This is a genomic window from Pseudomonas taiwanensis (genome assembly GCF_013393345.1).
Classification (GTDB): Bacteria; Pseudomonadota; Gammaproteobacteria; order Pseudomonadales; family Pseudomonadaceae; genus Metapseudomonas; species Metapseudomonas resinovorans_C.
Genome location: NZ_QJRF01000049.1, coordinates 56,588 through 114,258, shown reverse-complemented (window position 1 = coordinate 114,258; position 57,671 = coordinate 56,588). Strand labels below are relative to the sequence as shown.

Genomic DNA, 57,671 nt, shown 5'->3' with positions numbered 1-57,671 from the left:
GCGTCGAGACCCATGGCTTCGAGGGTGGCGGCAATCCCCTGGCTGATTTCGTGGCCATGGGCGCAATAGAGCACCACGGGCCTGTCCCGTGGCACCGAATCCTTCCAGGTAAGTACCGACTCCGGATTGAGCCAGCGCGCATCAGGAATAGCCGCCGCGTCAGCTGCACGCGCAGCTTCGCGGCGCACATCCAGCAGCGTGAAGGTGCGTCCTGCCGCTTGCCACTCCATCAATTCACAACTCGTGATTCGGCTCATCGCACACCTCTCAGGTACGCAGCAAATGCACCGCCAGCCCGACCAGGGCGCAGGCCAGCAGCACCTGGATAACGCCCCGCTTGTAGCGGAACAGGGCAATCGCCGCTGCCACGGCGATCAGCGCCGAGGGCCATTCGAAATGGCCGTCGAAGCCCTGCGGCCAGAGCACGTGGTAGCCGAAGAACAGCGCCAGGTTGAGGATCACCCCCACCACCGCAGCGGTGATGCCGGTAAGCGGGGCGGTGAACTTCAGCTCGCCATGGGTGGATTCCACCAGGGGGCCGCCAGCAAGAATGAACAGGAACGACGGCAGGAAGGTGAACCAGGTGACCAGGGTGGCGGCCACGGCTCCGGCGAGGAAAGCCTGCTCGGCGCCGAACATCGGATGCACATAGCCGCCGACGAAACCCACGAAGGCGACGACCATGATCAGCGGCCCCGGCGTGGTTTCCCCCAGGGCCAGGCCGTCGATCATCTGCGTCGGGGTCAACCAGCCGTAGTGGCCCACCGCGCCTTGATACACGTAGGGCAACACCGCATAGGCACCGCCGAAGGTCAGCAGCGCCGCCTTGGTGAAGAACCAACCCATCTGGGTGAGTGTGCCGTGCCAACCGAAGGTGGCTGTCAGCAACCCCATGGGCAGCAGCCACAGCAGGGCGCCAACGGCTATCAAGAGCAACAGGCGTGACCAGCGAAAGCGTGCATGTTCGGGTGTCGGCGTGTCGTCATCGATCAGCGCCGGGCCGTAGGTGGTCTTCGCCGCGCCATGGCCTCCACCGAGAGCGAACTTGTCCGGGACGAGACGACCACCGATGTAACCGATCAGGGCAGCCCCCAGCACGATCAGGGGGAACGGGACATTCAGCGCGAAGATGGCGATGAACGAGGCGGCGGCGATACCCCACAACCAATTGTTCTTCAGGGCGCGCGAGCCGATGCGGTGGGCGGCTTGGACCACGATGGCAGTGACTGCCGGTTTGATGCCGTAAAACAGTCCGGCAACCACCGGCACTTCACCAAAAGCGATGTAAACCCAGGACAGCGCGATCAGGATGAACAGCGACGGCAGGACGAACAGTGCGCCGGCAATGACACCTCCCCAGGTCCGGTGCATCAGCCAGCCGATGTAGGTCGCGAGCTGCTGGGCTTCGGGGCCGGGCAGCAACATGCAGTAGTTCAGGGCGTGGAGGAAGCGCCGCTCGCTGATCCAGCGCCGACGCTCCACCAGTTCCTGATGCATGATCGAAATCTGCCCGGCAGGCCCGCCGAAGCTGATGAAGCCAAGTTTCAGCCAGAACAGGAAGGCCTCGAACAGGCCCACGGGGCGGGTGCCGGGTTGCGATTGGTCGGTGGAACGCAGGGTGGTCTCACTCATTGTCTTTTCCTTCGTTCGCAAAAGCCGTCAGCAGGCCATCGAAGACGGCGCTGGCGGCCGCCAGGAGCTGATCATCATCGGCAATGCTTTCCCTCAGGCCCGCCAGAAGCCGCTCGATGCCCGCCGCCTCAGCTGGCTGAACACCGCCCACATCCAGGTAGTGCACCAGCGCGGCGACTTTTGCCAGGGACGGTGCGTTCAGCTCGAAGCTGGCTTGCAAGGTCTCGAAGGTGACGCGGTTGCCCACGTGGCTGAAGGTGGCACCGTCGAAATCGAAACCGAGCGCATCCGCTGGGCAATCATGGGGCGAGTCGAGCCAGAGGATGCGCGCGTCGGGATCGATGAAGCGGCGAATCAACCAGGCACTGGCCAGGCGGTCGACCCATGGGCGCTTGCGGGTTGCCCAGCTACGGCCCTGGTAGTCCCGAAGGCTACGCAGGGGGATCGGCTGGTCGTGGCTGGAGGGTTCGTCTTCTGACAGGGCGCGACTGACGGCGATTTCCAGGTCTTGCAGAGCTGCGTCCGCATGTTGTCGGGCCGGACCCGGGAAGAAATCGATGTTTTCAAGCTGGACGAAGGCCTTGCGCAGCTTGCGGATTTGCCTGGTGACGCTCAGGGCGTTCTCGGACGCCAATTGGTTGCGGCAGGCATCGATCTCGGCGCGCAGGCTCGCGTAGTCCTCGCTGCGATCGAATAGCGGAATGAAACGTTCGCCCTGCATGTCCTGGATGGGGAGCAGATAAGCGCTGCCATTCATGGAAAGGATGTCTCGCTCGATGGCGGCGAGCGTTGTGCGGCAGTTGTCGCTGTCAGGAAGCAGGTACACCCCGTCCCGCAGCACGGCTGCTCCAGAGCCCTTCAGCGCGCGCCAGGCACGCATGCGCGCAGTGGCATTGGCAGTGGGGAGGGTAAGCACAAGACAAAGCCAATTGTTCATGTAGCGTATCTAACATCGTGTGTAATAGGCGCTACATTACTCCTGGTTGGGGTGGAGTGAAAGCTGGGCAATCGCGCGCCAGAATGCACGCCCATTTCGCCGCCGGATGAAGTGGCCGGCACGGTGAACGATGCTCTCGCCCCGTTGCAGGTTGAGCACGCCGTTCACCCGTACCGCTGATTCCGGTGGATGGCAGCGTCGGGGGTTCGAAGGTGGCGCAGCACGCGGGGGAAGGTTCCCCACAGCCGCCGGTGCGGACGCGGATCGTTGGGTGGGCCGTTGGAGCCGACAATGCTTTTCGGATGGGCGAGCTCGCGGCGCACGTCGACCTCATCCATTTCGTGGTAGATGGCGCCTCCCGGTTCCAGACGGCGGGCGGCTTCCACCTGGAGTAGGTTCCAGATACGGGCGATCCCCACCAGAGAGGCGAGGTCGAGCAGGGCGTAGATGCTGCGTGGGGCAGGGCGGTTGATGCCCGACCCTGGCGTCGGATCGGGCAACGCGCAGTTGAGCGTCCAGATGAGGGTCGAGCGGATAAGCAATCCGCATTCAGTGGCGTGTAGCTTGACCCTTGCGCTGCTGTTTCACCCTGTACATCTCGCGGTCGGCCAGCTTGATGGCCTCGTCCGCAGTCATGCTGTCCGGCAGCACCGCCACGACACCCACGCTCGCGCCGGCATAGTGGATATCGCCAAGGCCCTCGCCCAGGTCGTATCGCCCAATCGTCCCTGTGGCCAGACGATCCTGCAGCAGCTCGGCGCCATGTTGCATGTCCTGCGCCAGGTCCGCGTGTTCCGACGGCGTGCCCAAGGCGATCACGATGAACTCATCACCACCCGCGCGCCCGATGATGTCGCTTGCCCTGAGGACTTGCTGCAGCTGGGCTGCTACGCCGCGCAGGAACTGGTCGCCTGCCAGGTGGCCGTAGGTGTCGTTGATGAGCTTGAACCCATCCAGATCGATCACACCCACCAGCAAATACTTGTTCTCCCGCTGGGCCAGGGCGAACAGGCGCGCGACATCGCTGAGGATCGCACGCCGGTTGGAAAGGCCTGTCAGCGGGTCCGTCAGGGCCAGCTTGGCCAGCTCGGCATTGGCGGTCTGGAGCCGCTCGACCAGCAGCTCACGCTCAAGGGAGTAGCTCAGCAACCCCGAGAGCAGCATCAGCAACGGTTCCACTTCTGGAGAACGGGCCACCTGATCCGAACTGGCGGCACAGACCGTGCCCAGCACCCGCCCATCCTGGGACCTGATCGGTGCGCTCACGTAAGTCCTGATGCCGAGGGCCGCGGCGGCCTCAGAGTCACCCCAGCATTCGGCGACGTTGTCCGAGTACAGCCGGTTCTCGTCCAGCGCCCGCTTGCACAGGGTGTCTGCCCAGGGCACCACCAGCCCTTCAGGAATCACCATGTCACCTACGTTGCGTGCGAACTCGACACGCTGGACCCCCTCGTCGGTATCGATGGTCGTCAGGTAGGTCGACTCCATACCGGTTACCTGGCTGAGCAGGGTCAGCAGGGGCCGTGTGAGTTCTTCCAGAGTCCGGGCTTTGGGAACGGTTTCGGAGAGAAGGGAAAGTATCTGGTCCATGTGCGCGGTTCGGTAGCGAAGGGGCGTTCCGATTGTCAGCCAATCGGAGGCTTATTGAACAGGTACGGCCTTCACATACTGAATGCGACTGGCGACAGGGTGGTAATCCTGGGAGAACACCAAACCATCTCGTAACCGGCGTTAGGGGCGGGGCGTAATTGCCTTTAAATGGAGTGACAAAGAGGCATTCTCATTGCTCCAAGTTGCCGACTCTTGCGCTAATCAGAGCAAACTTCTGAATAGCATTAATGGCAACTGTGTAATAGCAATCTAATATCGCGATCGTGGCAAATGTAACTAAACTTTGCCCCACAACAAAAAGGGATGAAGTCCTGTTGTTGTGGGTTCGAAGGCAGGCGAGCAAAGCGTTTCAGGGGGCTCTTCAATCGGGAGTCTTATCGTGGACAACGCATCGCCCCGCCGTGCGGAACTCGCATCCCCCTCGCATGTGCATGTCTCGCCGCTCCTGCATGGCCCACCACTTGTTTGACCAGCAGGGCCACCCTCCCTGACGCGGTCATCGCTGCCGTAACTGACCATCCTTGCCACTGAAAAGGCGACGGCCATTCAGATGCGCTCAGGCGGTGGCACTCACCTGGTTCGCGTTCATACAAGCTCCTGCGAGGAACTTGTAATTGCCACGCAACAAGAAGAGCAGCCGCCATGCTTAGATGGAAGAACAAACTGCCCGCGGCTCGCGGGGAAAAACTCATTCCAGCGAGTGGCTGGAAACCCAGGCCCCCTCACAGTTCCCTCGAGGACGGAGCACGCCGCACCTTCCTTAAATGGTCCACCCGTGCAATGGTCGCGCCGCTGTTGCTGAGTGGCCGTGACAGCCCAGCCGCGCAAGGTTCTGGCAGCGGCTCGCAATCGTCGTCCTCAGGCCCAGGCAGTCAAGGCAGTGCCAGCAGCCCACCTACCAGGCCGTGGCTGAGTGTCCTGCCGAGGAAGATTGTCCCGCTGAACAAGGTGGACGCGCTGTTCCCACTCTCGGAACTGGAGCCCAAGAGCGAAAACGCAGATCCGCAGCAACGAGAAGCCGGGCGCCCTGCCCACCAGCATTTCGAGGTCCTGGAGCGACTGGATGGAACGGACCTCTATGAAATAAGCGCTCAGGCGATTCCCTGGCAATTTCATCCCGACTATCCCCCGTCCAAGCAGATCATCTGGACGTACCAGAGCACCGCTCAATCAGCCGGGCCGACGCCGACGTTTCCCCTCACGATTCTCGCGCGCTACGGTCGGCCGATCATTTGCCGCTTCCACAGCCGGCTGGCGGCTTCGACGGACCGACTGGTCGCCCAGGGCTTCGTCCGTCCGAGGGTTGGCAGCCCGGAGATATCCACCCATCTGCACAATCTGCACGCGTCTTCCGGGTGTGACGGCTTCCCGTCCGATTTCTATAGCGCCGCAGACCTGCGCGATGCTTCTCAGATCACGCCTGGGGAATTCAAGGATCACCTCTATCACAACGTCTATGCCGGCTACTTGGAAAACCTGGAAAATCCCGGCCCATTCACCGGTTACGCCGCCAATGGCCAGGTGATCGGTGACTATCGTGAGGGCCTGGGTACGCTGTGGTTTCACGACCACACCAAGGATTTCACCGCGCCGAACACCTACCTCGGACTGGCGGGCTTTTACCTGATATTCGATGAGTTCGACTCGGGAGACGAACTCGATCCAAACCCGCGAGCCCTGCGTCTACCCAGTGGCGCCTACGACTATCCACTGGCCTTTGGCGACAAACGCTTCGACGCAAACGGCCTGCTGTTCTGGAATGAGCTCGGTCCGGAAGGCGTGCTGGGCGACAAGGTCACGGTCAACGGCAAGATCGAGCCCGTGTTGCCGGTGGACGCCCGCAAGTACCGTCTGCGCCTGCTCAATACGGGGCCCAGCCGCTTCTATGAGTTCTATCTGGTCGATGCCTCTGGCAAGGATCAGCGCTTCGACTACCTGGCCAGCGACGGCAACTTGCTGCCGCAGCCGTTGCGTGGCCAGACCAAGGTGCGCCTCGCGGTGGCCGAGCGCGCCGACATAGTGGTGGATTTTTCCAAGTACCCGATCGGCACCGAGCTCTATCTGGTGAATCGCTTGCAGCAGGACAGCACGCGCCAGCCCAACGGCGTGCAAGGTCCGGGCACGCGGGTGCTGAAGATCGTTGTCGATCGTAATCCGGATAAGCAGGACCTCAGCCAGGTACCCAACCTACTGCGCCCATTGCGAGAGCTGCCGACGGCGGCGGAACTCAACCGGCTACCCAAACGGCGCTGGGAGTTCGATCGTCAGAACGGCATGTGGACGATCAACAACAAACTGTTCGATGCAGAGGACGAGACCAGCAACATCATTCCGCTGGGTGCCACTGAAGTCTGGGAACTGTCGGGCAAGGGAGGCTGGGACCATCCCGTCCACATCCATCTGGAGGAGGGGCGAATCCTCAGCAAGAGCTCGGGAGCCGTGCCGCCCCACGAGCGAGGTCGCAAGGACGTTTTCGTGCTCGAGGGGAGCATGACCATCCGGTTGCTGGTGCGTTTTCGCGATTTCACCGGCAAGTACGTGATGCACTGTCACAACGTGATTCACGAGGACCACGAGATGATGGTGCGTTTGAATGTCGTGGATACATCCACTTGATCGGCAAGGGTGGAGATCAGATGAACACACGAAGAGATTTGATGCTCGGTATGGGGACAGCCGCACTGGGGCTATATGCCTTGCACAGTATCCTGAGCCTGCCGCGACCGACGGACGCCGGCACGACCAGCGAGCAACGCATACCCAATACGCCGCTGTACACGCACGAGGGCAAAGCGGTCAGGTTTTACGACGACCTGGTGCGCGGCAAGGTCGTCGCCATCAACATGATGTATGCCAGTTGTACCGGGATTTGCCCGACCGCCACGGCGAATCTCAGGCAGGTACAGCAGCTTTTGGGCGACCGTGTGGGACGCGACGTCTTTATGTACTCGATCAGCCTGCAACCCTTGCTGGATAGCCCGCAGGTCCTCAAGGCCTATGTCGAACAGCACCACATCGGACCTGGCTGGCAGTTCCTGACAGGTCGGCCTGAAGATGTCGAGCAATTGCGCTACGCCCTCGGCTTCTACGACCCCGATCCACTGGTCGACGCGGACAAAGCCAATCACACAGGTTTGCTGCGCATCGGAAGCGACCCGGATCAGCGCTGGACCACGGCGGCCGCCCTGGCGACGCCCAAACAGATCTGGCGCACGATCAATCATGTGGATCGAACGAGGTTGCGCGCGGCATAGAGCGATGGCGTATCAGCGGGCGGGGCATCAGAAAAAGCCGGCCTTATGGCCGGCTTTTGCAGGGTGCCGCTATCAAGCCAGCGATTCACCGGAGGTCGCGGCGACACGTCTGCTCACCGAACGTTGCAGCAGGCTGGAGACCATGAAGCCGATTACAGCTAGCACGCTCATCAGCGTGAACACGTAGGTGTAGCCCTGTTCGCCCGGATAGTGGTCGAGCAGCGCGCCGTAGATGATGTAGGCGAACATGCCCGGCGCGTAGCCGATCAGGCAGCCGATGCCGAAAGCCGAACCGCTGATCCGCGAGGGAATGCCCACTTCGCTCATTGGCGCCCAGAACACACCGCGCATGGTGAAAACCACCAGGGCGAAGGAGAGTGTGGCGGCCATGCCGGCATAGATGTAGCTCTCGCCATGGGGGATGCTGAAAATCACGGCCATCAGCGGCAGCAGCGCGAGGAAAGCCCACTTCAGGTAGCGGCTGGGACTCTTCAGCCCCTTGTCGGCAATGAAGCCACCAGCCGGACCACCCAGCACCTTGAGGAAGTACTGGTTGATGATGCCGTAGGCGCCGACCAGGGCCACTGGCAGCTCGTACATGTCCTTCAGGTAAGGGATGAAGTAGGTCAGGCCGCAGTAGACGATGTAGACCATGAACACGTTCAGGCTCACCAGCCAGATGCCTGGCATGCGCACCGCTTCCATCAGGCCGGCGAAGCCGATGGGCTCACGATTGCCGTTCGCCTGGCGTGCATCCCTGAGCAGGAACAGCGTAAGCAGGCCGACGCCGATATCGATGCCCGAATAGAACAGGATGGCGGCCTTCAACCCGGCGGCGCCGGAGCCTAGGGCGACGAAAACCCCCAGGGCGGAGAAGGCCACGAGTGTGTCCACCACGCCACGGCCGCCTTCGAGGAAGCCGAACATGCGTCCCTGCTCACCGTCGTCGCCGAGGTTGCGGATCGCCTTGAGCAGGGATGGCCAGAAGATGCAGTCGGCGCACACGGCGAGCAGGGCGAAGACGATCAGCAGCTGGCTGTAGCCGGGGAAGCTGGCCAGGTACAGGCCCAGGGCACCGGTACCGATCAGGCCGAGGGGGATCAGCTTGCGCGTCTCGAAACGGTCAGCGAGGAAGCCGCCGACCACGAACAGCGCGGTGGCAATGATGGCGTTTGCACTGAGCAGGGTGCCGATTTCGGTATGGGTCAGCCCCATGTGCTCCTGCATAGGGATGTAGAAGGCGTCCTTGAGGTTGGCCAGTTTGTAGATGGTTCCGCCGCCGAGGACGAGGACCAGGAAACGGAGCCATTTGGCTTTGTTCTGTGCTGTCATTGTTGTTCTCCACAGCTTCCAGAGTTGTCGAAGGGCCGATTGAACGGCCGGTCAGATGCGTTCTGCGTCGTCCAGCGTCAGTTCGGCCAGCAGGCGCAGTTCCGCCAGCAGGCCGCGCATGTAGCGCACCTGGTTGTTGGCCCAGCGGTGTTCGTCGGCGAGCATGCGTTCGAGGCTGTAGCCCGGGGGCAGCAGCGTCTCGCTCATTTCGCGGTAGGGGATGAAGGGGTCGGCGTCTTCGCCGGTCTGCCGGAAGGCGGGGGCGATGTAGTGGTTCTCCTGCTCGAGGATGAACGCCACCACCTGCGGAGCGGTTTCGCCCAACAGCAGCAATTCCAGCAGCATGCGCGCGCCAGGCAACTGGTCATCGGCGCTGCCCTGGAGCACACCGTAATGGCCGAAACCGTTCTGCTCGGGCACCACGCGCACGCCCTTGAGGTGCACCTGACGAATATAGGGCGAGAGATGGGCCAGTGCCGGTAGCGGTTGCTCGCAGGCATTGATCATGTTGCCGAAGTCGAACAGGGCATTCAGGCGTGGATGACCGACACGGCGAAGCAGGCTGGCGATCTCGTCGCTCTTGAGTTCCTCGTGCTGCTCGAAATCGAAGTTGAGGTCGTGCTCGTCGGCCAGCCGCGCCAGGCGCTGCAGGTCGTCTTCGATCAGGTCCATCACGCGAGAGAGGTGGCCCTCGTAGCGGGAGTAGACGCGGATGTTGCGGCTGCCGATTGCACGGGCCACCGCCACTGCCTGATCGACGTCCTCGGGCAGGGTGCTGCTGATCTCCACATGCACGTCCAGTTCCAGCGCACGGGCTTTGTCGGCGAAGGCGGCAAGTTGCTCGGCGGTCATGCGCGAAAGACTGTTGTGCTCGCCGTCCAGCAGATGCAGCGAGAGGCCGTCGAGCTCATGCCGGTAGGCGAAATCGAGCATGTCTTCGGGCGTGACACGCCCCTGGGTGAGGTTGGTCAGCAGCGGATAGCCGTGGGCGAACAGGCGCATGCTGTCCAGGCGTTCCAGCAGGCGGCGGGCAAGGTCGGGAGTCAGAGGCGGGGGCGCACTGTCCGCCCCTGCGTTATGGCTTAGCAGGGCGGCGAATCGGGCTTGTATAGCATTCATTATTGTCATTCCTGATAGCGACGCCGGGGTGGCCGGCAGTGCTTTTATCGCTCCGGAATGGCGCTATACCTATAGCCACTATTGTTTGGTTTAAATAGCCATTTTGAGCGCGGGCCCGCGCTCAAATTCGTACGCCAAGGGTACTCAGAGCCCGAGCGAACTCCTGCACACGCTGCTCGGCCTGCGTTTCCGGCATGGCGGCGAAACCCAGCAGTAGCCCAGGCGGCATCTGGTGGCGGATGCAGTAGTCACGCAGGGCGTAGGTGTAGACGTGATGGTCGGCGAGCGAGCGGGCGAGGGCGGCGTCGTCCGTCGTCTCGGGCAGCCAGCCGATGAGGTGCAGTCCTGCTTCCACGGCATTCACTGTCAGGAAACCGCCCAGGTGGCGCTGCAACGCCTCTACCAGGCACGCCTGGCGCGCCTGGTAGAGATTGCGCATGCGACGTATGTGGCCCAGGAAGTGACCGTCCAGCATGAAGTCGGCGGTGGTGGCCTGGTGCAGCGTGGAGGGGCTGCGGTCCATGACGGCCCGAATGGCACAGAAGGGTTCCACCAGGTCCTCCGGAAGGATCACGTACCCCAGGCGCAGGGACGGGTACAGCACCTTGCTGAAGGTGCCCACGTGGATGACCTTGTCCCACTGGTCCATGGCGTATAGCGCTGGCTGCGGGCGACCGACATAGCGGAACTCACTATCGCAGTCGTCCTCGATGATCCATCCCTGAAAGCGCCCGGCCCAGTCGATCAGTTCCTGGCGCCGCGCGTAGCTCATGGTGGTGCCCAACGGGTGCTGGCGCGAGGGGGTGGTAAAGGCCAATCGCGCTTCCGGGCATTCGCGCAATCCCTGCTGCACGTCCAGGCCCTGGTCGTCGATGGCCACGGGCACCAGATGACAGCCTTGCGCCTGGAAGGCGATGCGCGCGGCGATGTGGCCGGGGTCTTCCATCCACACACTGTCACCCGGATTGAGCAGAAGCATGCCGAGAAGGTTGAAGGCTTGCTGGGCACCGGACGTGATGACCACCTGATCGGCGCTGCACTCGATGCCGCGTGCATCTGCAACGTATTCGACGATGGCCTCACGCAGTCGCAGCAAGCCCTTCAGTTCGCCATACCCCAGTTCAGCTTTGCCCGGTTTGCGCAGCTGGCGGTTTATCAGGCGCTTCCACGCCGGCATCGGGAAGGCATCGTAGGCCGGGTGGCTGGGCAGGAAGGAGGTCGGGCAATCCGGCGCCCAGGCGCTGTAGGACATGCCGCTGAAATGGTCGCTGCGCAGGGAATGCACGGCCTGGCTCATGCTCGACAGGCGGGGTGGCTTGCGCGGTTTGTCGGCCGCGGCCTTGCGCCCCTCCCACTCGTCGCCGACATAGGAGCCCGCGCCCGTACGCGACGCCAGGAAGCCCTCGGAGGTCAATTGGTCAAAGGCGTTGAGCAAGGTGATGCGCGACAGGCCCAGCTCCTTGCACAGGGTTCGCGTCGAGGGCAGGCGCGTGCCGCCGGGCAGGCGTCCGGAGAGGATTTGCTTGCGTACCTGCAGATAGAGCTGACGGTAGAGGGGAACAGGGCTGGAGCGGTCCAGTTCGATGCCAGTCAGCAACATACCGCCGGGGGTCTTCATCGAGGGCCGCCTTGTGTCGGGAGGTGCGTTGGAAACAAGCATATTGTCATTGTTGGGTGGCGAGTCGGTAGGGCGATGGCCTGGCGCTGGGAATGGTGATGGGTTTCGATGCGCTCTACGCCATCCTACGGATGCATGGGAGGGATCGGACACCTCAGCTTGAGCGCGACGGGAATGCCCGTTTGTAGGATGGGTAGAGCCTGCGAAACCCATCAGCTACGGGCAAGGAAGCCTCGCCATGACCCACTACCGTCGCGACCACACCCCGGGCGCCACTTGGTTCTTCACCCTCAACTTGGCTGACCGTAACAGCCATTTACTCACCGAACATATCGACCTGCTCCGTTTCAGTTTCCGTGATTGCATGAAGCGCCATCCCTGGCGCATCGACGCTATCGTGATCCTTCCAGATCATCTCCATGCACTCTGCAGCCTTCCATCAGGAGATTCGAACTACGCGCTACGTTGGCGCCAGATCAAGAGCAGCTTTTCCCGCGCGGTACCGGCGAGCGAATCACTTTCGGCTAGCCGACGAAACAAAGGCGAACGCGGCATCTGGCAACGGCGCTTCTGGGAACACCGCATTCGCGATGATGACGACTTCGCCCGGCATTTGGATTACATCCACCACAACCCGCGCAAGCATGGGCATGTGGCGCGAGTGGCTGATTGGCCGTGGTCGTCGTTTCACCGGTATGTGAAGGCGGGAATCTTGCCTGCGGATTGGGCGGGAGATGGAGGAGATATAGAACAGGGTGCAGGGGAACGGTGATGGGTTTCGCAAGCTCTACCCATCCTACGAGTCATTGCTCCCGCATGCGCTCCCCGACTCGTCCTGAACTGCCTGGCTGCGTAGGATGGCGTAGAGCGAAGCGAAACCCATCAACGAAAAGCCCCGGCAATCGCCGGGGCTTTTCTGTTTCAACTCACTCAGGCCGCAGGCGGCTTATCCCTTGAAGCCTTTGCCCACCAGGTACACCTCCCGCGACCGCGGCCGCGACGCCTCTGGCTTGCGTATCACCACCTTCTCGAACGAGGTGCGGACGTCCTTCAGGAACTCGTCGGAGCCTTCGCCCTGGAAGACTTTGACGACGTAGTTCCCATTGGGCTTGAGCACCTGCCGGACCATGTCGAGCGTGAGTTCGACCAGGTACATCGAGGAGGCCTGGTCGGCGGCAGCGACGCCGCTGATATTGGGGGCAATGTCGGAGACGATGAGGTCGGGCTTCCGGCCGTCCAGCTTGTCGAGAATCTGCTGGAACACGGCATCGTCGGTGAAGTCGCCCTGAATGAAGTCGACGTTATCCAGACCGTCCATCGGCAGGATGTCGGTGGCCAGAACCCGTCCCTTTTCGCCCACAAGACCTGCGGCGACCTGCGACCAGCCGCCGGGGGCGGAACCGAGGTCCATGACCAGCATGCCGGGGCGAATCAGCTTGTCCTTCTCGTTCAGCTCAACCAGCTTGTAGCTGGAACGGGAGCGCAGGCCATCCTTCTGGGCCTGTTTGACGTAAGGATCGTTGACGTGTTCATCCAGCCAGCGACGGCTGCTTTTGGAGCGTTTCATGATAGAGCGAGCCACGGAAAATCGATGTGAGGAGCGGACCCATGGAGGGGGCAGGGGGACGCTGTCGGATGCAAAAAGGCGGCGATTATAAGCCGATAACACTGAACAGGATAAATTCGCCAGGCCTGACAGGGGCGGGTGGTGGCGAGTACAATTCGCGCCTTACTCCCCCCTCTGTTGCTTCCTTTGCCGGAGTCACCGGCCAGGATTACCGCCATGATTCGCATCAACGAACTGTCTCTGCCCCTCGATCACTCCGCCGATGAACTGCGCACGGCCATCGTCAAACGCCTGAATATTAGCGACGCCGATCTGCTGAATTTCACCGTGTTCAAGCGCAGCTACGATGCCCGCAAGAAAAACAGCGTCATTCTGTTCATCTACATCATCGACCTGGAAGCTCGCGACGAGGCGGCGATCCTGGCGCGCTTCGCCGATGACCAGAACGTACGGCCGGCCCCGGACACCCACTATTACCCAGTCGGACAGGCGCCGGCCGATTTGAGCGAGCGGCCGCTGGTCGTGGGCTTTGGTCCCTGCGGATTGTTCGCAGCGTTGTTGCTCGCGCAGATGGGGTTCAAACCCATCGTGCTGGAGCGCGGCAAGGATGTGCGCAGCCGTACCAAGGACACCTGGGCCCTATGGCGCAAGAAGGTCCTGACGCCGGAATCCAACGTGCAGTTCGGCGAGGGCGGTGCGGGTCTGTTCTCGGACGGCAAGCTCTACAGCCAGATCAAGGACCCCAAGTTCTACGCCCGCAAGGTGATGCATGAGTTCGTCCGCGCCGGTGCGCCGGACGAGATCATGTACGTCAGCAAACCGCACATCGGCACTTTCCGTCTCACCGGCGTGGTTTCGGCCATGCGCGAGGAGATCATTGCCCTCGGTGGCGAGGTGCGCTTTGAAAGCAAGGCCACCGATCTGCTGATCGACGATGGCCAGCTCGAAGGCGTGGTGCTGGCGAACGGCGAAACCCTCCGCAGTCGCCATGTGGTGCTGGCGCTGGGGCACAGTTCCCGCGATACCTTCCGCATGCTGCAACGGCAGGGCGTGTTCATCGAGGCCAAGCCCTTCGCCGTCGGTTTCCGCATCGAACATCCGCAAGGCATGATCGACCAGGCCCGCCTGGGCAAATACGCCGGCCATCCCGAGCTTGGCGCTGCCGACTACAAACTGGTGCATCACGCCAAGAACGGCCGCGCCGTCTACAGCTTCTGCATGTGCCCCGGCGGCACTGTGGTGGCGGCCACTTCAGAGCCGGGTCGCGTCGTCACCAACGGCATGAGCCAGTACTCCCGAAACGAACGCAACGCGAATGCCGGCATCGTCGTCGGCATCAACCCGGAGCAGGATTTCCCGGGCGACGCGCTGGCCGGCGTGGAATTGCAGGAACGCCTGGAATCCCGCGCCTACGAACTGGGCGGCAACGACTATTGTGCGCCCGCGCAGCTGGTTGGCGACTTCATTCGCGGCGTGCCGTCGACCGAGTTCGGCGAGGTGGAACCCTCCTACAAACCCGGTGTGCGACTGGGCGATCTCGCGCCTTCGCTGCCCGATTACGTGATTGAGGCCATCCGCGAGGCGCTGCCGGCGTTTGGCAAGCAGATTCGCGGTTTCGATCGTGATGACGCGGTGCTCACCGGTATCGAAACCCGCACGTCCTCGCCGGTGCGCATCACCCGCGACAACGAGACATTGCAGAGCCTCAACCTGCGCGGCCTGTATCCGGCCGGTGAGGGCGCCGGTTATGCCGGTGGCATCCTGTCTGCCGGTGTGGATGGCATCAAAGTCGCCGAAGCGGTGGCCAAGTCGCTGCTGTCTGAACTGAACAAGACCGACGTGCAGACTCACTGAGCGCCGCATTGATGAAACTCGACGACATCAAGAAGCTTCACCAGAAAAAGTACCGGGCCGAGTTCGGGCATTTTCTGGTGGAGGGTGAGCACCTGCTGCTGGAACTGCAAAAAGCGGCCTTGCACAATCCGCTGCTCCAGCGCAGCCAGTTGTACGTAACCGGCGCCTACGAGCACTGGCAAAGTCCGTTTGAAACCCATGTGATCAACGACCGCCAGATGGCGCATATCGCCGACACCAAGACACCGCAGGGCATCATTGCAGTGGTGCCCATGCCGGCCGCTGTCCAGTCGGCTTCGGCCCTCGCCAAGAACGAGCGCGCCATCTACCTGCATGAAATTCAGGACCCGGGCAATCTCGGCACCATCCTGCGGACCTTGGCGTGGTTCGGTAATTTTCGCTGCCTGCTCAGTCCCGGCAGCGTTGATCCGTACAACCCCAAAGTCGTGCGCTCCAGCATGGGCGCCATCTTCCATGCGCCCATGGAACTGGATGTGGAGTTGGATTCCCTGGGCGCGCGCTTCGAGCGCATCGCCTGTCTGGATATGACGGGCGACCGCGTGCAATCCGCTGGCTTCAAGAGCTTCGATTGTTATCTGTTCGGCAATGAAGCCCGTGGCGTGCCCCGCGAGCAACTGCTCGCACTCAACGCCCAGCCGTTCACGATTTCCGGTTGCGGCGCCATCGAATCGCTGAACCTGGCTACAACGGTCAATATGTGCGCTTACGAGTTGAACAGATAGCGGACCAGGGCGCCGTGCCCGTCGAACCCTCCCTCGAACCTTCTGGCTGCTTATGTCCTTCAACGCGCTGTACACCGATCTGTCCTCCTACTACGACCTGATGTGCGCCGACATCGACTACCGCGCACAGAGCCACAGCGTGCGCCGGCTGCACCAACTGTTCGGTAATCAGGGGAACAGGCACCTGGACCTCGCCTGTGGCACCGGGCCGCACGTGCGCCATTTCCTCGACTTCGGCTACCGCAGCGCCGGCCTGGACATCAACCAACCCATGCTGGATCTCGCCCAGCTGCGCTGCCCCGAAGCGCAGTTCAGTCGGCAGGACATGGCGGACTTCCGGGTGGACGAGCCGCTGGACCTGATCACCTGCTTCCTCTACTCGATCCACTACAACGCCGGGCTGGAGCAACTGCGGGCGTGCCTGGCCAGCGTGCACGGCGCGCTCGCGGACAACGGCGTGTTCTGCTTCAACACGGTGGACAAGCGACAGATCGACAACCGCTCATTCGTGCGCCATTCCGCGGAGCACGAGGGCAGCCACTTCACCTTCGGCTCCGGCTGGTACTACAGCGGCGAGGGCGAACGGCAGGCGCTGCGCCTCAGCATCGAGAAGACCTCGGCAGGGGTGACCCAGGTCTGGGAGGACGAACACCCCATGGTCGCACTGAGCTTCCCCGAGCTAGAGCAACTGTTGCAGCCGCACTTCGAGGTGCACATCTTCGAGCATGATTACGAACGGATCACGCCCTGGGACGGCGCCTCCGGGAATGCATTGTTCGTCTGCGTGAAGCGCTGAGGACTTGCCGACGTTTTCTTGAACGTCGGCCAGATTGTCACGCAGGAACAGCTGCAAGCTCGCCAATCAGGCCTGGTGTTGTTCGCTTTCTCTTGACCAGCCAATGGCAACGACGCTGACCGTTTGAAGCCAGGATCCCGAATTGTGGAGCCTGAATTCGTAGCTTGAAAAAATGCTACTTCGCGCTATTAAAAAACTTTACGACGGAGCACAGACACCGGATTATCCCGAGACAGCGAGCGCATCACCTCACCTAAAAAAGAACAAAAACAGGTGTCTCTATGCTTCTCGAGCATGCGTTGTTAGCCGATGTAAGCGGCAAGCCGATACGCCAGCATCACAAGATTCATTCAACCGATTGGGACGAAATTAGCGACTGGTCGGATCGCGTTTACATGCCCTATCGTGTGCTTCCTGTCGGGCATGCCATCAAGCCGCAGGCAAGCATGCATTCGTCCAGGATTGGCGAATTGACGTTGACTCGTTTCGGCTATGGAGTCGCGGTGAACGTCGATGACTTCTCACCCGAAGCGGGGAACGCGCTGCTGCTCACGACCATTCGCGGCAGTGCACGGCACTGGACGCAGCGTTCCGTCACTCAAGATACGGCAATAGGTGAATCCTTCATTGCCGATTGCAGTCGCGTCGATTACCGGGTCGACCTCGACCCGGATCACCTGCAACTGAATCTGACCATTCCTCATGTGGTTCTGGAGCGCCTAGCGCAGCAGTGGCTTGGATTCGTGCCCGATGATCAGTTCTGGAGATACAAGTGCACCATCGGCGGAGTGGGTTCGAGCTGGCTGAGTCTGCTGAAGTACGCGGTTCGTTGTGTTGCCGAGAATCCCGAACACATGGCTGAAGGACGCATTGGCGCCCACCTGGAGCAAAGTCTTTGCTTTCATTTGCTGCACGAGTGGACTGGCCGCGCCGCGCAAGCTGGGCTTGATGTGAATAACCCAATGAACCGGATTGCACCCCGTTATGTCAGGGCGGCCGAAGAGTTCATGAGAGCCAATGCCGCGAGCCTCCCGACAATTGGAGAAGTTGCCAGTGCGGTTGGGACCAGTGTGCGGGCATTGAGTGGCGCCTTCACGCGTTTTCGCGGTATGACGCCCGGTGCATTCATGCGCGAGCAGCGGTTGCAGGGGGTGCGCCGCGATTTATTGGCGACAGATCCGGAGTCGGGCTCGACAGTTTCGGCCATCGCCTTTCGGTGGGGATATTTGAATCTGGGTGAATTTGCGGGCGTCTATCGCAAGCGTTTCAGTGAGTTACCTTCCCAAACCTTGCAGCGGCGATTGCGCTAGCATCCTGACGCAGGAAAAAGGCACCGAGAGTGGCGTCAAACCCACTCCCAGTGCCCAGGGACCCAGTCATTCGCTGCGGGTCAGAACACCCACAGCAGCCGTAGGTTAACCCGCTGCTTTTCCTTGAAGCCGTTGTCGACCGATACGTCCTGACCGTAATTGAGCAGGGTCTGGAAAGTTGGGGTCATCCAGTATGAGGCCCCAACACGGTACTTACTGGTGTTGGGTTCATCGTTCTGATCCTGACCATCAATGCGCGTCTCACCGCCCCAGAGTTGAGATGCACCGACATGCACCGACAGCTTTGGGGTCACGGCGTATCTCAGGTAGGTCTGGGCTTGCCACAGTGGCTTTTGGCGCAATGTCAGGCCTTGACTCGTGAAGTCGTCATTTTTGCGAAACAGGGTCACATCCGCGGTGAGGTCCAGGGACAGTTTTTCAGTGAGACCTGTCGCATAGCCGGTCTGCAACGTTAACTTCCAACGGTTTTCGCCCAGGTTGAGTACATCGTTTCGGTCATAGTTGCCGGTCGGCACGAAGAGGTAGGGCGCAATGCCCCAGTAACGTCTCTTCGCCGGATCATTCTCGAGCCACAGGGTGGACGCCAGAATCAAATCACCCACGCCACTGGTTTGTCCCAGCGAGTCGTTATCGCGTGTTCCTTCCAGACGACCGAAGGGCAACAGGAACTGCGTATTGATCGTGTAGTCACCCAACTGCTGGTAATGCGCGGCGCGCAGTATGCCGATATCCGAGTCGAGCCCCGCCTTTATCCCGATCTTGTGACCATCGCTGTAAAGCGACCGCCTCTGTGCATGCTGAAGGTAAAGCAAACCGATACTGCTGCCGGCTGGAAGCGCAGCCGTGTATTCACCGGCGTCCACATCGATAGCCTGGGCGTTACCCGCCAGAACTGCCAGTACAAGACCAGTACCGATCTTTGACGTGCCAAGTGCGCAAACTATGGGACGAACGCGCACAGGAGGGCATATGGAGATCTCCATGAGTCACCTATTTTGTTTTTGTTGGTTTTCAGAGAGGGGGCAGTTTTCTTGCGCCATTGCCTGGAACCCCTGGCGGGGCTCAGACCTGAATCGAATCAGTTACTGGCTTATCTGGTGAGATAGCGGTAAGCCGTCGTTTCGAACTCCAGATAAGAGTTGGTCGAAACGGGGTCTACGAACGGCAATATCTGGGTGGCCCAAAAACCACCGATGCCGTTTTTGCGGTCGATCCAATAGAAGAGATTGGCTAATCCGGCCCACGCCAAAGAGCCCGCAGGGCGACCGGTAGGTGCGTCTTGTTCATTGACCATGAAACTCAACGCCCACGACTTAGGCATGCCCGGGAAGAACTCAGCGGTTTTGGAAAGGTTGGGGATGACGCCGGGAAGGGCTTTGATTTTCAGACTTTCGAGACCGTTCATTTCAGCGAAACGAATTGTTTCTGGCTTGAGAATCCGTCCGTGATCACCCTGCCCATCGTTTAGCCAGGCGCGGATAAACTGACAATAATCCTTCACCGTCGAATACAGGCCATGGCCTCCCATGTGTACTTCGGGGTCCTGTGGAAGGATTAGATCCTCGAGTACGGTCAGCGATCCATCCTCTTCACGCTGGTGCATGCCAGCCCGCCGCTGGAGCATCGACGGGGTCATGGTAAAGGCGGTATCGGTCATGCCCAGTGGCTCGAAGATGCGCTGCTGCATGACTTCGCCCAGACGTTTTCCGGTGATGGCTTCTACCACCAGGCCAGCCCAATCTATGTTGGAGCCGTACTCCCACTGTTCACCCGGCTCAAACAGCAAGGGTGTTTTGAGCGCAGCCAACGACCCGCTGATGATGCTGGGTTGTCCTTGTTCCTGGGATAGCCTCTTGTAGTTTTCGTTGAAGAACTCATAACCCAGGCCTGCTGTATGAAGCAGAAGCATCCGGGTAGTAATTTGTTTTCTTGGGGGGCGAAGCCGGGGGGTGCCGTCGCTATCAAATCCCTCGAGTACCTTCAGTTCGTCGATGATCGGCACATAGTCCCTGGCAGGCGCATCGAGATCCAGGAGCCCTTCCTCGACCAACTGAAGCACCGCCGTGGCGGTTATCGCTTTGGTCGTGGAAAACATGGCGAAAACACTGTCGGTCGTCATTGCTCCAGCTTGACCGAGCGTTCGTTGGCCTGAAGCCCCCTCATAGACCAGGCCGTCGCGCCCGACTACTGCTGCGACTACACCTGGGACGCGCTGTTGACCAGCCGTGGCGGCATCGAGCAAGTGATTGAGTGATGATGTGAAATCTGGGCTCATTTTCTTATTCTCCTTACATCCGCCCATAGTCAGCTCGGCTAGAGCCTATGGCGCGGTGTGCAGTGGCAGGACTGACTGGCCCGACGTAAAGCGATGAGCGTCGGGGCCAGTGGAGAGTAAGAAAATCGAATCGGAGCTTCTGTCGGCTGCCGGCAGGGGGTGTCGGAATCAGGCAGTTATTTAAGTACCGCAGCGGCGGGCGATGTGTGATCGGCTGGGCACACTGCGAGTGGAGCGGTCGAAACTTGGTTTGCTCCTTCTCTGCCCGTTGGCTTGATCGTCAGTGTTCGCTCTGGTCGATTTTTGCCGGCTTCTGCTGCCCATTCTGGAGCGGGCTCTGCCCGCTTCGATCGATTGAGAGGGGTCGAAGCGTTCGCTCTGATCCGCTTTCGATCCAACCTCGACGGATGTCCAACTAACGCATCTCTAACAGCAATAGTGCATCGCGGCACTATTGTGAGGCCGTGTCCCCCCTTCGATGATGAACCCCAAGCCAGGAGGCGCACGGGTTCGCGGAAGCCTGGCCGGATGGTCCCATTCCACGTCGTTCGATAACCGTGCTCCTTCCTGGCTTCCTCCTTTTCAGGAGTCGGGGCTTTTGATCCTGCCCAGCTCGAAAAGACAAGAACAATTTCACAACAGGATTGAAGTTATGGTCGCGCTCAGCAGCAACTATCCAGACGTTCATCAGGACGACACATTGAAGCGGGATCTCAGCCTGTCTTCGACTTTCTCCCTGGCCTTCGCCTTCATTTCACCCATCGTCGCGCTGTACTCCATTTTCGGCCTAGGAATAGCGGAAATCGGTCCAGCGTTCTGGTGGGGACTGATCATCGCCATGGCGGGGCAGCTCCTCGTAGCTCTATCTTTCGCTATGCTCGTTTCGCGTTTTCCCTACGAGGGCAGTATCTACCAGTGGTCCAAACATCTACTGGGACACAAATACGGCTGGTTCGCGGGGTGGACCTATATCTGCACGTTGCCTATCACGATGGCTGCTGTTGCCCTCGGTGGCGCGGATTTCCTCGCTCAGTTGCTGGGCCTTGACCCAGACGCCAAGGTTGTCGGTGTTTCACTCGCCTTGGGCCTGATCGCATTCGCCACCTGGGGGAATACGCAAGGTCGCAAGATATTCGCCACCATCGTCTGGCTGTGCATCGCCGCCGAGATCATCGGGTCCGTCGGGGTGGGCATCCTGTTGCTGACCAAGTTCCAGATAAATCCGCTTTCGATTGTCTTGCCCTCCGCCGATATGTTCACCGGCGACGGGAGCCTTGATGGGATTTTCAGTTCCAAAGCAGCATTAGCGATCGCTTACTGCGGGTGGGCTTTTCTGGGGTTCGAAAGTGCAGGTGCTGTGGCGGAGGAGGTGCGGCGGCCGGAGCGGGCGGTACCGAAAGCAATGCTGCTCTGCCTGCTTTCCGTTGGGGGTATCGTCGCGTTCTCGGCGCTGTCGCTGATTCTGGCGCTGCCGACGCTCGACATTCCTGTGGGCTCCGATCCAGTCGCAGACATCCTTGTCCATCATTTCGGACCTATGGCCTATAAGGGGATGCTGGTGTTGTTCGTGATCGGCTTTCTCGCCTGCATGCTGGGCATCCAGGCCTCAGTATCCCGAGTTATCTGGGCCTTCGCACGCGACCGTAGCCTGCCATGCCACAAGTGGCTGAGCAGACTCAGCGAAGGTGATTCATTGCCCACCAATGCAATCGTTCTCACCGGAGTCTTGGCGTCGCTTCTGTTCCTACTGTCCTTTACCAATATCTATTCGCTGCTGTTGAGTTTCACCATCTCCGGCTTTTACATCGCCTTCGCATTCCCCCTTGTTGCAGCCTGTCATTCGGCAGCGCGCGGAGACTGGGTCAACGGCCCATTCAATTTGGGACGGTTCAGCATCCCTCTTCTGTTCACCGCCACGATCTGGACACTGTTGGAGGCCATCAACATCTCCTGGCCCAGATCCCCACAGCTGCCTTGGTACGAGAATTGGGCTGTACCCTTAATGGTCGGGGTTTTGTCCATAATCGGACTGCTAATCTACAAAAGCGTATGCGCCGCCAGGCAACCCAATGGCTTGGGAGTCGCATAGGGATCGAGAATCAAGGTGCGGAGATAACCCTGGCTAACTCGTTTTTACCGAATACCTTCGAACGAATCGCGGCGCTGATAGCAGCGATTGGCACGAACCAGTTCTACGATCGAGTGCTGGCTCTGCTGGTTGCCTTGGTCGATTACGAGCGGCGGCTGGTCGTCAAGTACAGCCGCTTCTCCGCGCCTGAGTTTCTGGTCAACGAATCGATGGACGAGGAGTCCACACGCAATTACCTCGGCTGGCTCTATCGCCTCGATCCCTTGCTGCGTCTGGTCAGCGAGGGCAACGTGCCGACAGTCACGACCTTTGCGCAGATGCGCAGCGAGGATCATTCGAACGCTTTCTACGACGAGATTTTCAAATCGGGAAAAATCTTCGACGAACTGGTTCTTTTCCTGGAGGCACCCGGCGGGACCTATATCGCATTCTGTTTTGACCATGACTCACGATTGGCCACCCCCGAGGAGATCGCCGCATTTCGCGCGGTAGAACCTGTGGTGTCGGAGGCCCATCGACTGCATGTGCAAAATGCGATTGTCGGTGGCCTGGAATCCATCTACGGCGACCGTCGCGTTGGCGTACTGGTGACGGACGCAGAGGGGCACGCGATCTACCGGAACAGCGCCTGGGAAACGTCTGTTCCCGATGACCAATGCGACGAATTGATCCAGTTGGCGTTCTCCGGCGGGGAACGCGAGCCGAGCAACTGGCACGAACATGTATTGCATTGGGAGCACCTGGACCTCGATGTCGCGCAGGTCGGGTCCAGTCGAATTCTTTTCCTTGAAAGCCACGCACCGGGCTATTTGAAAACCGACATAGAAACGGCATTGGCTGCCTTCTGCAGCCACTACCGGCTAAGCCATCGTGAACGCCAGATCGTCGAGAAGACGATGCTTGGCTATCCCACCAGTCTCATTGCAGAGAAGCTCGAGCTCAGCGCCGGGACCATCAAGAACTACAAGCAACGGCTCTATCTGAAGCTCGATATCACCTCGGAACGGGAAATCTTCTCGCTCTTCATGAGCCACCTCCTCGGGCTGATCTGAAGTTCGATTCTTGTGCTGATGCGTGCCGTAGCAGGTAACGCCGGCGGGGCAATAGTGCTGATCGGCATTATGGGCAGCTACCTGGACCTGGAGGAGCATGGACCTCAATGGCCCGAATCGAACCCGGCCATTGATCGGTCTGACCCAATACAAGAATGGTGAACACGATGACAATCGAACGCATGAATTATCCCGACGGCTACTTCCCGGAGGATGAATATCTGGCCCGCTGGGAGAAAGTTCACGCTGAAATGCGCTTGCGCCAGTACGACATTGCCATCGTCTGGGGTAAGACTGCCGGGCACTACGAGCGCGCGATGGAAACGCTGTGGTTGACCAACTTCTGGTCCGAGCATTCCGGGCAGGAGCCGGATTCACCGATCTGGAATGCGCGAGGTTTCTGCTGTGTCATTCTGGAACCCGGCAAAGCCCCGGAGCTGCACGGCGATGTGGCCGAGGTTCGGCGTAGGCTCGTGCGCTGTGGCGACTACCACTTCAGCGATGACCCCATCAGCAGCGTCGCCCGCTCGCTCGCGGCTCGTAAGCCGCAAGGCTCGGTGGTCTTCGTTGGAACCGATTGCTTGCCGGTCAAATACGCCAAGCAACTGGAGGCAGCCACCCCCGGTATCAGGTACACCTACGACGACAACCTGATCCGCCGCTGCCGTCGCATCAAAAGCCCGCGTGAACTCGATCTGTTCCGCGAGGCCGGTGAAATGGTTTCCAGCGCCCTCTATCGGGTATGTGACAGCCTCTATGCGGGCAAGACCTGTGCCGAGGCGGCAGCTGAGGGTGCCTATGAACTGACCCGGCGCGGCGGTGGCTGGCTGCGCATTCCGATCAACTACGGAACCGACGACGATAGCCGCTTCTTCGAGCGCGACCCGATGTATGGCTACTCGCAGCAGGCTCCGCAGAAGGGTGACATGTTGCGCACCTGGATCTACGGACCGACGCACCAAGGCTACTGGCTCGATCCCGGCCGCTCTTTGGTGTGTGGCGGTAAACCGACGGATGCACAGAAGAGTCTTCTGATCGATTCCTACTCCATCACGGACGCCGTTCTCAAGTCCGCAAGGCATGGTGTACGTGTGCTCGATGTGGTGGCGGAGGCGGAGCGTGTGCAACGCTCGGTCGCCGACGAACACGATCTTGCGAGCAACCAGTGGCCTTACTTCGGGCACGGCAATGGCTCCATGTGGGAACACCCGATCATCAACCGCGATTCGGTGACGCCTGATGACTACTTCGAGGAAGGAATGGTGGCGTCCGGTGAGTCCTTCATGACGCGATCCGGAGTCGGAAGCGTTGGCTGGGAACAGAACTTCATCGTCACTCGTGATGGCATCGAACTGCTGACGACGACTCCAGTGTTCTGGTTCTGATCGAATAAAGCGCGGCGCACCCGTTGGCGCGCCGCGTCTCCAGTCAATGACAGGAAGAATGAGATGAATGTTCTGTTGGCGCAGATGCCGATCGTCGATGCGGACGTCGGGCGTAACCTGGAAGCGATGCTGGAGATCATCGAGAGCGCGGGAGGTACAGCGGATCTGATCGTGTTCCCCGAAACCACGCTCTGCGGATTTCCTGACAAGACCGAAATCGACGATGTCGCCATGACTGTAAATGCACAACCGATCCAACTGCTCAAGGCAGCCGCCCAGCGACGGAGAGTGGCCTTGGCATTCGGCTTTGCCGAGCGGGATGGGGGCGTTTTCTACAACACCGCCGTACTCCTGGATCGAGAAGGCCGCATTGCCTTGCGCTACCGCAAGAGCCATCTTTGGCCGCACACGGACCGGGGAGTATTTGCAGCAGGAGATGCCTTCTTCGTGAGCGAACTCGATGGAGTGAGGGTCGGGCTTATCGTCTGTTATGACGTGGAGTTCCCGGAAACCAGTCGCGCCCTCGCGCGCTTGGGGGCGCAAGTGATCCTGGTGCTGGATGGCAACATGTCTCCATATGGCCCCGTGCATCGGCGTGCCGTGACTGCCCGTGCCATGGAAAACCAATGTTGCGCAGTGCTCGTCAATCGGGTTGGTAGCGGCCGTGAACTGGAGTTCGCCGGTGAGAGTCTTGCGGTCGATCCGTATGGAGAAGTCATCGACGAAGTCGAGGGTACGGCTCCGCTGTTGATTACGCTCGACCTGTCTGCGGTGGAGGCCAGCCGGAAGGACTATCACTATCTTCAGGACGCGCGATTGCCCATCGCGGATGTAAGCGAGTCTGTCTCTGTGGATGGTGTGGCGAATCGTATGCTGAAGATCGGAGCTGTACACCTCGGCTAAGTATCGGGCTCCCATATCTATTCGGTTCTATCGATTCCCACCGGCAGCATTCGGTCGAAAGCAGCCCGGCCTGAGTGGCTGCTTCTGACCGGGAGCGTCTGTTCGCGAGCGGTGGGTATCGGCCAGCAACGGACGGTACGAATGTTCCTGCCGGATCGATATCGATGCTGGAAGACCTGCGAAACCATCTCAGTCTCGATGGTTTGCCAGTAAAAAACCGAGTCAGCTAACGAAACCTGACAACAATCCAAAAGCCCAGTAACCGGCAATTGCCAACTGCACAGCGAAAGCCGCGAAGCGTAGAAAAACTGCGGGAACGCTCAGAGAGATCAGATGCACCAGGGACTGAACCAGGCGCGCTCCGAGCAGTGTTAAAGCCAGCGGGTCGGTGACAACTGTTTGCCTTGTGATCAAGGCCACCAGCAGGAGCCCCCCAAAGATGGGTAACCCCTCCAGACAATTAGCGTGCGCGCGCGCCAACCTCTGCATGAAGGGTGAAAGATTGGAGTTGTCTGGGGTGAATTCATTTGCCGGAAACTGCTTGAAAACTACTAAAAGGCCGCGCAAGAGCTCCATCAGTACCAACAGTGCCAGCGCCCAGGCAATGAATCCGGTCAAAGCGATCGCACTGGCGTTTGTCATGGCTCAATGCTCCTGTCGTGCTGCAGGTTGAGGCCATCAGTGTCCTCTACTCTCGCCATTTGTCAGAGTCGTAGACATACGAGTCGCCAAGAATACTTTCGTAGCGGACAAGCATCCTTGCGCGAACTTTTGACATCGCCATGATCGGTTGCGGATCCTGGCCATGCAACACAACGGTGGAAACGCTGAACTTCTTTCCGGGCGGAATGAACTCACCGACGACAAATAGCTCGGCGCTCTGTTCATAAGGTATATCTCCGAGCATTTTTCTGCCGGCCGCAATAATCAAGTCAGGCCCTTCGCCCTCGAGTAATTCACCATCTATCCAAAGCTTGACCTCACGAACAATCGCTGGACCCAGACCGTTGTTTTCTATCGTGTAGAAGTAAGTTCTAGTCGTGGGATCAGTACGGTTCCAAGGCGATAGGTGTGGGGTAGCCATCAAACGATTGTGCCGTTCGTGCAGCTTTATTTGCTTATGGCTGAATCGCAAGGCGAGGGTGGCGATTATGACCGATGCAAGGGCAGCAACAGCGGACAGCAGAGTACCCGCCTCCGAAAACCAACTCTCCTGAGGCGCCACTACATACACCACGTAATCGACGATGGTTCCCATACTGATCTTCTCGCGACGTCGATCCGTCGAGCCGGGCGAATCGACTGCACGAATGAGCCTGCCTGTAAGACTAGAAAGGGATACGTTAGAAGCAAAGCTTCCCTCGCCTACCTTCACGTAAGAGCCACGCGAGGATGGCTGCTTCCGACCCAGATCGGACTGTTGTACTTGTCTTCCATGATCGATAGCAGCCAAATCGGTCGTTCACTGCGCTTCAGCTATGCCCTCGTCGCTTCGCGCCGCTGCCGCTGCCGCTGCCGCTGACAGTGTCATTCCACCCTACGCCGTGTGCACGGCACGGCTGTCCACATGGTTGATCGTCGCCAGGATCTGTTCCGGCTCCGCCAGCGCCGGTGCCAGGGTCCAGCGCTGGTAGACGTCATTGCCGATGCGCACCATGCCCGAGTGGTTCGCCAGGTTGCCGTCCACCTCCGGGTTCACATCGTAGAAACCGAGGCTGAAGCGCAACTGCTCGATGTCATCCGGCGCGCCGGTCAGGAACAGCCAGCCGGGCCCGACGTGGTGCCTGTCGACGAAACCCTTCAGCTGCTGCGGCGTATCCAGTGCGGGCTGCAAGGTGATCGAGTACATGAACACGTCGCGGCCTGCGCGTTCGCCGAGCATTTTCTGTACGCGCAACAGGTTCGCCGTTGCAATCGGACAACGCCCAGTGCAGGACACGTACATCATGTTGATCGCGACCACCTTTCCACGGATGAGGTCGTCGTAGAACCTGACCTCCTTGCCCTCGTGAGTCAGAAGTCGCGCATTCGGGAAGTAGCTGCCGTCGTCGGCGTCCCTGGTCGGGCGCGGCCGCTCGACGGTGATACCGGGCAGGGCGACCAATCCGAGCGCGGCGACGCCCATGCCAGCCACCAGATTTCTGCGCGTGTTCATATGCAACCCTCCGCCCTAAATGTCCAATTGCCGCGCCACTCAGACGATGTCCCACCTCAGCATCATCGCGTGATCCTCGTGGATCAGGTTGTGGCAGTGCATGACGTACTTGCCTTTGAAGTCACGGAAGCGCAGGAACACTCGCAAGGTGGTGAACGCTTCGATCACGTAGACGTCTTTCCGACCTCGTTGTTGCGCGGGCACTGGCACGCTCACGCCGTTGACGATCTTGCCGATGATCTGCCCCTCTTCGAAGTGGATATGGATCGGGTGGGTCCAGCCATCCTCGGGGTTCACCAGCTCCCAGATCTCGGCGCGGCCTTGGGGGATCAAGGCGCGCGGAACTCGGACGTTGACGATCTGACCATTGATCGTCCAGATGCCGCTGTTGCGCGCGAATACCCAGCGCCGCACCGGTGCGGCGGCGATTTCCGCAGCAGTGATCGGTGGCAGCGGGCGCAGCACGGCAGGCACCTGGCTCAGGTCCTGCTCGGGCGGGACGCGATCGACGATGATTTTCAGCACGCGGGTGCCCGGCTCCTTGATGTCCTTGCCTTCACGGGTGTCTTCCTGGCGCATCTTGTTGACCAGGTAGAGCACGGTGCCTATCGGGTATTTGGAGAAGTCGACGACTATGTCCATGCGTTCGGCAACGCCCATCTGGATACTGGTCTGGTTCAGCAGCGGTGCGGGCAGCAGGTTGCCGTCGTTGGCGATGAACGTGAACCGTTGCGTCACGCCGCCGGCGGTCATCAGATAGATGGCGTAGAAGCGGCTTGGTCCGGTGTTGAGGAAGCGCAGGCGATATTTCCGCGCCGCCACCTTCAGGACCGGCTCGATGAGTCCGTTCACCACGACCTTGTCGCCCAGCACCCCCTCGGGGTTGACCTGGTCGTAGAACAGGATGCCGTTGGCGTCGAAACGCCGGTCCGAAAAGTCCAGCTGATAGTCGTAGGGAAAGCTGGGCAACCTCAGCGCGCTCGGGCTCGGATCGCGCTCGTTGCCCGAGTCGACGTCGTCGAACAGGAGGTAGAAACCGAACAGCCCGCGCACCAGGTTGGGCGCGGTGAAGTCCAGGGTGTGGTCATGGTAGAACAGCGTGCCCAGGCCTTCGCGCGAATCACCGATATGGTTTTGCAGCTGGTCGTAGCCGGCGTAGATGTTGGGATAGAAGTGGTCCTTGAAGGCGCCGGGCGAAGTCAGGGTCGGTCCTGCCTTGTTCGCGCTGTAGTAATCACCGGGGAAGCCGTCGCTTTCCGATCCCGTGTGGGCATTGTGCAGGTGGGTCGATATTTCCGGTGTGCCGAAGCCAACATGATTCAGTGGCAGCTGGTTGCGAAAGCGCACGATGACCGGCTTGCCATAGCGGGCATAGATGACCGGACCGGGGGTGACCGCGCCCGGCGTGTTGCCTTCGTAGCCCCAGATGCGTTGCGGCGGATAGGCCGGGTGGAACACCCAGTCGGGACGTTCCTTGGCCTTGAGTTCATACAGCAGCGGCGCACCGAGCACGCCCGTGAGTTCGGCGTAGCGCTGGTGGGGCGCGCGTCCGGCTTCGCCACCCGCGGTATTGGCCACCACCGTGGGGCTCGGGGTCAGTGTCGCGACGGCCTGCAGTGGTGTGATTTGATTGGGCAAGGTAGACAGCCAGGGGGTAGTGGGCGGGCTGGGCGGAAACACAGGCGCGCTTGACGCACTGCTCCTGCTCGATCGCAGCAGCAGCGGCGACAGCAATGCAGCGGCACCGAGCTTGAGGAAGTCGCGTCGGCCGTCGTCAGCGTGTGGCTTCGCCGTGGGCGGCAAATGTTTTTTTCGGCGTTTCGAGTCTGCGTTTTTCACGGCTGTCCCTCCCTCGGAAGGCTGCTTGCATTTCGCTGACTGCATCGTTGCGCTTCCTGTCGTGGCGGAGCGCCAGCTTCGTAGACGTACCAGGAGCTTGGCTGCGAGGTACGGGAAGAGGACCTACAGCCAAACGCCGCTGACTTGCTTTCGCTTTTCAGCACGAAGCTGCGTAGGTGGCCGTGCGTGGATGATGTTGGGTACGCGGTCGTATTCGAGCGGAGGAGGAAGGGCGCAGCTTCGCAGCGAGAGGGTGGCGTTCAGTGGTGGCGCAGCCGTGCGCGCGCGTGCTCCTCTGCTCATGATCGGCTCCGTCGTCGCTCAGGCCAGGACATCAGGTGCGGCTCCCTTCCCTGGTGAACCACGGTGTCTTTCAGCCAGTCGCGCACAGGTTGGAGGCTGGAGTGTGTTGCAAAAGATTTCAATTCTCAGTTTAGATCAACAAACTTTCCTGAGCTGTGCAACTTATTGTTTCAGAACGATTTTTATAGACCGATGCGACCCAAGGGCAATGGCTGTTAGGTCTGGAGGATATGTACTGCATTACTTGGCCTGCCTGAATCGACCAGCGTACACAGGGTTGATTCAGGGCGCCGGGGTGCTTGCCTGCGCGACCCTGAAACTGGTGGTTCCGGCGGCGAAGAGCTACGGCCAGACCGCATTGTCAGGCTGCACTTTCTACGCCGTTTCAGGCCCGCGGGTCTAACCCGAAGGCGCGTAGCTCTTGCTCGCACCGGCAGGCCTTAGCAATGCGCGCGGCCCACGCGACGGCCTCCTCGCGCGAGGGCAGTTCGAGTACGGTGAAGCCGCCGTCAAGCGGGGGTGCCCACGGGTATCCGCCCTCGGCTACCGACCCGTCGGCCGAGACGAGCACGGGCGGCACAGCTTCGTCGATGCCGCCAGCGAAGACGTAAACGCCAGCGGCCTTCGCCTCCTCGATCACGGCGTGCGCGTCGCGGCCCACCGCCTCCCACTCGTCCTCGGGCACGACCATCGCTGCACTGGGAAAGGAGATCAGGTACTTGGCCATGGTGGTCTTTCCTTGGAGATTGATGACGGTGGTGAAGTGTGGGCCCCAAGTAGCGTGGTAACCAATATTCAGACGTGGCGCATAACATTCCTTGTCTCTGCCGATCCCTTCCAGGCTGGTGTGCCGCAGGGAACGGCTCCTCCGAAGGCCACAGCCGCCGCCTCTTCCAGACTTTCGCAGGCTGCACGGAGTTGAATCTCCAGCGCAGTGCCTGATGCCGGCGCTGCTCCTCAGATTTCCAGGACCAGCGGCTGCACACCGCTTGCGTCTTCCGCCGGCACCGCGCAGCAGATGAGCGCCGTGCCTTCGTCTGGCATCTCCGCTGGCGGATGGGGGTAGTGCACCTGCCCACTGAGTACCCGCGTGCGGCAGGTGCCGCAGGAGCCGCCACGGCAGCTGAAGTCGGGAGACAGCCCACGACTTTCCGCCAGTTCCAGCAGGCTGCCGCTGTCCGGTTTCCAGCGCGCTTCCTTGGCCGAGGCGGCGAAGTACACCGGCACCGGTGACGTCGCTGCCGGCGGCTGGGCGGGTTTTGGCGGCTGCGTGTCGTCATGGCGTTGCAGCGTCGAGGGACCGAAGGTCTCGGCGTGGATGCGTCGATCGGCGATGTTCAGGCCGCGCAGGCCGTCGTAGATGGCCTGGGTGAAGCTCCCCGGGCCGCACAGGTAGAAGTCGTAGTCATCCAGAGGCAGATGAGCCTTGATCTCCGCGATGTCGATGCGGCCGGTCAGTTCATGGTCGCGGCCCAGAACGGTGTCCTCGCCCGGATTGCTCAGCGCCCGGCGTATATGCAGCAGCTCAGGGCAGCGCTGGCGCAGTGCATCGATTTCCCGTTGAAAGGGCAGTTGCTGCAAGGTCCGCGCGGACTGGAACAGATGGATGCGCCGTTGGCGACCCTGCGATTCGTTCTGCGCCACCAGCTCCCGCAGCATCGACAGCAGGGGAGTGACGCCAACGCCTGCGCCGATCAACACCACGGGCCGCTCGGTGTCGCCGGCCAGGGTGAAGTTGCCCATGGGGGCACGTACCTGCAATCGATCGCCGACCTTGAGCTGTTCGTGCAGGTGGTGCGAGGCCCGTCCCTGAACCTTGACGCTGATGCGCAGATGCCCGTCCGACGGTGCGCTGGAGAGGCTGTAGGTGCGAACCAACGCTTCCTCGCCGGAACCCGTGTGGATGCGCAGCGGTAGATGTTGCCCAGGCGTGAAGTTCACCGCCGCGCCATCTGCGGGTTGCAGGTAGAAGGAGCGAATGTCCTGGCTCTCCTGTTCCAGGCGTACCACTTGCCATTCCTGCCACTGCTGGCGCTGTCCGCGTTCGCGCAGCTTCTGGTCTGTCTCGGCCCAGGTGCCGGTCATCAGGCTGGTCGGCGCGTATTCCTGGAAGTCCCAACGGATCGACAGCGCACTCGGCCGCAGCACGGCCTGCCGCACCTCGAAGGTCCAGAGGCGTTCGGCGCCCTCGAAGGCGGCAATCAGCGGGCTGTCGAAGATCAGTTCGGTGGTTCCGGACAGCTGCAGCATGTCGCCGCTGGCGAAGTCGACAAAGAGCAAGCCTGCAACGGGGTTGGCCAGAAGGTTGCCGAGGGTGTTGAAGTGCAGGTTGCCGGCGTAGTCCGGAATGGTCAGTCGATTGCCCGTGACCTTGACGAAGCCCGGCCGGCCGCCGCGATGGGAGACATCCACTGAGTGTTGCCCGTCCTCGTGCTCGACGTAGCTGGCGACGAAAAAGGTGTCGGCCTTGCGGATCATCTCCACCAGCGTCTCGTCCAGCGCCGCGAAGTCCTTGCGCGCGTTGTGCTCACCCGGGCGCTGTTCGACACGGGTATAGGTGCGCTTCTGGATGTACTGCGGGCAATTGCCGAAGGAGTGTTCGACGGCAATCTCCAGATGGCCCGCGTCGGCCCGCTGCAGGATGCCGTTGATGCGATTGCGCCGGCGCGTGTGCAGTTCGATGCCCAGCATACCGATAGCGCTGCCGACTTTCAGGCCGCTGAGGGCCGGGTCCTGGCGGTCCAATGAGGTCGATACCTCCAGGCGCCGGGGATCGGGCGAGATGACGAAGCCTTCCGGCCCTTCGAGCAGCGTTGCCCAGGGGCGGCCCTGGTCATCCACCGCGCCGACGACCATGAACGGCAGCTGGTGATAGAAGTCGCGGTGCTGGTCGGGCATGTAGTCGCGAATCACCCGCTGGCCGAATTCGTCCATGCGCTCGGAGACGCCGACGCGTTCCTGGATGGCCTTCTCGCCGGCGTGCCAGGGTGATGGGCGGTGCTTGGGAAGATGGGCCATGGCGGACTCCTCGCGGGAAGGCTGCCGGATTTCCCGGCAGCGGGCGGCTGTATCAGCCGGCTTGCAGGCCGGCTGCGGTGCGTTGCATCGGGACGAAACCAGGCAATGCTTCGACGCGGGCCAGCCAGGCGCGCAGGTTGGGGTAGTCAGCCAGCGACACGTTGCCCTCCGGCGCGTGTGCGATGTAGGTGTAGTTGGAGATATCGGCGATGGTCGCCGTCTCGCCGGCGAGGAAAGGCGACTTGGCCAGCTCGCTCTCCATTACCCGGAACAGGGTGTGGGCGCGGGTGAGGACTTCCTCGGTGTTGAATTTGGCACCGAACACGGTATTCAGTCGCGCGGCGGCCGGGCCGAAGGCGACCTGGCCAGCGGCCACCGACAGCCAGCGTTGCACACGGGCAGCGCCGATCGGGTCTTCCGGCAGCCAGCGGTTGCCGTACTTTTTCGCCAGGTAGACGAGGATGGCGTTGGAGTCGCTGACGATGGTGCCGTTGTCATCGATGACCGGCACCTGGCCGAAGCTATTGAGGGCGAGGAACTCGGGCTGCTTATGGGCGCCCTTGGCGAGGTCGACGGAAACCAGCTCAGTGGGCACTTCCAGTAGCGAGAGCAGCAGCTCGACGCGGTGGGCGTGGCCGGACAGAGGGTGGCGGAAGAGCTTGATGGGGTGGGGCATTGCAGCGACTCCGATTCGGGCGGGGAAAGGCAGCGCCGAGTCGGACCCTATCGGGTGCTCGCGCTGACGGATGAATCCTGCGCCGGAACACGCTTTAGCAGAATCGCCGGTCCGGACAATCCAGCGTTTCAGAATCCGAAAGAATGCCCGTGAGACTCAGCCACACAGGGCCGGATGGGCGCGCAGGCGGGGCACGGCGAAGTCGAGAAAGGTCCTGACCCGCGCGGCAGCACGGCGGCCTTCGCGATAGATCAGCCCGACTGGCAGGCCGGGCGCGGCAAAGTCCTCCAGCAGGATTTCGAGCGTGCCGCTCTGCAATTCCTGGTGCGCCTCGAAGCTCATGCAGCGCGCGAGCCCCAGGCCCAGGGCGGCGGCGCGTATCGCCGCGCTGCGGGTGCTGCAGGTCAGTCGCGGTGTCAGCCGTACCGAGCGTGGCGCACCTTGATGGAGGAAGCGCCAATCGCTCGGGGCGCCCGATGCAATGATCAGGTGCGTCTTGAGGTCGTCGGGCGTCTGCGGCCGCCCGTGGCGCGCCAGATAGTCCGGCGCGGCGCAGACGACTGTCTTCACCGTTCCCACCGGCACGGCGAAGTCCGAGGAATCTGGGAGGTGGCCGACCACCAGGGCGACATCGATGCCGTCTTCCAGCAGGTGCGGCACGTCTTCGTGGTCCCGGGCGACCAGGCGTACGTCGGGGAAGGCCCGCAGGTAGTCGAGGGCGATGGGCGCAAATACCTGGTGAGCCATCAGCAGGGGCACCGAAATCGTCAGTTGCCCGGCCGGATAGGCGTGCAGGCCGGCCGCCGAACGATCCGCCTCGGCGATCTCCTGGAAAATCTGCCGGCTGCTCGTGGCAAAGGCCTCTCCCGCGACGCTCAGACTGGTGCCGCGCGGACCGCGGATCAGCAATGTGGTCTGCAGGCGAGCCTCCAGGCCGGCGACCATGCGCATCACCGTCGCCGTGGACAGGCCGAGCAGCCGCGCCCCGGCGGCAAGGCTGCCGGTTTGCGCCACGGCGTCGAACACTTCCATTTCCCGGTAACGGCCCAAGGCACTTACTCCGCGGTGGCGGCCTGCAATGCCGGATCGTTGCGCAGGCGCGCGGCGCAATGGTCGACGAAGGTGCGGACCGTGGCGGACACGCGCGCGCTGCTCTGATGCAGCAGGTGAATGGGCAACGGCGGCATGCCGTAGCGGTCGAGGACGATTTCCAGCTCGCCTTTCGCGACGGCCTCGGCGACCTGATAGGAGAGCACCCGTGTAAAACCCCAGCCTCTGCGCGCCGCATGAATCGCCGCGTTGACGGAGCTGACCACGAATCTCGCCTGTGGGCGCAGAGTGAACGGCCCCTCCGAGCCGATGAATTGCCAGTCGGTCAGTAGTGAACTGGCCGAGGACATCACCACCGGCGCGTCGTGCAGATCGGCAGGTGATTCCGGTCTGCCAAACGAATCGAGAAAGGCCGGTGCGGCGCAGACCACGGGACGAATCTCGCCGACCTTCAATGAGGTCAGCCCGCCCTCGGGGAGCTGGCCGATGCGCAGCGCGACGTCCACGCCTTCGTCGATCATGTTCACCACCCGATCCACCAGCATCGCGTTGATCGTCACATCGGCATAGGCGGCCAGGTAGTCGGCAATCAGCGGCACCATGTACAGCTCGCCGAAGACCACGGGCGCGGTCACGGTGAGATTGCCACGCGGGCGCAGCGCGCTGCCGGAGGCCTGTTCTTCCGCTTCCTCCAGCTCCAGCAGGATGCGCCGGCAATCCTCCACATAACGCCGGCCAGCCTCGGTCAGCCGAACGCTGCGGGTACTGCGCGCCAGCAGCAACGTGCCGAGCCGCGCCTCCAGCGCTGCGATGGCCCGGGTCACGCTGGGCGGCGACAGGCCCAACTGCTTCGCACCCGCCGCGAAGCTTCCCGCTTCGGCCACCACCACCAGCACCTTCATTTCCTGGAACCTGTCCATGCGCCACCGCTGCGTGCCTGCAAACCTGATGGGGGAGTATGCATGGCGACGATTGCCTGCGGTGCTGAATTCATCGCGAAGCCGGGCTGGCGAACTCAGCGCAGAGAACTGAAGGCGGCGCGCACCTCGCGGCTGAACAGCTCCGGCTCTTCCCAGGCGGCGAAGTGCCCGCCCTTGTCGACGCGTTGGAAGTAGATGAGTTTGTGGTAGGCCCGCTCGGCCCAGCTCTTCGGCGGTTTGTAGACCTCGCCGGGGAAGATGGTCACTGCGGCGGGAATGCTGATCGGAGCCATGGGTGCGGTGCTGGCGCTGTTCTCCCAGTAGATGCGTGCGCTCGAGGTTGCCGTGTTGGTCAGCCAGTAGAGGGAGATGTTGTCGAGCATCTCATCGCGGGTGAAGGCGCGTTCCGGCTCGCCACGGCTGAATACCCACTCGCCGTACTTGTCGTAGAACCAGGCCGCCAGCCCCGCCGGCGAATCGGCCAGGCCGTAGCCGAGGGTTTGCGGACGAGTTGCCATGATGGCGGCGAAGCCAAATCCCTTGCCAAGGAACTCCCGGGCCGTATCGAACACTTCCCGTTCCTCTGCATTCAGATTCGCCGGGGCGGGGTCGCCGCACTTCAATGCCTTGCCCACCTCGGGCGGGAGAGTCGTTGCGCGCTCCACCCGATTGACGTGGATGCCGAGCAGGCCGGCGGGCGCCTGGCGTCCCATGGCGTCCGAAATGATGGCGCCCCAGTCGCCACCCTGCGACACGTAGCGCGTGTAGCCGAGGCGCTTCATCAGCGCATCCCAGGCGCGCGCGATGCGATCGGGGTTCCAGCCCGTGCTGGTGGGCTTGCCGGAGAAGCCGAAGCCCGGAATCGAAGGCAGCACGAGGTGAAAGGCATCCTTTGCCGTACCGCCATGTGCCGTGGGGTCGGTCAGCGGACCTATGACCTTCAGCAACTCGAAGACGGAGCCGGGCCAGCCGTGGGTCATGATCAGCGGCAACGCATCCGCGTGGCGGGAGCGGACGTGGATGAAGTGGATGTCCAGTCCATCGATGCTGGTCAGGAACTGGGGAAAGGCGTTGAGCTTCGCTTCCGCCTTGCGCCAGTCATAGCTGCCGTCCCAGTAACGCACCAGCGCTTGTAGCTTGGCGAGCGGCACCCCCTGGGAGCGGTCGTCGACGGTTTCCCGGTCCGGCCAGCGGGTTGCGGCCAAGCGGCGGTGAAGGTCCTGGAGCGCCGATTGCGGAACCTCGGCGCGGAACGGGCGCAGCGCATCGGCCGCAGGTGGCGTCGTATCGGATTCGGAGAACGCTGTTATAGGCCGGAGCATCGTGAGGGCTGTCAGTGCGGCACCTTTCAACATCAGGGAGCGGCGGGACAGGGCAGTGGCGTTGATCAATGGGTGGATGGCCATGGTCGTATTTCCTACCAGATGCAGGATCGAGGTGACGAGCAGGCGCTTGCGTCGAGATCACAGCTGAAGGTCTGGACGGGTCGGATGTAAATGGAACTCTAGTGGACGACATGGGGGCTTGCGAGGCACGCGGAGCGTTGTGGTGTAGGAGCGAGCTTGCTCGCGAAGGCGTGGCTCAGGTGGTTCGCGGGCAAGCCCGCTCCTACAAGTGCGGCAGGTTAGACGGGGCAGGGGGGAGGGCAATCGATACCTGCTCGAACTCGACGGCCTGGCCCTGTGGGGGCGAATTCATTCGCGAAGGGCAACGCAGTTGCCCCCTATCACCATCCGATGAAGTGCAAACCAACCCTGTGGGCGCGACTTCAGTCGCGAAGCGGCCTCCCGCTGCCCGCGAACCATATCCACCTTCGGGTGGCCGTTTTGCATTAGCGGGCAATACTTCTCTGCAAAGGTTGGCGTGTCGCGCGCCGCCGGGAGGTGTGAGGTGAACAAGCTATCAATTGTGGGTGTCGGGATGGTGGGTGAGGCGGCAGCTCAGATCATCGCCCGGGAAGAGTTCTGTCGTGAGCTGATGATGATTGATGTGCAGGGTGACCTGGCGAAAGGCAAGGCGCTGGACGTCTGGCAGGCGGCAGTTGAGTCAGGTTCCGATACCCGGGTTTACGGCGGTTCCGATGCCGAAATGCTGCAGGATTCTGACCTGGTGGTGATTACGGCGGGTGTGCCCCGCAAGCCTGGTCAGTCGCGCCAGGATGTGTTGAGTATCAACCTGCCAATTCTCGACGGCATCATGCGGGATATTAATCGCCATGCTCCGGCGGCGACGGTGTTGGTGGTGTCGAACCCGGTCGACGTGCTGACCTATCGGGCCTGGAGTCTCAGTGGGCTGGGACGCGACAAGGTGTTCGGGCAGGCGGGGGTGCTGGATACAGCCCGCATGAAGTGTTTCATTGCCGAGGAGACAGGGTTTTCTGCTCGGGATATCACGGCGCTGGTGCTGGGAGGGCATGGCGATAGCATGGTGCCGCTGATGCGATATTGTGCGGTCGGTTCGGTGCCGCTGTCTCACTTCCTGTCCAGTCAGCAGATAGACCGGATCGTGGAACGCACACGCCAGGGTGGCGGCGAGATTCTAGGTTTGAAGAAGGTCGGGAGCGCCTGCGATGCGCCGGGCGTGGCAATTGCACAGATGGTGGATGCCATCGCCAATGGGCGGAACCGCATTTTGCCGGCAGTTGTGATTCTCGACGGCGAGTACGGGCGAACGGACATTGCCATGGGCGTCCCCTGCGTGCTGGCAGCGGAGGGGATTGTGCGAGTGATCGAGTTGCCCCTGGATGCGCAGGAGCAGGCGATGTTCGACCATTCTGCCGATCAGGTGGGGCGTGATATTGCTGAAATGAAGGCTTTGTGAGCGGGTGTAGATGAGCACGGAAAAGGGGACAGGTTTATTTTCTCGGACGAAAAGGGGGACGGACGAAAAGGGGGACAGATTTATTTTCTCTGCTCTAAACGTTCGCTTCTGGCCGTATGCAGCCGGTCTCGAATGGCAGCAAGCGCCCGGAAGCAGGCGCTAGAGCGATCTGCTGTCTACCAGGCGCGCTTCGACTCTCACACTTTTCATTAATAGCGAACGATTCATCTATCTATTGCTAACCGTTCGCATTTATATTTGCATCCAGTTCAACTTCTTCCCCAGCCACATCGTGCAGCAAGCCACCTCCAAGCGATCCTTAGTCGCGGTTCTAGTTCGTCACTACGACGAGCTGGTTGATTCAGTGCGTCGCCGCTTCGGTGATCGCCATGCGGCCCATGAGGTCGTGCACGATGTCTGCGTGCAATTACTGGAGGCGCCCGAGAAAGAAGACGTCCGCCTGCCGTTGGCCCTGCTGCGCAAGATCACTCATGATCGGGCCATCAGCCACTACCGCAGCGAGCGGCGGCGCCTGGCCTGGGTCGATGAGCACGCGGAGATTCCAGCGGTCATTTGCACTGCCGCGACCCCGGAGCACCATCACGAGACCGCTGACGAACTGGAGCTGCTCAGCACGGCCATTGCTGCTTTGTCGCCGCGCTGCCAACAGGTGTTCGTCATGCACAAGCTCCATGAGCTGCCGCAGAAAGAGGTGGCGGTCCGGCTGGGAATTTCACTGAAGGCCGTGGAAAAGCACCTCAAACTGGGCATGGATCGCTGCCGTGTCATGCTCGGCTACCAGGAGGCGTAGGCATGAACACCCATAACCCGCAGCAGGACTCATCCGTCCCGGCAGATGACGCGATTGCACGCCACCGCGAGGAGTTGAAGAAGCGATATCCGTTGCCAGATCCGATCAAGACATCCCGGCGGCGCAGCCGCGCCGCGCTGACGAGCTTGATGGTCACGCTTGGGCTCGCCGGCGGATTGTTCTGGCTGGACCCTGGTTACAGGACCGAGCAGTTCGCCAGTGCTGTGGGTGAGCAGCGAGAGGTCGACCTGGCGGACGGCAGTCATGTCTATCTGGATGCGGCCAGTCGTATCGAGGTCAGCTGGCACCTGCGCTCGCGTCGGGTAGAGCTGCACACCGGCCAGGCGCTTTTCAGTGTCGCCCCCGCGATCTACCGTCCATTCCTGACCACTTCGGGCTCGGCCCGGATCAAGGTGGTCGGCACTCGCTACAACGTCAGTCGCTATCAGGACGATGTGCGCGTCACGGTAGAAGAGGGCAAGGTCGATGTTCGTGGTCACGGTGCGGACGTCCGCCTCATGCCGGGTGAGCAGATTCTGGTGCGCAACGGTCAGCTCGGAAAAACGGTGCGGGTCGACGCTGCGGCGTTCTCTGCCTGGAAAGATGGCCGCCTGGTGTTCGACCGAACGCCCTTGAGTGAAGTGCTCGCCGTGATCCAGCGATACCAGCGAAAGCCTGTCGCCCTGCAGGACAGCAGCCTGGCGGCGCTGCCGGTGTCGGGCGCCTTCGACAGCGCACATCTGGACAGAATGTTGGCATTGCTACCGAAGATCCTGCCGCTGGACTTCACCACTGACAGCAAGGGCACGCTGCATGTGCAGCGACGCGCCGTAAAAAATAATTAATTTCCCGAGGTAGGGTTTTCTCTGCGCTGTGGCGGCTAGCTCCAGGAACACAACACTTTCCCCGGAGCACAACGCGTGAGAACCCCGACCCTCCGCCTTTCCCTGTTGGCCAGCAGCCTCCTGCTGGGCCTGTCGGCGATGGCCCAGGCTGCCAATGAAGTTGATTTCAATCTACCGGCGGCGCCGCTCGAAAAGTCGCTGAACGCCTTGGCCAGCCAGTCCGATGTCCAGATCCTCTTTTCCAGCGATATCGCGGCCGGGAAGCAAACGCCAGCGCTGCGCGGTCGCTACACCGCAGAGGAAGCGTTGAAGAGATTGCTGGGCGGTAGCGGTCTCAACGTGCAACAGCAGGACGAACACACCTATATCGTGGTGCCCGACGAGGCCGTCGCGTCCCTGCCGACCCCCGTTCCTCCCGCGCCGATGGAAATCGCACCACTGATGGTCACCGGTGAAAAGATCAACCGCACCCTGGCACAAACCCAGTCCAGCGTCGTGGTCGAAACCGCCGAGAGCATTCGCGAGCATGGCGACATGGACCTCGCCAGCGTGTTCAGCCGCACGCCGGGCGTGTATACCCAGGCCGGCAACGAAAACTGGGGTATCCGTGGTGTGCCGGTATCCGGCTTCGATGACCAGGGACCGGCCACGCTCAACGGTGCGGTTTCGGTGTTCGTCGACGGCGCTGTACAGCCAAACCGGGCACTGACTCTCAGCCCGATGCCGCTGTGGGACGCCGAGCAGGTGGAAGTGTTCCTGGGGCCGCAGTCCACCACTCAGGGTCGTAACTCCTTAGCCGGTGCTGTGGTCATACAGACCAAGAATCCAACCTTCGACCCGAGCCTTTCCGCACAGACCAACGTGGGCAGCTATGGTGAGCGTGGCGCGGCAGTTGCGGGTGGGGGGGCGATCATCGACAACAAGGTCGCCGGTCGTATCGCGGTGGATTACCAGGAAGGCGATGGCTACATCGACAACACCTTCCTCAATGACGATGCCAATCCGACCCGCACCAGCAATGCCCGTGGCAAGCTGCTGATTCTGCCCAACGATGACGTCGACGTCCTGCTGACCTATGCCCACGGTGAAAGCCGCAAGGGTGACAACACGGTCATGCGTGAGAATGGCAAGGTCCGCTATTACAAGATGACGTCCGACACCAAGGCGTTCGACAAGCTCGATCAGGACACCGTCAGTGCCAAGGTCGATTACCGCCTGGACGATAACTGGTCCATCACCAGCCTCACGGCCAATACCAGTTCGGATTACGACGCGCGTCTGGATTTCGACCAGTCGGCTGACTTCAACCAGGTCGTATTGCGCAAACAGGAAGGCAACCTGTTCAGCCAGGAGCTACGCCTGAACTACACCTCGGACCTTGTGAAGAGCTTCGTCGGTGCCTATTACGCGCATAACACCAATGACTTCCACGACCGCTTGTTGTTCAACAACAGATTGTTCGGCGAGGCCAAGGGCGACACCACAATCGAGAACAAAGCGGTATTCGGTGAAGTCAACTGGACCTTCGCACCGCGCTGGACGTTGATCACCGGCCTGCGCTACGACCACGAAACCAACGATACCGACATCGAGCAGGACGACTTCTCCAGCCCGGCCGATATCAGCGAGTCGTTTGATGCCGTGCTGCCGAAACTCGGCATCGACTATCAACTGGGCGAGGAGCAATACCTGGGCTTCATGGTGCAGAGGGGCTATCGCGGCGGTGGCGTCAACATGCGCGCGGGCGGCGGTCACGAAGCCTACGATCCGGAATACACCACCAACTACGAGCTGTCCTACCGCGGTTCGTTCTTCGACCATACCCTGCGCACTCGCGCCAACCTGTACTACACCGACTGGAAGGATCAGCAGGTCAGTGTGCTGGATCCGAATACTGAGTTCGTCCACGTATTCAACGCCGGTAGCAGTGACATCAAGGGCCTTGAAGTCTTTGTCGAGAAAGACCTCGGCGAGCAGCTGACCCTGAACGCCGGTGGTGCAATTACCGTTGGCAAGTACGAGGACTTCGTCACCGGCGATGGCCGGGACATGAGTGGTGAAGATTTCCTCTATTCGCCCAGGTACAAGCTGTCGATGGGGGCTACCTATCGCTGGAATGAGCGAGTGACCCTCAACACCGACGTTGTCTACCAGAGCTCTTCGCCTTCGGAATACGAGTTCAACGACGCTGGCGAGGTAATCGACGAGCGCAAGAGCGACAACTACTGGCTGGCTAACTTCAACGCCGAGTACAAGCTCACCCAGAACATCGCCGTATCCGGTTTCGTGAAGAATGCCTTTGACAAGGAATACATCACCAACAACCGCAGCGGCGACATCATTGACGTCGGCGCCCCGCGTACGGTTGGCCTGGTTCTGCGATACGACATGTAACCCATGGACGCGGGGGAAGCCGATGCCCCGCGTCCTGTTCACCGATCAAGCGAGGTTTCGGGCATGTTTCAATGAGGCGCAGGGCGCTTCGCCCGGCTCATCGCGCAACGAGAAGCGGTAAGTTCCGGTAGAGCCAATCCTCCGGCCAGGAACGGCCGTTTAGAGCAGGAGATCTGTCCCCCTTTTTGCGTTAGCTTCGCCCGGCCATCCAGACCAGCGACGGCATGCTCCAGGTTTTCTGAGCGTAGAAACGTGAAGCGTCTTTAATGATGTATGCGGCGCAAAAGCTGTCATTACCCCCGCGCGCAGTTGCCACGGATGAGCAATCCGCACCTCGGCACGCAAGCTGTTGAGGAATGACCCGCGCGAGCATGTGCGACGTCGCTATCAAAGCCTTCGTGCGCGAGAGAGTCGACTATGAAAGCCACCAACCTGATCGTGGTCCTGTTGCTCCTGTTACAGGGCTGCACCATGGCGCCGACGCGCCTGTCGGCAGTGCCGGACGACCTGACGGCAAGAGCGGAAATTCCCGGCATGCCTGGGGTGCGTTATGTCGGCGCCGGCGATATGACTGAATTCACACGAATCGGCGTTCAAGCGCTGCAGCGGGAGCAGGCCTACCTTGCAAAGCAAGGGCACAAAGGGCCACTGCCGCCAGCGGTATATCTGGCCATTTCGGGCGGCGGTGACAATGGGGCGTTCGCCGTAGGCGTATTGAATGGCTGGACGGCTACAGGCACGCGCCCGGAATTCAAGCTCGTTACCGGCATCAGCACGGGCGCACTGATCGCGCCTTTCGCATTTCTGGGGCCGAAGTACGACGCGACACTAAAAAAATTCTATACCACGCTGTCACCGAAAGACGTCCTCCAGCCGCGCAGTTTTCTCGAAGGTGTTCTGGGGGATGCAATGTCAGACAACGCACCGCTGTTGAAGCTGACACGCGAATCGTTGAATGAACAGATACTCAAGGAAATCGCCGCCGAGTACGCCAAGGGCCGCTTTCTGTTAGTTGCCACTGCGGACCTCGATGCGCGCCGCCCCATAATCTGGGATATGGGGAAAATCGCGACCTATGGCGGTCCTGAGGCGTTGGATCTGTTCGTGAGAGTGATGATTGCATCTGCCTCTATTCCGGGAGGATTTCCGCCGATGATGATCGACGTGGAAGTCGACGGTAAGGCCTATCAGGAGATGCATGTGGACGGCGGCATCATGGCGCAGGTGTTCGCTTATCCGGCGTCGGTTCGGGTCGATGAGGAAGCAAAAGCAGTTGGAGTGACCCGCGAGCGCAAGCTATACGTGATACGCAATTCACGACTTGACCCGGACTGGGCAGACGTCGAGCGCAAAACCATGAGCATCGCCGGTCGCGCGGTCACCTCGTTGATCCACAGCCAGGGTATCGGCGACCTCTACCGGATCTATTCCACCACCCAGCGTGACGGTGTGGATTTCAACCTCGGGTTCATACCTTCGAGCTTCAACGCTCCGCACAAAGAAGAGTTCGATAACGAATACATGCGCAGTCTCTACGCCACCGGTTATGACATGGCGGTGAAGGGTTTCCCTTGGCTCAAATCACCTCCCGGCTTCACTGCTCCCGGTGTAACAGGAGCAGGGAACGAGTGAGCGTGCGTTGTGCGCAACTCATCGGCCCAGGCAGAGCAGGCCCATTACCAGTGCCGCGAGGAACAGCGTCTCGCCCACCAGCAGGGCGATCGGACGCCACCCAACTGATGCGAGTTTTTGCAGCGACGTTTTCAACCCCAGGGCGGCGATGGCGATCACCAGGCAACCGCGCGACGTTTCACTCATGGCGCCGGCCAAAGAGGGAGGCAGAAAACCACTGCTGTTGACCGCGACCAGGCAGACGAAAGCCACCAGGAATCCTGGGAGTAGGGGTAACCGCCGCCCGCTGTCCGCCTGCGTGCTCCGCTGTCGGCTAAACAACCAGGCAACCACCAGGACAGCGGGCACCAGGAGTGCCACTCGCAGCAGCTTCACCACGGTGGCGATATCGCCGGTGGCCGGGGAAATCATGTAGCCGGCACCGACCACCTGGGCCACGTCGTGGATGGTGCCACCCAGAAAAATCCCGGTGTGCTCAGGCGACAGACCCAGCAGCTTGCTGATGATTGGATAAGTGATCATCGCCACGGTCGAGAGGCCGGTGACGCCCACCACGGTCAGCAACGTATCGCGCTCGCTGTTCTCATGCTTGGGCAGCACCGCGGAAATCGCCAAGGCCGCCGAAGCGCCGCAGATGGCGACGGCACCACCGGTCAGCACGCCGAAGTCGGCACGCAGGTTGAGCAGGCGAGCACTTATCCAGCCAACAGAAATGGTCGCAGCGACTGCAAGCACTGCGGCCAGGACCGTTTCCAAACCCAGCGAACCGATCTGTTCCAGCGTGATACGCGCGCCCAGCAGGGCTACGCCTATGCGCAGGATCGTCCGTGCGGTGAACTCGATGCCCGGAAGGCAGCGGCTGTCCTCGCTCAGAAAGTGGCACGCCATACCGAAAAGCAGGGCGTAGAGCAGGGTGGGTCCGCCGTAATGATCGGCGATGAACGCCGAGGCCATGGCGATCGCCAGGCTGACCATCACCCCAGGGGCGAGGGTCTGCACGCGGCCCAGCAGCTGCCGGGGCAGGCTGACGGGGTCGGGGTAGTGTGCGTCTTTGATCATCGTGGTCATCTCGTGCTCGCCCGGCTGCGGTGGCCCGCCAGCCGGGGCGCGGTTCTTCACTCGGTTGCCGCGTGCTCGAAGCACGGCAGGCTGCGGTCGATGGCCACCCAGGGCTGCGCCGACGAACACCAGAGGTGCAGGTTGGGCGTGGTGAGCGCGTCGGCCAGGGTGCCGGCCTTGACGGCGAGCACGCCGGGCATCGCGGCGATTTCGGAGTACAACGCCGAGCCACAGCAGGTGCAGAAGTAACGTTTGACCGGTAGGCCGCTACCGCCGGCCTTGGAGTAGCAGCCGAGGCTCTCGCCCTCGACCAGGAAGTCTGCGATCGGCACCAGCACATTGACCGAGAAGGCACTGCCGGACTGCTTCTGGCAGTCGCTGCAATGGCAGACGGCGGTGGTCAGCGGGGCGAGGTGGGTGGAGTAGTGGATGCCGCCGCACAGGCAATTGCCCTGGATGGAGTTCATGAGCGTTCTCGTGGGTTGGAAGGGTTAAGCCGCAGCCGTCGCAGCGGGCTGCCACTCGCGGGCCTGCTGGATGGTTTTTCCGAAGCTGTGTCGGGCGCAGAGCAGCAGTGGGCAGGCGAGGGCGCAGGCGATCAGGGTGACGATCAGGATCGAGTAGCGAATGGCGGCGGGGTCGACCAGCACGTAGTCGGTGATGACGCCGATTGCCAGCGGGCCGATGCCAACGCCGAGCAGGTTGAGTACGCCGGTGAACAGGGCGATGAACTGGCCACGCATCGGCGCGGGCGCTGCTTCGACGATCAACGCCGGGCCGACGCCGAACAGGCAGACCCAGAGGGCGGCGGTGACGGCCAGGAACGGCAGTGACAGAGGGGCGCTGGGCGCCAGCAGTAGCGGTGTGGCGCACAGTGGCAGGACCATGCTGGCGATGATCGCCACTCGCAGGTTGCCATTGGCTACGCCGCGGCGGCGCCAGCATTCACCCAGCCAACTGGCGCCGAGGACCCCGAGCGGCGCGCTGACGCACATGATCAGACCCATCACCGTGCCGGCCTTGGCGTAACTCCAGCCGAATTCGCGGACCAGGTAGCTGGGGACCCATGCGCCGCCGCCATAAACCGCGGCGTTGTAGAAGCCCATACCGACCACGATGGCGAAGAAGGTGCGTCGGTTGGCGCGCAGGAACGCCAGGACTTCTCCCAATGGCACGCCCGGTGCCGTCAAGGTCGGTGCCTTCCGGCCGGCGCGATTCAGTCGCGGCTCCGGCACGCCGACCATCAGCAATAGAACGATCAGGCCCGGCAGGCCGATCGACATTAGCGTGGTCTGCCAGGGCGCCAGAGTGCCGAGGAAGGGGAGGGTGAGAGGATGGGCGCTGAAATAGCCGAGGACCAGACCGGTAGCGAGCAGGCCAGCGCCCACACCGATCGGGCCGCCGGAGCCGAACACGCCGAGCGCGCGGCCGCGTTTCTCCGGCGCGAACAGGTCACTGATCAGCGACACGGCGCCTGGCAGCAGCACCGCCTCGCCAACTGCCACGCCGACGCGGGCCAGCAGCAGGTGCCAGAATTCCGTGGCCAGGCCACTGGCGGCTGTGGCCAGGCACCACAAGCCGATGCCGATGGTGATGACCAGCCGCCGGTTACCGCGATCGATCAGCCTCGCGATCGGCAGGCCGGCCAGGGAGTAGAAAGCGGCGAAGGTGAATCCATGGAGCATGCCCATCCAGGTGTCGTTGACGTGCAGCGATTGCTGGATCGGCCCAACCAGCAGGCTGAGCACCTGCCGGTCCATGATCGAGAAGACGTAGGCGAGCAGCAGTACGCCAAGGGCATAGTTGGCCTGGCCGGGGCTCGCCAGGCAGGGCGCCGAGCTGGCAACCGGAGCCTGGATAGTCGTGGTGCTGGACATCGACGGTTCACCTCAATGGCTTGTTTTTGTATTCGAGGCCGCGCGGCGCGCAGGCCGCCGCTGCGGTGCTGCGTCAGCGCGCCGCCGGGATGGCGTCGGCCTGCTGCCAGAGGTTGTTGTCCTGCCAGATGTTTTCCTTGCGCCAGTGCGCCGGCAGCTCGGTGCCGGTGTGCTGGATGACGCGACCGATCAGCAGCTTGAGTTGCTGCGCTTCGTCGTAGGACAGCCCCTCCAGGGCACTCATCTCGGCGGACTTGGCAAAGGCCAGCCATTGGATCGCCAGCTGGCGGCCCTTGTCGGTAAACAGCACTTTCTGTTCGTGCAGGGTCAGCAGGTCGTTGTGCAACCAGGTGGCCAATTGGTCCGGGGCCAGTGCCTTGCCGGTGAACTCGAACAGTTGGCGCAGCTCCTCCAGGGTTCGCCCTTCGCTGAAGCTGAGGATGCCGAGCAGCTCGAAGTCGCTGTCTTGCATGCCCATCGCCCTCAGTTGCTGGCGAATCGGCAGTTGCAGTTGGTAATAGGCACGTCCGAGCAGGAAACCCAGCCAGTTTTCGCCGTAGATGACGCTTTGCTCACCACGAGGGGCGGGCGGCACCAGGCGGCAGTAGCCGCCGCTGTGGAACACCAGCGGCGCTTCGTCGAAACGGTCGAACGCCAGCACTTCACCGACCAGGATGATGTGGTCGCCACCCTCGTACTGATAGGTGGTCTTGCACTGGAAGCGCGCTGAGCAACCATCCAGCAGCGGAACCTCGCTGAGGCCGCGTTGGAGGTCGAGACCGGCGAACTTGTCGGCGCCGCTTTTGGCGAAGCGGTTGGACAGCGGCTCCTGATCGGTCGCCAGGATGTGCACGGCGAAGTGCGAGCCTTCGGTGAAGGCGTGAGCCGACGAGGAATCCTTGTTGATGCTCCACAGCACCATCGGCGGGTCGATCGACACCGAGTTGAAGCTGTTGGCAGTCAGCCCATAGTCCTGGCCGTCCGGGCCTCGGGTGGTGACGATGGTCACGCCGGTGGTGAAGGCGCCGAGCGCCTGACGGAATTGCTTGGGGTCGAAGGGCAAAGTATTCATCGACGGGTACTCCACCGCCACCGGACGGGCCAGCGGCGGCTGATTGTTGTTGGATCGAAATGGCTCAGCGGTTGAGCAGCGGCATGACCAGGCGGCCAAAGCGCTCGGCTTCTTCGTGGTGTGGGTAGCCGGAAAGGCAGAACCCGCTGCAACCGGCATCGACGAACGCCAGCAACTGATCGGCGACCTGCTGCGGGTTGCCCACCACCGCAATACCAGCACCGGGGCGTACTTCGGTGATGCCGGTCCACAGGTGCGGGGTCATCTTGCGGCCGACGGTTTTGGAGAGTTCCTTCATCCGTTGGTTGGCCACGGACTCGGCCATCATGGTCTTGACCTGTTCTGTCCAGGCCGGGTCGGCGCCGTTGACCAGCGTATCGGCCGCCGCCCAGGCTTCCTCTTCGGTTTCGCGGCAGATGATTTGCAGGCGCATGGCAAATTCGATTTCTTCGCCGCGGCCGTATTTGGCAGCGCGCTCACGCATTTCCTTGACCTGTTCGGCGATGCGTTCCGGGTAGTCGCCCCAGAACAGGTGCACGGCGGAGTGCTTGGCGGAAATCTCTGCTGCCTGTTCCGAACCACCGCCGAGAAAGAACGGCGGGTGCGGTTGCTGGAAGGGAGAGGGTATGACTTGCGGGGCATGTGCCTGGTGGTACTTGCCTTCGTATTCCACGCCTTCTTCGGTCCACAGGCGCTTCATCAGCTCGACTTCTTCTTCCAGCTGTTCGTAGCGCGCTTCCTTGGAAACGATCTGCCCCTCGGCATAGGCGTCTTTCTCGCTGAGGCCGGCGATCAGGTTGATGTAGATGCGCCCTTTGGACAGCTGGTCGAAGGTGGCGAACATCTTGGCCTGGGCGACCGGATGGATGAATCCGGGCTTCACTGCCACCAGGGCTTTGAGCTTCTGCGTGCGGGCGATCACGAACGAGGCGGTCACCCAGGCATCCCAGCAGAAGGGCGTCACGGGGACCAGTACGTAATCAAACCCGGCCTGTTCCGCGGCGACGGCTACCCGCTCGAAATGCTCGAGGGACCGGGGAATGCTCTTGCTCGGATCGCTGAAGGCAGTGGTATCGCCAATGGTTGGAATGAACCAACCCATCTGCAGGGGTTTCTTGTTGTTCATGTGGGCTCTCGTGCAGTGAAACTGTGGCGCCACTACAACAAAGCCTTTGCGATGAAGGAAGTGAATATGTAGCATTCGACGAATGCACAATATTAATACTCGTACCCTCGACCTGAACCTGCTGGTGGTCTTCGCCACCCTGTGGGAAACCCAGAACGTCACCCGCGCCAGTGAGCGCCTGTCGCTCAGCCAATCGGCTGTCAGCCATGCGCTGCGCCGTTTGCGCGAACGCCTTGGCGACGAGCTGTTCGTGATCGGGCGCGGCGGCCTGGTGCCGACGGCACGCGCGGCCGAACTGATCGGTCCGGTACGTGAGGCACTGTCCCGTCTGGACGACGCTCTGCAAGGTTCTGTGCCCTTCGTGCCGGCAGCGGTGCAACGCAAGTTCCGCATCGCCTCCGGCGACTTCGTCGAGTTCCTGATCCTGCCGCGCCTGACCCAGCACATTGCGCGCGAGGCACCGGGGGTGATGATCGAGGTAGTGCCGCTGCCGCAGAAGAGTGCGATTTCGGGGCTACTGGAAAGCGGCGAGATCGACCTGGTCATCAGCTCGCCGATGACGCTTGGCGCAGTCCTGCGTCATGAGCCAATCACCAGCGTTTCGCTGCGCACCCTGATCTGGCAGCGTGAAGGCCTTCCACCTGGGCGTTTCCCGCTGGGCCTCTATCTGGAGAGGCCGCAAGTGATGATCGAAATGCATCAACGGGATGGCAACATCATCGATCAGACGCTACAGGCCCAAGGGCTGGCGCGGCGCATTGGCGTACTGGTGCAGAACTTCATGGCGATGCCGGTGATCGCCTCCCAAACCGGCTACATCTGCAACCTGCCAGGGCCCATCGCCGAGGCGTTCGCCGCAACCTTTGGCCTCAGCTGCCACGAGCCGCCAGTCGACTTCCCGGCGCCCGAGCTGGTGGCGTATTGGCACTCACGCTTCGATGTCGATCCGGGTTTGCAGTGGTTGCGCGAACAGGTGAAGAGCTGCGCCGTCCAGCGCCCCTGAAGGGCTCAGCTTGCGCCTGGAACAGATATCGATATGCATGCCTTGCATAGGTTAAATATCAATAATTCATTTTACTCATCACATTGCTTGCCAATCCAATGGCGGTCAGCCCCAACAATAAAATCCACAGGGATAACCATGACCGCCATCGATCCGCGTACACGTCTGCTATTGGAAGCGCCCATCGTGCCGACCGTCTTGCGACTCGCGGCACCCAACGTATTGGTGATGATTGTCCAGGCCTCGGTCGGCCTCATAGAAACCTATTTCGTCGGCAAGCTTGGCAGCGACGCGCTGGCTGCAATGGCACTGGTTTTTCCGATTGTCATGCTGATGCAGATGAGTTCCGCAGGCGCGATAGGAGGTGGCATCGCCTCGTCCATCGCGCGAGCCCTCGGTGCGCAACGCCGGGAAGATGCCGATGCTCTGGTGCTGCATGCGATGGTCATCGCGCTCGGTTTCGGCCTTGCGTTCACGCTGGCGCTCCTGCTGGGCGGGCGGTGGCTGTATACGCAGATGGGGGGCACCGGGGCGTCATTGGAGGCGGCGTTGGTGTACTCGCACTGGGTATTTGCGGGTGCCGCTCTCGTGTGGCTGTTCAATGCGCTGTCTGCGGTAATCCGGGGCACCGGCAACATGGCAGTGCCTGCCAACGTGACTGTCGCGGGTGCTGTCGTGCTTATCCCGCTGTCGCCCTTGCTCATCTTTGGCTGGGGACCGATTCCCGGCATGGGTATCGCCGGCGGCGCGGCGGCGCTGCTCCTGTATTACCTCGGCGGTACGCTCGTGCTCTGGATGTACCTGCGCTCACCGCGCAGTCTGCTCAAGCCGAAGCTGATGGGCGTCCGGCTTCGCTGGCCGTTGTTTCGCGACATCCTGCGAATTGGCTTGGTCGGCCTGATTGCAACGGTGGCCACCAACCTGTCAATTGGCGTCGCGACGGCGCTGTCGGGGCATTTCGGCCCGGATGCGATTGCTGGATACGGCACCGCCGCACGGCTTGAATACCTGTTGGTGCCGCTGGCATTTGGTTTTGGTGCACCGCTGCTGGCCATGGTGGGTACCTGCATCGGGGCCGGCGACAGGGCACGCGCCCTCAAGGCTGCGTGGGTCGGTGCCGCGATTACCTTTGCAATCACCGAAACGATCGGGCTGGCGGCGGCAATCTTCCCGCGCCCCTGGCTGATGTTGTTTGGCAATGAGCCGGCCATGCTTGAGGCCGGCACCCAATACTTGCAAGTGGTCGGCCCCTTGTACGGTTTCTTCGCCCTGGGGCAGGTACTGCATTTCGCATCGCAAGGCGCGGGGCGCCTGTTCTGGCCTGTGGTGGCCAACCTCGCACGCCTGGTTGTGGCGGGCCTTGGAGGCTGGCTTGCGTTGCACTGGGGCGGCAACCTGATGCACGTGTTCGTTGCCCAGGGCGTAGCGTTCGTGGTGTATGGCCTCGTCATCACCGCCACGATTGCCGGTGGTGCGTGGTTCGGCCGCGTGAGCTGGCCGCGCAGCACTACCGCTTTGATACGTCGCATCCAATCGGCTTGATCATTCCTGCCTATAGGCTTCTGGTGCAGCCGCTACATTCAGGCAGTCCTCCCACGGAGCGGTATTGGCAACTGGCTGCCGTTAGTCGCTGAGCGAAAAACTTCACATACGCGTGAGAGGTCCATATCCGGTATGCCGGTCTCGGCTACTGGCCGGCGTCCGAAGGGTCCGCACATGTACGAGTTCATCGCCGATAGCCTGCAAGAGAAGCTTTGCCAGGTGCTGTCTGATTGCCTCATTTCATGTTCGATTGGCTCGAATGGTGAGCTCGCCGTTATCGCGAAACCGTTTGAGCGGAATGACGGATTGGTGATCACCGGCTTCAGCGCAAACTGCCTCATCACCGATAGCTCGCTCGATCGGGCCGTATGGCGAATCTATTGGGAAGTTCGGGAAGGGCTCCGAGAGCTGCGAGGAGCCGCCATGGAAGAGGAGATCACCATGGCGGCCCTGGACGTCCAGGATGATGCCCACGTGAATGGTCCTGAATGCCCAGAGACTTTGATGCATGTCTTGCCTGAGCGTTCGAACAAAAAATCCCCCGCTGTACGCCCGATACCATCGCACAGCACCTCCGCTTATCCGCAAGGCAAGAGCACGATATTTGCGCTCAGCAATTCCAGGACTGTCCCTCTCGCCGGACCTTCAAGAATTGCGCTGACCCCAGCGGATCGGCCCGGCGTCTCGTTGACACTCCATTGGATTCCGCGCCTGCTTCAGACAGAACCATCACCCACCCAGCGCAATGATCGCGAATATCAGCGCTGTGCCGACGAGTGCCAACACCGCGCCGGTGGCCCACGGGTTGCCACCGGAATAGCGGGCCAGCAGCCAGCCTGAAATAAACAGCATCGCCAACGACACCAGGTTGGAGGCTCGAATCGCCGGTCCGGTCTGGTCGATCAGCAGAAAAGGTATGACCAGGGGGAAGGTCGCCAGCACGACCAGCAGGAAGGTGCCCAGTGCTCCGGCGAAATCTTTCAGGTCCAACCGCGCGCGAACGGGTTTGTCCGCATTCATCAGCAGGCGCAAACGCAACGCTTCCAGGCCGTCCGATCCTGCCGCTTCGGTAATGCGCAGGGGCAGGGCGTCGGCAATCAGCTCCCGACCTTCGGCCGGACTTGCACCGCTATGCAGGCGCGCGAGCAAGGTTCGGCTGCGGGTGCGTTCGGTCCAGGTACCCAGCAAGTAGATGACGGCATCGGCCAGGCCCCATGCGAGGTTGCAGCCGAACGCCGCGATCAGCATGGTTCGGGCCTCTTCACGGCCTGCCGTGGCAACGCTCAGCGATCCAATGAAGGTCATTGCCATCAGCAGCCCGAATATCACTTCGGTGATACGGCTGACGGGTTCGAGTATTCGCTGCCGGGTATTTCGTTCCTCGATTTCCATTGCATCCCCTCGCTCTGTCAGCTTCGCGAGAAGTGTAGGCAAGGTGTGAGGCGAACGTGGGTTTCAGGCGTGAGAGGAATCTGCTTTCCCGCCGCAGTCGTGATCCTGCCCATCCCACTTGAATAGCCCTGTGATGTGGACTGGAACTCGGCACTCCGCCAGCTACGCTTGAGCCTGTCCCCCCAGCGGGGATCGCCCTGACCCCCCGGCCCTATAGCGGGAGCAGAGGCGAGGGGGTCCGATTCTCTTTACGCACTTTGCGTCTGCTTTCCAGGCAGCTGAAGGCGGATATTCAGGTTTTTTCCAAGGGGGCTTCACCATGCGTTCGAACTTGATTGCGGTAACGGTCGCTGCACTACTGGCTACGGGGGGATGCTCGAGCACAATGGTCGAGCCCGCCAATTACTCGGGGTTCCTCCCCAACTACAAGGTGCTGGAAGAGCAGGAGTCCGCCAGTGGGGCAAAGGTGGCGCGCTGGGTAGATCCCAACATCGACCTGTCGCGCTATAGCAGCGTTTATCTGGAGCCCAGCCAGTTCTACCCGCGCCCTCAGGCCAGCTCGCAGATACCGCAGGCGACGCTGGATGAGATCACCCGCTACTACGATGCAGCGCTCAAGCGAGAGCTTGGTTCGGTGGTGAGAATCAGCGATTCGCCCACCGCCGACAGCGTCATCGTGCGCCCGGCCATCACTGCAGTATCGACGTCCACGGAGGGGCTCAAACCTTACGAGGTGATTCCCATCGCCCTCGTTGTCGCCGCGACGTCCACCGCGATTGGCGCGCGGGATCAGCAAGTGGAAATCGCCACCGAAGCGATGTTCCTCGACGGGGGCAATACCAAGCTCCTGGCAGAGGTCGTGCGCAAAGGCACCGGCGAAAGCCTGGAGAACAAGGAAGCCGTGCTTTCGGTGAAGAATATCCAGCCCGTGATCGATGGGTGGGCAAGCGACATGAGACTCGCCTATCTCCAGTTCCACAAACGTCCCTGACATTGCCGAGAAGTGAGCGCGACGTCAGTCTCGGCGCAGCGCTTTCACGTACGTAAAAATAGCCCGCCTCACGGCGGGCTACACGCGTCCAGGCTTCGCCGGCCAGGGCCTCGCTGGTGCGGTCGATCAGCCGCGGATGAACGTCACCGCTGCAGTAATCAACCCTGTGGTGAGCGACACAAACGAGATGAATGAAACCAGGCGAAAGACCTTGGTGCTGTCCACCTTCTTCGAAAACGCCATTGGGACGAAGGTCAGCGGGTTAACCACACCACCGAATATCACCAGCGCGGCGGCCCAGCCGGGAAGCTGAGGAACGGCCAGTGCGGTGACGGCCATTACCGTCCCCATGATGATCCAGTCCATGTGCGCCTGGCGTAGCCGCATCGGGTTGATAACGCCTACGGCGCGCAGCATCGCCGGGTAGTCGACAGCGGCGAGCACCGCAAAGCCGGAAAGCGCACCTAGGGCGATGGATAGCAATGCGGTAGCCAACAGTACTTGAACCATGACGCAAACCTTTGTGAGGTTGGGTGGAGCCGTGCGGCGCCACCCGGATAAGGGAGGGGGGCAGAATCAGGCGTCGCACATGTTCACACCGTTGCGCATGCGCCGATCGATCGAGAGCTCGAAGACATCCGCACGCGAGTAGTGCCCGACCACGTCCAGGTCATGGCGCTGGGCGTCGATCTGCGAGAGGTCGATCTTGCCCAGCACAATGCCTGGCTCACCGAACAGTGGGCTCGTTACCCAGGAGCCGTCAGGCCCGATCACACCCGAGCCGCCATTGAACAGCAGGCCCGCTTCTGGCGCCTCGCGCCCGACGCCGCGGCGATAGGCCGCCAGCAATTCAGCCGGGACATCATCGGTGGACAGGTATTGCCCTGCGCAGAGCACGAAGCAGCGGCCCTCGAAGGCATATGACCGGGCGGCGATATGGTGCATCTCCGGGATGTCTGGCCAGGCCGCCACGTGAATCTGCTCGTCTTGCGCGTGCAACGCCTGGCGTGCCAGCGGGTGCCAGTGCTCCCAGCAAACCAAGCCCCCGATACGGCCAACTTCGGTTTCGACTACCTTCAGTCCGGCGGCATCACCGGCGGCCCATACCGTGCGTTCGGTATGTGTGGGGGTCAGCTTGCGGTGCACATTCAGGATCACGCCATCAGGACCAATGGTGACAAGCGAGTTGTAGAGCGAGCCGCCGTGCTGACGGGAGCGCTCGTTCATGCCCATCACTACGGTGACTTCGTTGGAACGTGCGGCCTCGCGGAGTACCGCCAGGTCATCGTCCATGGCGTCAGGCGCTCCGATAGCCGGGCTGTCGGCCAACAGCTTTGCATACCAGGACTTCGCTTGCGCATCGTCCCAGCCGGCCATGCCAAACACCCAGGCCGGATAGCAGCTGAGCCAGGTTTCAGGGAACACCACGAGCTCTGCGCCCATACGCGCGGCGTAACGAATATGCTCGGCTGCCCTGCGCATTGACTCGGCGGAATCCAGTACCGCTGCGGGCATTTGCACGATGGCGACAGTTTTTTCTCTATTGCTGGTCATTCCAAATACCTTAATTAAGTTGGTTGCGTTGCGCGCCTGCTCGCTTGTGCAGCAGCCGGAACCTGGAGGTCAAAACGTCTAACCGGAAACCTTTTCAAGCAGCGTCTGGCTTTGGCGTTGCGCGGTAACTTCCGCCGAACGCTCGAGATTGCGTGCCAGCAGGTAGTACAAACCGCCCGCAATCAGCAGCCCGGGAATGAACGCGATATCTGCGCCCCCCAGCGCCTCAGCTGCAGGGCCGACGAAGAACGGAATGGAGAAGAATGGAATCATCGCCACGAAGCCGACCGCATAAGCGAACACCCCGCGCCAGGCCCAACGTCCGTACACACCGTGCGGGTTGAAGATTTCGGCGATGGCATATTCGCCTTTGCGGATTGCGTAGAAGTCGACGAGGTTGACCGCCGTCCAGGGGATCAGGAAGTACAGCATCAGCAGTACAAAACCGTTGAAGCTGGCCATATAGGCTTCGGGTAAGGTGAGGGCAACACACAGCGACACCACGCCGACAACTGTCAGGCCTGTCACCCGCAGTCGGATGGTCGGGCGCACAGGGCGGAAGCCATCAACCGCACTGATGCCAGTCAGCATCGCGCCATAACAGTTGATGCCGGTCACCGACAACTGCGCAACGGCGCCTACCAGCACGGCAACGGTGCCGAAACCTTTGAAGAAGTAGTCACCGGTTTGCACCAGCGAAACAATGCCATCGGCGCCGGGTATGTAGCTGGCAAGCACCGCCCCCAGCGACATCAGCCAGGCAGCGGAAGCTGCAGCGCCCAGATAAGTCCAGGAGATCAGCTTGGAGCTGGACGAGTGTTCGGGAAGGTAGCGCGAGTAGTCGGAGACATAGACCGAGTAGCTGATGTTGTAGCCAGCGGCCAGCGACAGCTGCACCAGGAACGCGGTGGTATTCCACCCGGCCTCTACCGGTGCCGGGGTGGCCGCAGGAAGCGCAGTGACGGCCATGATGGTGACGATGCCGAATATGGCGATCAGCAGATAGCTCAGCCAGCGCTGCACGAAGTGCAGCAGGTCATATCCGAACACCGCGATAACGATGCTCACGGCGATCAGCGTCGGGTACCAGAACCACTTCGAACCGGGCAGCACCAATTGCAGCGCCTGGGTCACCAGAATGACGCCGAACACGATGAAACCCACGTAAACGAAGAGCGTCGCGGCAAAGGGAACGATGGCGCCGCGGCTGCCGAACTGTGCCCGCGACTGAATCATCTGTGGCAAGCCCATCTTCGGCCCCTGATTGGCGTGGAGGGCCATGAACAGCGTGCCGAAACCAGCGCCTGCGACAACGGCCAGAACGCTCCAGAGGATGCTCAGCCCCATGCTCGGGCCAACAAAGCCGACCATCAGGGTGAGAAACACGAAGTTGCCGCTGAACCAGAAGGGGCCCTGGTGCCAGACTTTCCCGTGTCTTTCTGCCCGCGGTACATAGTCGATTGAGCGGGCTTCGATTGTGGGTCTGCCTGACTCGCTATTGGATTGAGATGCCATGCCGCACTCCGTCAAAGATTAATTCTTTTTGTTGGTGGTGTAGCGCTCGCGTGGGCCGCTGCTGTGGTGTTCAGCGCCTGAAACGATCGCCGCCCAGGAGTGCCGCGAGTATCGGAACAAGGAAATGGCCGGTAAATCCTCAAACGCAGAAGCTGACTTACTCGAAAACGCAACTAAAGCGAGCCGTTGTCATGCGCTGCATTCAGGTACTGCAGGGGGGAGGTGGGGGACAGTTGGAGAGCAACCGGGCAGATAAAACGGCGGGCAAAATAGCTGGTATAAGACCCACCCTCATGGCGGTCGAGAATGTGTATCGGAGGTCTTCATGCTGACCAACCTTTCAGACGTGGATCTGCGCAGGCTGCGCATCTTTTGTTCGGTCGTCGAAGCCGGCGGTTTTACCGCCGCGCAGGTGCGCTTGAATACCAGCCTGCCACGCCTGAGTACGCTGGTTCGAGAACTGGAAGTTCGCCTTGGCTACTCCCTGTGCCGACGCGGCAAGGGCGGTTTCCAGCTGACCGAGCAAGGCGCGCAGACCTACGCTGCTGCGCAGGAGCTGTATGCCGACATCGATCGCTT

51 protein-coding genes (2 of these 51 running past the window's edge) are annotated in these 57,671 nt (G+C 61.4%); 20 read left to right on the top strand and 31 right to left on the bottom strand.

The window, feature by feature from the left end:
* The 5 genes from DM872_RS10785 to DM872_RS10765 form a co-directional block, all read right to left on the bottom strand.
* On the bottom strand, positions 1-257 hold the 5' portion of the coding sequence (locus tag DM872_RS10785; RefSeq protein ID WP_179059486.1) for a rhodanese-like domain-containing protein. Its footprint begins 64 nt before the window's first position; the window shows 257 of its 321 coding nt (coding positions 1-257); its start codon is at positions 255-257; its stop codon lies off the left edge, out of view.
* 10 nt (positions 258-267) lie between these two features.
* Positions 268-1,632 carry a chromate efflux transporter gene (chrA, locus tag DM872_RS10780; protein WP_179059485.1) on the bottom strand — a complete coding sequence of 455 codons (1,365 nt, stop codon included), beginning with the start codon at positions 1,630-1,632 and terminating at the stop codon, positions 268-270.
* Positions 1,625-2,569 carry a chromate resistance protein ChrB domain-containing protein gene (locus DM872_RS10775; RefSeq protein ID WP_179059484.1) on the bottom strand — a complete coding sequence of 315 codons (945 nt, stop codon included), beginning with the start codon at positions 2,567-2,569 and terminating at the stop codon, positions 1,625-1,627. The genes chrA and DM872_RS10775 overlap by 8 nt, the downstream gene beginning before the upstream one ends.
* A 164-nt stretch (positions 2,570-2,733) precedes the next feature.
* Positions 2,734-3,111 carry a hypothetical protein gene (locus tag DM872_RS30880; protein ID WP_179059483.1) on the bottom strand — a complete coding sequence of 126 codons (378 nt, stop codon included), beginning with the start codon at positions 3,109-3,111 and terminating at the stop codon, positions 2,734-2,736.
* Between the two features lie 7 nt (positions 3,112-3,118).
* A complete protein-coding gene (locus DM872_RS10765) occupies positions 3,119-4,159 on the bottom strand; it encodes a sensor domain-containing diguanylate cyclase (RefSeq protein ID WP_179059482.1) in 1,041 nt (346 codons plus the stop codon).
* Between the two features lie 969 nt (positions 4,160-5,128).
* Here DM872_RS10765 and DM872_RS10760 point away from each other — a divergent pair.
* Together DM872_RS10760 and DM872_RS10755 are read left to right on the top strand one after the other, a co-directional pair.
* Positions 5,129-6,796: a multicopper oxidase family protein gene (locus DM872_RS10760; protein WP_373273700.1), complete on the top strand. Its 1,668-nt coding sequence runs from the start codon at positions 5,129-5,131 to the stop codon at positions 6,794-6,796.
* A 20-nt stretch (positions 6,797-6,816) separates the two neighbouring features.
* Positions 6,817-7,434 (top strand): SCO family protein, encoded by a 618-nt coding sequence (locus tag DM872_RS10755; RefSeq protein WP_179059480.1) that lies wholly within the window; start codon positions 6,817-6,819, stop codon positions 7,432-7,434.
* Between the two features lie 72 nt (positions 7,435-7,506).
* On the opposite strand, the gene DM872_RS10750 is transcribed toward DM872_RS10755, so the two are convergent.
* From DM872_RS10750 to pdxR, 3 genes are all read right to left on the bottom strand, one after another.
* Positions 7,507-8,766, bottom strand: coding sequence for an MFS transporter (locus DM872_RS10750; RefSeq protein WP_179059479.1), 1,260 nt, complete (start codon positions 8,764-8,766; stop codon positions 7,507-7,509).
* Positions 8,767-8,817: 51 nt separating this feature from the next.
* The gene (locus DM872_RS10745; protein ID WP_218649224.1) at positions 8,818-9,885 is read right to left on the bottom strand and encodes a sugar phosphate isomerase/epimerase family protein; all 1,068 of its coding nucleotides are present in this window, start codon (positions 9,883-9,885) and stop codon (positions 8,818-8,820) included.
* Positions 9,886-10,006: 121 nt separating this feature from the next.
* Positions 10,007-11,503 (bottom strand): MocR-like pyridoxine biosynthesis transcription factor PdxR, encoded by a 1,497-nt coding sequence (gene pdxR / locus DM872_RS10740; protein ID WP_179059478.1) that lies wholly within the window; start codon positions 11,501-11,503, stop codon positions 10,007-10,009.
* Positions 11,504-11,741: 238 nt separating this feature from the next.
* On the opposite strand from pdxR, the gene DM872_RS10735 reads away from it, so the two are divergent.
* Positions 11,742-12,275, top strand: coding sequence for an REP-associated tyrosine transposase (locus tag DM872_RS10735; RefSeq protein ID WP_179059477.1), 534 nt, complete (start codon positions 11,742-11,744; stop codon positions 12,273-12,275).
* A gap of 174 nt (positions 12,276-12,449) precedes the next feature.
* Here DM872_RS10735 and rlmE read toward each other — a convergent pair whose 3' ends face one another.
* Entirely contained in the window at positions 12,450-13,070 is a 621-nt protein-coding gene (rlmE, locus tag DM872_RS10730; RefSeq protein WP_077524505.1) for a 23S rRNA (uridine(2552)-2'-O)-methyltransferase RlmE, read from the bottom strand.
* Positions 13,071-13,286: 216 nt separating this feature from the next.
* On the opposite strand from rlmE, the gene DM872_RS10725 reads away from it, so the two are divergent.
* The 4 genes from DM872_RS10725 to DM872_RS10710 all read left to right on the top strand — a co-directional run bounded on the left by DM872_RS10725 (position 13,287) and on the right by DM872_RS10710 (position 17,773).
* The gene (locus DM872_RS10725) at positions 13,287-14,924 is read left to right on the top strand and encodes an NAD(P)/FAD-dependent oxidoreductase (protein ID WP_179059476.1); all 1,638 of its coding nucleotides are present in this window, start codon (positions 13,287-13,289) and stop codon (positions 14,922-14,924) included.
* Between the two features lie 11 nt (positions 14,925-14,935).
* Entirely contained in the window at positions 14,936-15,667 is a 732-nt protein-coding gene (locus DM872_RS10720) for a TrmH family RNA methyltransferase (RefSeq protein ID WP_179059475.1), read from the top strand.
* Positions 15,668-15,719: 52 nt separating this feature from the next.
* On the top strand, positions 15,720-16,463 hold the full coding sequence (locus DM872_RS10715) for a class I SAM-dependent DNA methyltransferase (RefSeq protein WP_179059474.1): 744 nt from the start codon (positions 15,720-15,722) through the stop codon (positions 16,461-16,463).
* 281 nt (positions 16,464-16,744) lie between these two features.
* Positions 16,745-17,773, top strand: coding sequence for an AraC family transcriptional regulator (locus DM872_RS10710; protein WP_179059473.1), 1,029 nt, complete (start codon positions 16,745-16,747; stop codon positions 17,771-17,773).
* An 80-nt stretch (positions 17,774-17,853) separates the two neighbouring features.
* On the opposite strand, the gene DM872_RS10705 is transcribed toward DM872_RS10710, so the two are convergent.
* Both DM872_RS10705 and DM872_RS10700 read right to left on the bottom strand, forming a co-directional pair.
* Positions 17,854-18,777 carry a transporter gene (locus tag DM872_RS10705; RefSeq protein ID WP_179059472.1) on the bottom strand — a complete coding sequence of 308 codons (924 nt, stop codon included), beginning with the start codon at positions 18,775-18,777 and terminating at the stop codon, positions 17,854-17,856.
* A gap of 107 nt (positions 18,778-18,884) precedes the next feature.
* Positions 18,885-20,069, bottom strand: coding sequence for a serine hydrolase domain-containing protein (locus DM872_RS10700; RefSeq protein WP_179059471.1), 1,185 nt, complete (start codon positions 20,067-20,069; stop codon positions 18,885-18,887).
* A 598-nt stretch (positions 20,070-20,667) separates the two neighbouring features.
* Here DM872_RS10700 and DM872_RS10695 point away from each other — a divergent pair.
* The 4 genes from DM872_RS10695 to DM872_RS10680 all read left to right on the top strand — a co-directional run bounded on the left by DM872_RS10695 (position 20,668) and on the right by DM872_RS10680 (position 25,498).
* A complete protein-coding gene (locus DM872_RS10695) occupies positions 20,668-22,158 on the top strand; it encodes an APC family permease (protein WP_179059470.1) in 1,491 nt (496 codons plus the stop codon).
* Entirely contained in the window at positions 22,119-23,210 is a 1,092-nt protein-coding gene (locus DM872_RS10690; protein ID WP_179059469.1) for a helix-turn-helix transcriptional regulator, read from the top strand. The genes DM872_RS10695 and DM872_RS10690 overlap by 40 nt, the downstream gene beginning before the upstream one ends.
* A 167-nt stretch (positions 23,211-23,377) precedes the next feature.
* Positions 23,378-24,595, top strand: a complete 1,218-nt coding sequence (locus DM872_RS10685; RefSeq protein ID WP_179059468.1) for a M24 family metallopeptidase — start codon at positions 23,378-23,380, stop codon at positions 24,593-24,595.
* Between the two features lie 63 nt (positions 24,596-24,658).
* On the top strand, positions 24,659-25,498 hold the full coding sequence (locus DM872_RS10680) for a carbon-nitrogen hydrolase family protein (protein ID WP_179059467.1): 840 nt from the start codon (positions 24,659-24,661) through the stop codon (positions 25,496-25,498).
* A 222-nt stretch (positions 25,499-25,720) separates the two neighbouring features.
* On the opposite strand, the gene DM872_RS10675 is transcribed toward DM872_RS10680, so the two are convergent.
* From DM872_RS10675 to DM872_RS10630, 10 genes are all read right to left on the bottom strand, one after another.
* Positions 25,721-26,140, bottom strand: coding sequence for an MAPEG family protein (locus DM872_RS10675; RefSeq protein ID WP_179059466.1), 420 nt, complete (start codon positions 26,138-26,140; stop codon positions 25,721-25,723).
* A 46-nt stretch (positions 26,141-26,186) separates the two neighbouring features.
* Positions 26,187-26,756: a hypothetical protein gene (locus tag DM872_RS10670; protein WP_179059465.1), complete on the bottom strand. Its 570-nt coding sequence runs from the start codon at positions 26,754-26,756 to the stop codon at positions 26,187-26,189.
* A gap of 279 nt (positions 26,757-27,035) precedes the next feature.
* The gene (locus tag DM872_RS10665) at positions 27,036-27,653 is read right to left on the bottom strand and encodes an SCO family protein (RefSeq protein ID WP_179059464.1); all 618 of its coding nucleotides are present in this window, start codon (positions 27,651-27,653) and stop codon (positions 27,036-27,038) included.
* A gap of 39 nt (positions 27,654-27,692) precedes the next feature.
* On the bottom strand, positions 27,693-29,291 hold the full coding sequence (locus DM872_RS10660) for a multicopper oxidase family protein (protein WP_256873361.1): 1,599 nt from the start codon (positions 29,289-29,291) through the stop codon (positions 27,693-27,695).
* A gap of 889 nt (positions 29,292-30,180) precedes the next feature.
* Positions 30,181-30,522, bottom strand: coding sequence for a YciI family protein (locus tag DM872_RS10655; RefSeq protein ID WP_179059462.1), 342 nt, complete (start codon positions 30,520-30,522; stop codon positions 30,181-30,183).
* 230 nt (positions 30,523-30,752) lie between these two features.
* Positions 30,753-32,813: a pyridoxamine 5'-phosphate oxidase family protein gene (locus DM872_RS10650; protein WP_179059461.1), complete on the bottom strand. Its 2,061-nt coding sequence runs from the start codon at positions 32,811-32,813 to the stop codon at positions 30,753-30,755.
* A 52-nt stretch (positions 32,814-32,865) separates the two neighbouring features.
* Complete coding sequence (locus DM872_RS10645; RefSeq protein WP_179059460.1) at positions 32,866-33,489, bottom strand: glutathione S-transferase family protein; 624 nt, start codon at positions 33,487-33,489, stop codon at positions 32,866-32,868.
* Positions 33,490-33,645: 156 nt separating this feature from the next.
* On the bottom strand, positions 33,646-34,539 hold the full coding sequence (locus tag DM872_RS10640; protein WP_179059459.1) for a LysR family transcriptional regulator: 894 nt from the start codon (positions 34,537-34,539) through the stop codon (positions 33,646-33,648).
* 5 nt (positions 34,540-34,544) lie between these two features.
* The gene (locus tag DM872_RS10635; protein ID WP_179059458.1) at positions 34,545-35,459 is read right to left on the bottom strand and encodes a LysR family transcriptional regulator; all 915 of its coding nucleotides are present in this window, start codon (positions 35,457-35,459) and stop codon (positions 34,545-34,547) included.
* Positions 35,460-35,554: 95 nt separating this feature from the next.
* Entirely contained in the window at positions 35,555-36,781 is a 1,227-nt protein-coding gene (locus DM872_RS10630) for an epoxide hydrolase family protein (RefSeq protein WP_256873366.1), read from the bottom strand.
* Between the two features lie 568 nt (positions 36,782-37,349).
* Between DM872_RS10630 and DM872_RS10625 the strand changes: the two genes are divergently transcribed.
* The 5 genes from DM872_RS10625 to DM872_RS10605 all read left to right on the top strand — a co-directional run bounded on the left by DM872_RS10625 (position 37,350) and on the right by DM872_RS10605 (position 43,961).
* Complete coding sequence (locus tag DM872_RS10625; protein WP_179059456.1) at positions 37,350-38,279, top strand: malate dehydrogenase; 930 nt, start codon at positions 37,350-37,352, stop codon at positions 38,277-38,279.
* 292 nt (positions 38,280-38,571) lie between these two features.
* The gene (locus tag DM872_RS10620; RefSeq protein ID WP_179059511.1) at positions 38,572-39,090 is read left to right on the top strand and encodes an RNA polymerase sigma factor; all 519 of its coding nucleotides are present in this window, start codon (positions 38,572-38,574) and stop codon (positions 39,088-39,090) included.
* Between the two features lie 2 nt (positions 39,091-39,092).
* Entirely contained in the window at positions 39,093-39,935 is an 843-nt protein-coding gene (locus tag DM872_RS10615) for a FecR family protein (protein WP_179059455.1), read from the top strand.
* Positions 39,936-40,010: 75 nt separating this feature from the next.
* Positions 40,011-42,329, top strand: a complete 2,319-nt coding sequence (locus tag DM872_RS10610) for a TonB-dependent receptor domain-containing protein (RefSeq protein ID WP_373273699.1) — start codon at positions 40,011-40,013, stop codon at positions 42,327-42,329.
* A 417-nt stretch (positions 42,330-42,746) separates the two neighbouring features.
* Positions 42,747-43,961, top strand: coding sequence for a patatin-like phospholipase family protein (locus DM872_RS10605; protein ID WP_256873360.1), 1,215 nt, complete (start codon positions 42,747-42,749; stop codon positions 43,959-43,961).
* A gap of 18 nt (positions 43,962-43,979) precedes the next feature.
* Here DM872_RS10605 and DM872_RS10600 read toward each other — a convergent pair whose 3' ends face one another.
* The 5 genes from DM872_RS10600 to DM872_RS10580 form a co-directional block, all read right to left on the bottom strand.
* Positions 43,980-45,020, bottom strand: coding sequence for a YeiH family protein (locus tag DM872_RS10600; RefSeq protein WP_179059454.1), 1,041 nt, complete (start codon positions 45,018-45,020; stop codon positions 43,980-43,982).
* 56 nt (positions 45,021-45,076) lie between these two features.
* Complete coding sequence (locus DM872_RS10595) at positions 45,077-45,487, bottom strand: GFA family protein (protein ID WP_179059453.1); 411 nt, start codon at positions 45,485-45,487, stop codon at positions 45,077-45,079.
* A 24-nt stretch (positions 45,488-45,511) separates the two neighbouring features.
* Positions 45,512-46,897, bottom strand: a complete 1,386-nt coding sequence (locus tag DM872_RS10590) for a spinster family MFS transporter (protein WP_179059452.1) — start codon at positions 46,895-46,897, stop codon at positions 45,512-45,514.
* 73 nt (positions 46,898-46,970) lie between these two features.
* Positions 46,971-47,969 (bottom strand): flavin reductase family protein, encoded by a 999-nt coding sequence (locus DM872_RS30475; protein ID WP_256873359.1) that lies wholly within the window; start codon positions 47,967-47,969, stop codon positions 46,971-46,973.
* A 64-nt stretch (positions 47,970-48,033) separates the two neighbouring features.
* Positions 48,034-49,095, bottom strand: a complete 1,062-nt coding sequence (locus DM872_RS10580) for an LLM class flavin-dependent oxidoreductase (protein ID WP_179059451.1) — start codon at positions 49,093-49,095, stop codon at positions 48,034-48,036.
* Between the two features lie 82 nt (positions 49,096-49,177).
* Here DM872_RS10580 and DM872_RS10575 point away from each other — a divergent pair, with 82 nt between their 5' ends.
* Together DM872_RS10575 and DM872_RS10570 are read left to right on the top strand one after the other, a co-directional pair.
* Positions 49,178-50,098, top strand: coding sequence for a LysR family transcriptional regulator (locus DM872_RS10575; RefSeq protein WP_179059450.1), 921 nt, complete (start codon positions 49,178-49,180; stop codon positions 50,096-50,098).
* A gap of 138 nt (positions 50,099-50,236) precedes the next feature.
* Positions 50,237-51,640: an MATE family efflux transporter gene (locus DM872_RS10570; RefSeq protein WP_179059449.1), complete on the top strand. Its 1,404-nt coding sequence runs from the start codon at positions 50,237-50,239 to the stop codon at positions 51,638-51,640.
* A gap of 240 nt (positions 51,641-51,880) precedes the next feature.
* Here DM872_RS10570 and DM872_RS10565 read toward each other — a convergent pair whose 3' ends face one another.
* A complete protein-coding gene (locus DM872_RS10565) occupies positions 51,881-52,114 on the bottom strand; it encodes a hypothetical protein (RefSeq protein WP_179059448.1) in 234 nt (77 codons plus the stop codon).
* Positions 52,115-52,369: 255 nt separating this feature from the next.
* Entirely contained in the window at positions 52,370-53,032 is a 663-nt protein-coding gene (locus tag DM872_RS10560; RefSeq protein ID WP_179059447.1) for a hypothetical protein, read from the bottom strand.
* A 319-nt stretch (positions 53,033-53,351) separates the two neighbouring features.
* Here DM872_RS10560 and DM872_RS10555 point away from each other — a divergent pair, with 319 nt between their 5' ends.
* Positions 53,352-54,023, top strand: a complete 672-nt coding sequence (locus tag DM872_RS10555) for a DUF3313 domain-containing protein (protein ID WP_179059446.1) — start codon at positions 53,352-53,354, stop codon at positions 54,021-54,023.
* Positions 54,024-54,149: 126 nt separating this feature from the next.
* Here the strand turns inward: DM872_RS10555 and DM872_RS10550 are convergent, their stop codons facing one another.
* From DM872_RS10550 to DM872_RS10540, 3 genes are all read right to left on the bottom strand, one after another.
* Positions 54,150-54,533, bottom strand: coding sequence for a hypothetical protein (locus DM872_RS10550; protein ID WP_179059445.1), 384 nt, complete (start codon positions 54,531-54,533; stop codon positions 54,150-54,152).
* Positions 54,534-54,599: 66 nt separating this feature from the next.
* A complete protein-coding gene (locus DM872_RS10545; protein ID WP_179059444.1) occupies positions 54,600-55,577 on the bottom strand; it encodes a carbon-nitrogen hydrolase family protein in 978 nt (325 codons plus the stop codon).
* Between the two features lie 78 nt (positions 55,578-55,655).
* Positions 55,656-57,092 carry a purine-cytosine permease family protein gene (locus DM872_RS10540; RefSeq protein WP_179059443.1) on the bottom strand — a complete coding sequence of 479 codons (1,437 nt, stop codon included), beginning with the start codon at positions 57,090-57,092 and terminating at the stop codon, positions 55,656-55,658.
* 325 nt (positions 57,093-57,417) lie between these two features.
* On the opposite strand from DM872_RS10540, the gene DM872_RS10535 reads away from it, so the two are divergent.
* On the top strand, positions 57,418-57,671 hold the beginning of the coding sequence (locus DM872_RS10535; RefSeq protein ID WP_179059442.1) for a LysR family transcriptional regulator. 655 nt of this gene lie beyond the right edge of the window; only the first 254 of its 909 coding nucleotides appear in the window; it begins with the start codon at positions 57,418-57,420; its stop codon lies off the right edge, out of view.

Coding starts and splice junctions, on each gene's coding strand:
- chrA (WP_179059485.1), bottom strand. CDS start 1,632: ATGAGTGAGACCACCCTGCGTTCCACCGACCAATCGCAACCCGGCACC.
- DM872_RS10775 (WP_179059484.1), bottom strand. CDS start 2,569: ATGAACAATTGGCTTTGTCTTGTGCTTACCCTCCCCACTGCCAATGCC.
- DM872_RS10765 (WP_179059482.1), bottom strand. CDS start 4,159: ATGGACCAGATACTTTCCCTTCTCTCCGAAACCGTTCCCAAAGCCCGG.
- DM872_RS10755 (WP_179059480.1), top strand. CDS start 6,817: ATGAACACACGAAGAGATTTGATGCTCGGTATGGGGACAGCCGCACTG.
- DM872_RS10750 (WP_179059479.1), bottom strand. CDS start 8,766: ATGACAGCACAGAACAAAGCCAAATGGCTCCGTTTCCTGGTCCTCGTC.
- DM872_RS10745 (WP_218649224.1), bottom strand. CDS start 9,885: ATGAATGCTATACAAGCCCGATTCGCCGCCCTGCTAAGCCATAACGCA.
- pdxR (WP_179059478.1), bottom strand. CDS start 11,503: ATGAAGACCCCCGGCGGTATGTTGCTGACTGGCATCGAACTGGACCGC.
- DM872_RS10735 (WP_179059477.1), top strand. CDS start 11,742: ATGACCCACTACCGTCGCGACCACACCCCGGGCGCCACTTGGTTCTTC.
- rlmE (WP_077524505.1), bottom strand. CDS start 13,070: ATGAAACGCTCCAAAAGCAGCCGTCGCTGGCTGGATGAACACGTCAAC.
- DM872_RS10725 (WP_179059476.1), top strand. CDS start 13,287: ATGATTCGCATCAACGAACTGTCTCTGCCCCTCGATCACTCCGCCGAT.
- DM872_RS10720 (WP_179059475.1), top strand. CDS start 14,936: ATGAAACTCGACGACATCAAGAAGCTTCACCAGAAAAAGTACCGGGCC.
- DM872_RS10715 (WP_179059474.1), top strand. CDS start 15,720: ATGTCCTTCAACGCGCTGTACACCGATCTGTCCTCCTACTACGACCTG.
- DM872_RS10710 (WP_179059473.1), top strand. CDS start 16,745: ATGCTTCTCGAGCATGCGTTGTTAGCCGATGTAAGCGGCAAGCCGATA.
- DM872_RS10705 (WP_179059472.1), bottom strand. CDS start 18,777: ATGGAGATCTCCATATGCCCTCCTGTGCGCGTTCGTCCCATAGTTTGC.
- DM872_RS10700 (WP_179059471.1), bottom strand. CDS start 20,069: ATGAGCCCAGATTTCACATCATCACTCAATCACTTGCTCGATGCCGCC.
- DM872_RS10690 (WP_179059469.1), top strand. CDS start 22,119: ATGCGCCGCCAGGCAACCCAATGGCTTGGGAGTCGCATAGGGATCGAG.
- DM872_RS10685 (WP_179059468.1), top strand. CDS start 23,378: ATGACAATCGAACGCATGAATTATCCCGACGGCTACTTCCCGGAGGAT.
- DM872_RS10680 (WP_179059467.1), top strand. CDS start 24,659: ATGAATGTTCTGTTGGCGCAGATGCCGATCGTCGATGCGGACGTCGGG.
- DM872_RS10675 (WP_179059466.1), bottom strand. CDS start 26,140: ATGACAAACGCCAGTGCGATCGCTTTGACCGGATTCATTGCCTGGGCG.
- DM872_RS10670 (WP_179059465.1), bottom strand. CDS start 26,756: ATGGGAACCATCGTCGATTACGTGGTGTATGTAGTGGCGCCTCAGGAG.
- DM872_RS10665 (WP_179059464.1), bottom strand. CDS start 27,653: ATGAACACGCGCAGAAATCTGGTGGCTGGCATGGGCGTCGCCGCGCTC.
- DM872_RS10655 (WP_179059462.1), bottom strand. CDS start 30,522: ATGGCCAAGTACCTGATCTCCTTTCCCAGTGCAGCGATGGTCGTGCCC.
- DM872_RS10650 (WP_179059461.1), bottom strand. CDS start 32,813: ATGGCCCATCTTCCCAAGCACCGCCCATCACCCTGGCACGCCGGCGAG.
- DM872_RS10645 (WP_179059460.1), bottom strand. CDS start 33,489: ATGCCCCACCCCATCAAGCTCTTCCGCCACCCTCTGTCCGGCCACGCC.
- DM872_RS10635 (WP_179059458.1), bottom strand. CDS start 35,459: ATGGACAGGTTCCAGGAAATGAAGGTGCTGGTGGTGGTGGCCGAAGCG.
- DM872_RS10630 (WP_256873366.1), bottom strand. CDS start 36,781: ATGCTCCGGCCTATAACAGCGTTCTCCGAATCCGATACGACGCCACCT.
- DM872_RS10615 (WP_179059455.1), top strand. CDS start 39,093: ATGAACACCCATAACCCGCAGCAGGACTCATCCGTCCCGGCAGATGAC.
- DM872_RS10605 (WP_256873360.1), top strand. CDS start 42,747: ATGAAAGCCACCAACCTGATCGTGGTCCTGTTGCTCCTGTTACAGGGC.
- DM872_RS10600 (WP_179059454.1), bottom strand. CDS start 45,020: ATGATCAAAGACGCACACTACCCCGACCCCGTCAGCCTGCCCCGGCAG.
- DM872_RS10595 (WP_179059453.1), bottom strand. CDS start 45,487: ATGAACTCCATCCAGGGCAATTGCCTGTGCGGCGGCATCCACTACTCC.
- DM872_RS10590 (WP_179059452.1), bottom strand. CDS start 46,897: ATGTCCAGCACCACGACTATCCAGGCTCCGGTTGCCAGCTCGGCGCCC.
- DM872_RS30475 (WP_256873359.1), bottom strand. CDS start 47,969: ATGAATACTTTGCCCTTCGACCCCAAGCAATTCCGTCAGGCGCTCGGC.
- DM872_RS10580 (WP_179059451.1), bottom strand. CDS start 49,095: ATGAACAACAAGAAACCCCTGCAGATGGGTTGGTTCATTCCAACCATT.
- DM872_RS10575 (WP_179059450.1), top strand. CDS start 49,178: ATGCACAATATTAATACTCGTACCCTCGACCTGAACCTGCTGGTGGTC.
- DM872_RS10570 (WP_179059449.1), top strand. CDS start 50,237: ATGACCGCCATCGATCCGCGTACACGTCTGCTATTGGAAGCGCCCATC.
- DM872_RS10560 (WP_179059447.1), bottom strand. CDS start 53,032: ATGGAAATCGAGGAACGAAATACCCGGCAGCGAATACTCGAACCCGTC.
- DM872_RS10555 (WP_179059446.1), top strand. CDS start 53,352: ATGCGTTCGAACTTGATTGCGGTAACGGTCGCTGCACTACTGGCTACG.
- DM872_RS10550 (WP_179059445.1), bottom strand. CDS start 54,533: ATGGTTCAAGTACTGTTGGCTACCGCATTGCTATCCATCGCCCTAGGT.
- DM872_RS10545 (WP_179059444.1), bottom strand. CDS start 55,577: ATGACCAGCAATAGAGAAAAAACTGTCGCCATCGTGCAAATGCCCGCA.
- DM872_RS10540 (WP_179059443.1), bottom strand. CDS start 57,092: ATGGCATCTCAATCCAATAGCGAGTCAGGCAGACCCACAATCGAAGCC.